This is a genomic window from Bacillus sp. COPE52 (genome assembly GCF_003355115.1).
Taxonomy (GTDB): domain Bacteria; phylum Bacillota; class Bacilli; order Bacillales; family Bacillaceae_G; genus Bacillus_A; species Bacillus_A toyonensis.
In genome coordinates this window covers 3460367-3518037 of record NZ_CP031292.1, presented here as the reverse complement: position 1 = coordinate 3518037, position 57671 = coordinate 3460367, and the positions used below count along the sequence as shown (strand labels likewise).

Sequence of the window (57671 nt, the reverse complement as noted above, 5' to 3'; positions counted from 1 at the left end):
AAAAGGGAATCCTTAAAAGTGGCAATACAACTTTAGAAAAGAGGGATTCTGATGCCGTTTTTAGGAAGTGTATATCAAATATTTGGATTGTATCCAGAACTTTATTATGGAATGATTTCAGCTGAGATAGAAGAAGAAGCTCAGAAAGAGAATCTTGAAAATAGTAGTGCAGAAGCTGAAGTGAAAGAATAAAAAAAGTGCAGATGAAAATCTGCACTTTTTTATTCGCTTAAAAAGGTTACATAACTTCGAATGAATTATTATTTAAAGATAGTACTTTGATTAAAGGTATGGTGATTTTATTTGAATTCTATGTAATGAAAATTGTATAAAAATCAGTGAGGTAAAATGAATATGAACATGAAAACAGAAAAAACAATGTTTTCGAGAAAATAATTATGTTTAAAAATAACATTTGATACATAATTAACCGTCTTTGTTTAATTAATTATATTGTTGACAATATAATTAATTGTATGATAAATTCAATCAGCATTCTTAGAGATGTATTTTCGCAATAATTATTTTTAAAATTTACTATGAGTTAAAAAGATTGATTTTTCTGTTTTTAAGATTGCTAAGTCTATAAGAGAAAAGGAGTAAATTGTGTATAATTTTATTTTCTAAACAGAACAGTAATAAAGATTGTAATTAGTAAGAGATAAACTTGAAAAAGAGGTTTCAATGAATGAGTCTTTTAATAAAGAAAACAATGGATGAAGAAAAGAAAAAAGTATTGAATCAAACTTTAGGAGCGATTGATTTAACTCTTTTAGGAATTGGAGCGATTATTGGTACAGGGATTTTTGTATTAACTGGTATCGTAGCGGCTAAACATGCTGGTCCAGCGATTGTATTATCATTTATATTAGCGGCCATTGTATGTGCATGTGTAGCTTTCTGTTATGCTGAATTTGCATCTGCAGTTCCAGTTTCAGGAAGTGTATATTCGTATACATATATGACATTAGGTGAGATTTTTGCATTTATAGTTGGTTGGTGTGTGATGTTGGAGTACTTATTAGCAACTTCTGCGGTGGCAGCAGGATGGTCAGCTTATTTTCAGTCATTGCTACTAGGGTTTAATATTCACATCCCTACAATCTTTGCATCAGCACCTGGCATGGGGAAGGGTGGAATTATTGATTTACCAGCAGTTCTGATTATTTTAGTTGTAACATTTTTATTAAGTCGTGGTGCAAAAGAAAGTGCCCGAATTAATAATATAATGGTTATTATTAAACTGGCTGTTATTGTAGGATTTATTATTGTAGGGACACAATATGTAAAACCAGAAAATTGGCAACCATTTCTACCGTTTGGTTTTCACGGTGTGGTAGGAGGAGCAGCCACTGTATTCTTTGCTTTTTTAGGATTTGATGCAGTTGCAACAGCTGCAGAGGAAGTGAAGCGTCCACAGCGTAACGTACCGATTGGGCTACTTGTTTCTTTATTCATTTGTACCGTTCTATATGTAGGAGTTTCATTCGTGTTGACTGGAATGGTTCCGTTTACGGAGTTGAATGTTGCTGATCCAGTTGCATATGCGTTGCGCACTGTAGGAGAAGATAGAATTGCTGGCTTGTTATCGGTGGGGGCAATAGCGGGGCTAACGACAGTTCTGTTAGTAGCTATGTTTGCATTTGTTCGTGTATCTTACTCGATGAGTCGAGATGGGTTATTACCAAAAAGACTTTCCAGTGTTCATAAACGTTTACAAACGCCATTTTTTAATACGTGGGTTACAGGCATACTAGCAGCTTTATTAGCGGGATTAGTGGATTTGAACTTATTGGCTAATTTAGTGAATATGGGAACGATAACAGCGTTTGTTTTTGTATCTATAGCTGTCATTGTACTAAGGAAGACACATCCTAATATGAAAAGACCATTCCGTGCGCCCCTAGTACCTTTTTTACCTATCGTTTCAATAGTAAGTTGTATATATTTAGCTTTGAACCTTTCTAAGCTTACTTTAATTAGTTTTGTGGCATGGATTATAATCGGTGTTTTTATATATTTTATATACGCAAAAAAACACAGTAATGTTAGAAACGGAAATAGAGTATAGTCTGTTGAAATAATACTTGTCATGTAAATGAATACACGCTATCTGTTCTTTATACTTATAAGAACAGATAGCGTGTATTTTTTATTTAATAATCCCACTTTCTAAAATTTTGATAGTCGGTGTTACTTTTGCGCTAGCTTTTGAAAAGGAATTAGGCCAATCGTCTTCAACCTTCTTCCATTCTTTATATTGAAAAGCCCTCGCATAATCACCAAATCCGAATGGATCCAGTTGCTGTTTTTGAATTTTGTGAATTAATTCGTTTAAATCTTTCTTTAGTTGTTTTGCGATAAGTGAAGTTAATTTCTTTTTATCTTTATCTAAATCCATATTGAATGTAATCTCAGATATAGCAATTTTTAAATTCATTTTAATATTAAATTTGAAACGGTTATCGCTATAGCCTGAACGAATGTTACGATTCATGCTAAGAACATTTATAGTTACGAAATCGTTGCCTTCTGTATCTTTTAAATTACTATTACTTTCAACTCGAGTAGAAGGGATCTTCATTGTAAGAGAAACTGGTGTATTAGCCTTCTTTTGTAATAGAAGAAGAAGTGCGCTTTCATAACGATTTAATGACATTTTATAAATTCCACGAGAAGTTAGTAGTGCAGAACCGGTAACGATAACATCTTTTTTACCTTTTTTTATTTCTGAAATAGCAGGTGTTATACCTTTATTAAACGTTTGCCTGTGAAATTCATGAAATGTCGTAAAAACGGTCCGATTGTACAGTTTGTTCGTATTAATTAAATCAGTTAAGTACTCAGGAAGAGCAGGCTTATCTTTAAAGTTATTATATATAACAGAGGAAATGGGACCATTTACTGCAACCAAACGCATATTTCCAGTGTTTTTAGGGTCGCGATACCAAACATCAAGGTAAGGCATAGCACCTTCTTGTTTTAAAAAATTATTGCTAAATAAAATGAGCTGTAACTTTTCTGTAGAAACTAGACCGTTGCTTGAACTATTAAACGTTGCTTTTGCTTCTCGAGGGGTATGTACTTTCGCTACATGGGTTTCGTATTTTTTCTCTACATCTTCATTAAAAATAGGGTTTACATGGTACACAATTAATTTACCTTTTGCTTTTGCGTCAAACCCGTAAATTAATGAAATCGATTGTTTTTCTAAGTCGAGCCGATCGCCACAGCCTGTTAAAAAGATTATGAGAAAGCAAAGTATAGTGAAATGAATAAAGCGTCTCATTTAAATTTGTCTCCTTTTCCAATACTGATAAAGTGTCATGTATAAGAGAAATACGACTGGGAATAGAAAAACGATAAAATAACTTGTAGTTCCCCAAAATTCCCGTAAGGCACTTATTTGATAAGAGGAAGGAGTATAAAAGAATAAAACGAAAACACACCCGAATAATAAAAACCAAACAGGCAATGAATTGCTTTTTTTGTTAAGTAATTGATTGATTCCATCTGAAGCAGTGAAAATATAAGGAATGCAAGAATCAAAAATAATAAAGAGATAAAATGACAAAAAGATAATTTCAAAGCGCTCAAGAAATGAAAAGTGAAATGGTGTAACAAGAGAAAGAGTGGGCCATAAAAACTTTGTAATACCATCTGGGCTAAAATAAACAAAAGAGACGAAAGTGACTTGAAGATAAACAAATAGTGTAATTAGATTTGCAAGAACAATTCCTTTCTTTGCAGATGATTTGTTACTAAGGTAAGGATAAAGGACAAATGCAAACTCAAATCCGAGAAACGCAATAATAGTTGATTTTACTGTGTGTAAAACTGGCATCCAACCTTCCTTAAGAAGAGGAAGAAGGTAAATCCAATGACTATCTTTAAGAGGGATAAATAATAGCAATGGCATCCACAAAGTAAATAGAACAGTAAAAACAGCGTAGCGACTTATAATGAGAACACCTTTACATGCTAGCATAACCATTGGAATAGAAAGCAAAATCATAATTAAAAACATTGGAGATCTAGGTAAAATCCAAATATGAATGACATATAAGAGGGAGAATATTAAAGAAACAGCGGCAAGTACAGCATATAAAATCCAAAGAAGCATCGCGACTTTTCCCAGCCAGTTCCCTAAATAACGTGTTAATACATCAAGTAAAGAATAACCAGGATGTTTCGCCATAATTTGTATAATGCAAAGACTTACACAAGTCGTTATAGCCCATCCAATAATAGTTGACATCCAGCCATCGGTATTCGCTCCTTGTGCAACTTCACGAGGAAGCGTGAGGACGCCGAATCCAACTTGAACACCACTAATTGTTAGAATGTATTGAAATAAAGTGATCTCCCTCTTTGCACGATTTGTCACTTATTTTCCTTCCTTTCTTTCACGTCTCGTTGTCGGTTTTCTTGTTTTAAGTTAAGAGAGAGCGGTCGTTTTTTCATTACTTTCCATGGTAAACGTATAAGAATGTCTTTTAAATCCGAAGCAAATGACGGAGAAAAAGGACTACCATATGGTACACCAAGTGATTCCATAGAAAGAATATGGATGATGATAACTGCCATCCCAACCATAATGCCAATGACACCAAATAAAGAAGCAATTAGCATCATTGGGAATCGAAGTAGCCGAATCCCTGCAGACATTTCCATGTTAGGGATGATGAAAGAAGCGACTGCAGTAATGGATACGACGATAACCATAACGTTACTTACAATTCCTGCTTGCACTGCAGCCTGTCCAATTACAATTCCTCCTACGACGCCGATCGTTTGTCCAACGGGACCCGGAAGCCGAACCGCAGCTTCACGGAGCATTTCAAGTACTAATTCCATCAAAAGTGCTTCTAATATAGGTGGAAAAGGAATTTTAGCACGAGACTCGCCGATTGTTAACAATAATTTAAGCGGAATCACTTCATAATGAAAGGAAATCATAGCAATATAAAGAGCAGGAGCAAAAATTGCAATAAATAATCCTGTGAAACGAAGGAGACGTATAAAAGATGGAATCATTGGTCTGAAGCTGTAATCATCTATTGTTTGAAAAAAAGCTGAAAAGGTCATAGGTCCAATTAATACGCCGGGTGAGCGATCTACAACAACAGCGATTCGCCCATTCAAAATGTGATGGGCCGTCGTATCAGGACGTTCGGTTATTGATAATTGTGGAAAGAGCGTGTATGAATTATCTTCAACAAAACCTTCTAATTCACCGGTAGTAAGAATAGCATCCACTTTTATTGATTCAATGCGGCATGTCATTTCTTGTATGACATCTTCGTTTGCGATGTCTGCTAGGTAAAGTAAAAAAACTTTAGAACTTGCTCGCTCGCCAACGGTGAATTCCTTCACCTTTAATTCGCGATTTGGGATATATCGGCGAATAAGAGCGAGACTGTCGCTCGCTACTTCATTAAATCCTTCATGTGAGCTTTTTATTGATGTCTCTGTTGTAGGTTCTTCAATGCTTCTTTTTGGTGCCGCTTGCGTATCTAGTTCTAAAGCTGATAGTTGCCCATCTATAAATAAAATACTTTTACCATGTAAAAGGGATTGTTCAATGTCTGTCCACTTCTGAACCTTTTTTATATTTCCGATAGAAACGGAAGATTCCCAAAAATCGTCCTCATTCCACTCTTTAAATAAAAGAGGACGAAGAATATCTACATTAATAACAGTTTTATCTACAAGTCCTTCCATATATATAAGAGCAGCCTCTTGGCCGTTTTTTAACGGAAAAGTACGTGTAATTAATTCTGGAATACCACTAAATAACTTGGACAAGTGTTTTAAATTAAGTGGAAGAGAAGAAGAAATAGGTTTATGTAATGTATGATCAGCTTGCTCTTGTGCAGAAAAAGATTTTTCACCGCGTATCCATTTGTTAAAAGACCCCATTTGTTCACTTTCTCCTTGTTATGTTTTATCCCGGATTAACGGGCTACCCGTAAAAGTCCGATTGGTTAAGGCTGATTAAAGTTTCACTTTATATGGGTTATTATGGATAGTTGCATGCAGACATATGCGTAGTTTAAATTACATATTGTATATTTTTAACTTTAACGCTATAATAATAGTGTTAAAGATGGAATCGTGATATGACCTGTTATGAATCTATCGTTTTATTTATGAATAAATGGATTGGTATTTTAGCAAGATGTGCTAATACACTACTCCACCATGATGATAACGTGCCCAAAATGTGGTGCGTATATTTTCGTGGTGGAGTTTTTTTATTCTCAAAAAGGGGGAAAGACCATGAATGACAACATGGTTCATATTACAATTGACGGAAAAAAGTATACAGCGGAGCCCGGTTCAACGATATTAGGCATCATTAATGACAACGGGATTGAACATCCGCAAATTTGTTATGTACCAGAAGTAGACCCTATTCAAACGTGTGACACTTGTATTGTAGAAGTTGATGGAAAGTTGATGAGATCTTGTTCGACAGTGGCGACGGAAGGTATGAACATTGAACTCGGTTCTGGTCGTGCGAAAGAAGCACAAACAGAGGCGATGGATCGATTATTAGAAAACCATTTATTATATTGTACGGTATGTGACAACAATAATGGGAACTGTAAACTGCATAATACTGCAGAATTAATGGAGATTGAACATCAAAAATATCCTTACGAACCAAAAGTAGATGTAAGTGAAGTTGATATGACTCATCCGTTTTATCGCTACGACCCTAATCAATGTATCGCATGTGGTCAATGTGTAGAGGTGTGCCAAAACTTACAAGTAAATGAAACGATATCTATCGACTGGGAAGCCGAGCGTCCTCGTGTTATTTGGGATAATGGCGTAGATATCAATGATTCTTCATGCGTGAGCTGTGGGCAATGTGTAACGATTTGTCCTTGTAATGCTTTAATGGAGAAATCAATGCTTGGTGAAGCTGGATTTATGACGGGATTAAAGCCGGATATTCTTGAACCGATGGTAGATTTAATTAAAGAAGTTGAGCCTGGATATAGCGGTATTTTTGCGGTATCAGAAGTGGAAGCGGCCATGCGTGAGACTCGTACGAAGAAAACGAAAACAGTATGTACATTTTGCGGTGTCGGTTGTTCATTTGAAGTGTGGACGAAAGGGCGTAAAATCCTTAAAGTACAACCATCTTCAGATGCGCCAGTTAACGCAATTTCAACTTGTGTAAAAGGGAAATTTGGTTGGGACTTCGTAAATTCTAAAGAACGAATTACGAAACCATTAATTCGTAAAAATGGAACGTTTGTTGAATCTACATGGGAAGAAGCACTGAATGTAGTTGCAAATAAATTAGGCGCTATTAAAGAAGAGTATGGCAAAGGTTCTATCGGATTTATCTCTTCCTCTAAAATTACGAATGAAGACAATTATGTCATTCAAAAATTAGCTCGGCAAGTATTTGGAACGAATAATATTGATAATTGCTCACGTTATTGCCAATCACCAGCAACGGATGGTTTATTCCGTACAATTGGTATGGGCGGTGATGCAGGAACGATTAAAGATATTGCGCAATCTGGTCTTGTTATTATTGTAGGATGTAATCCGACAGAAGGTCATCCTGTTTTAGCTACACGTATTAAACGGGCACATAAATTACACGGACAAAAGTTAATTGTAGCGGATCTTCGTAAAACAGAAATGGCAGAGCGATCAGATGTCTTTATTAGTCCAAAACAAGGAACAGACCAAGTATGGTTAATGGCTGTTGCGAAATATATGATTGATCAAGGTTGGCATGATCAGGAGTTTATTAATGAAAATGTAAACTTCTTTGAAGATTTTAAAGAGAGCTTAAAAGAATATACACTTGAATATGCAGAAGAAGTAACAGGTATTTCAACAGAAACACTTATCCAAATGGCTGAAATGATTCGTGATGCAGATGGTACATGTATCCTTTGGGGTATGGGGGTAACGCAAAATACAGGTGGTTCTGATACTTCCGCTGCAATTTCAAACTTACTTCTTGCAACAGGGAATTATCGTCGTTCAGGTGCAGGTGCCTACCCACTTCGAGGTCATAATAACGTACAAGGTGCTTGTGATATGGGAACTTTACCAGGATGGCTTCCTGGATATCAGCACGTTACGAACGATATGGAACGTACGAAATTTGAAATGGCTTACGGAGTGGAAATTGATAGTGAACCAGGTCTTAATAATATTGAAATGCTTCACGCAATTGAAGAAGGAAAGATGAAAGCTATGTATCTTGTCGGAGAGGATATGGCTCTTGTAGACTCGAATGCAAATCATGTACATGAAGTGTTATCAAGCCTTGATTTCTTCGTTGTACAAGATGTTTTCCTTTCTAAAACTGCTCAATACGCAGATGTTGTATTACCGGCAGCACCATCTCTTGAGAAAGAAGGTACTTTCACAAATACAGAGAGACGTGTGCAAAGATTGTATCAAGTTCTTCCTACACTTGGTGATGCGAAGCCAGACTGGTGGATCGTGCAGGAGATTGCGAATAAATTAGGTGCAAACTGGAATTATAGTCACCCAAGTGAAATTTTTGCTGAAATGGCAAGCTTATCACCGCTATTCTCACAAGCAAACTATGAAGTACTTGAAGGATGGAATAGTTTCCATTGGGGAAGTTTTGATGGAACGAATACACCGCTACTTTTCCAAGATGGATTTAATTTCCCAGATAAAAAAGCGCGTTTTGCGATTGCTGACTGGGTACGTCCAGCTGAATTCCCAGCGGAGTTCGACCTTCACATTAACAACGGTCGTATGTTAGAACATTTCCATGAAGGAAATATGACAAATAAATCAACAGGTATTCAAACGAAAGTACCTGGCGTTTTTGTTGAAGTTTCTCCAGAACTTGCAAAAGAACGTGGCGTGAAAACAGGTTCATTAGTGCGCCTTGTTTCTCCTTTTGGAGCACTAAAATTACGGGCACTTGTAACGGATCGTGTAAAAGCGAATGAGTTATATGTACCGATGAACTCTACAGATAATGAATCGGCAATTAATTTCTTAACAGGCCCTGCTGTTGACGTACGTACGAATACACCTGCTTATAAACAGACGAAAGTGCGCATGGAAGTGTTAGAAGTTAATGGCGAAAATCCGATGCCAAAAGCGAACCCGCGTAATAAAAAACGTCATCCTCAAGCTGGTATTGAGGTAGATCGTAAGTGGGCACGTCCAGGGTATGTACATTTAACGGATAAGTAGGGAGGAGAAAAATATGGCTGCACCTATTAAAACGATTCAAAAACATGAATTAACTGAGGAAGAAATAAAACAGCAAAAGTTAGAGGATTTAAAGGAGCTTCTAGCTAATAATGAAGAAGCTTTAAATCAAATGTTTCATATTGTCGGGGAATTAAATGATATTGGCATGCTAGAAGCAGCAAATTCTATGCTGAAAGCGAAAGAACCAATCGCAAAGATCGTTCTCGGTCAAGTAACTCGTAAACCTGTTACAAATTTAATTAATAATATGATGGGTGCTGCAGGTGCTTTAACAGAACTTGACCCAGAACTTACGAAAAAACTTATAGGTAGTTTATTAGTAGGACTGGAAGAAGGTAATGAGCATCTAGAAAGTAATAAAAAAGTGGGGATATTCGATCTTATGAAAGTATTAAAAGATCCAGATATTAACCGTGCTATCGGGTTTGGTCTTCATTTCCTAAAAGGTATGGGTAAAGGATTAAAAGACGAATAAACTTCATGAAGTTTACCTTTTCGTCCAAATATTTGTACGAAATAGTTTGGGCGAAAAGATCATTTTGGTAAAATATATAATAAAGTAAAATGAGGCTTTTAGGAGGTATGATTTTATGACGAAAAAGGTACATGAATTTAATGATATGATACGAAAACTCCGAAAGGAACTATTCGGAAAAGGACCAGAACGAATTCATACTGTATTTGCTGAAAATATGGCGATTGCAACACTGTATGGGAACTTAACACCTACTGAGAAATTCATTTCAAGTACGATGGATGGCGCGGAAATGGTTCATATGGCTAGAACGAAAATGATCCAAGAAGTTTACGCTGCGAATTCTCGTGAACATTTGGAGGAACTTGTTGGAGCGAAATTAGTGAACTTATTTTCAGATATGAAAGTAGAAGAAGATATTGCTGTTTCGGTATTTGTTTTTGATAAAAATATAACGTGAGAGAAGGATACTGATCGTGAAACCGATACAGGTAGAAAGAGAAGTTTTCCGTTATGAACAAGGGGTGTTTAAGCATATAGAGGACAGCATTGTAACAGAGTTTCCAGTCACAATTAAAATGAACGGACAGGAGTTTGTTACAATGGTTAGTACTCCAGAATATATAGAAGATATGGTAATAGGCTTCTTAGCATCTGAAGGAATCATTCGGAAGTATGAAGATATTGATGACATATGGGTACAGGAGAAAGAAGGATTTGTACATGTAACGACAACAAAAATAAACCCGTATTACGAACAAATGCAAAATAAACGTTATATTACTTCGTGCTGTGGTATGAGTAGGCAAGGGTTTGTTTTTGCAAATGATGCACTAAGCGTAAAGAAAATGAATGGTGTCCATGTAAAGGTTGCTGTCGAAGATTGTTTTCATTTAATGAATGAAATGCAGCAATCTGCGGATACATTTCGACATACTGGCGGAGTGCATAACGCAGCTTTATGTGATGTAAATGGTATTATTTTAGGCCGAATGGATATTGGTAGGCATAATGCGCTAGATAAAATTTACGGTTATTGTTTAAAAAATAATATTTCTATAAAAGATAAAATCATTGTTTTTAGTGGTCGTATTTCTTCAGAAATATTATTGAAAGTTGCAAAAATCGGCTGTGAAATTATACTGTCAAAATCAGCGCCAACTGAATTAGCTTTGCAGTTAGCGGAAGAGTTAGGGATTACTACGATAGGGTTTATTCGTAATCAGTCTTTAAATATATATACGCATCCAGAACGTGTTTTAAATATAAAATAAGTAAAAGTGAGGCAAGGAAGATGAAATCAATTACATTAGACAAATTGCATCGTCCGTTAAAGGATTTACGTATTTCAGTTACTGATCGCTGTAATTTTCGCTGTCGATATTGTATGCCAGAAGAAATATTTGGTCCTGATTATTCGTTTTTGTCTAATGATAAAATTTTATCTTTTGATGAGATTGAAAGGATAACACGTATTTTCGTTTCTTTAGGTGTGAGAAAGTTACGGATTACAGGCGGAGAGCCGTTACTTCGAAGAGGGCTTCCAGAGCTTATTGAGCGGCTTAATAAAATAGATGGTGTGGAGGATATCGGTTTAACAACAAATGGATCGTTACTTAAAAAGTTTGCACCTGATTTATATAAAGCGGGGTTATCACGTGTGACAGTTAGTCTGGATTCCTTAGAAGAAGAGCGCTTTTTCTATTTAAATGGTAATAGAAGCAAAGTGCAAAGGGTTCTTGAGGGTATACAGGCTGCGGCTGAAGTTGGTATGAAAATTAAAATAAACATGGTCGTTCAAAAGGGGAAAAACGAACAGGACATCTTGCAGATGGCGCAATACTTTAAGGAAAATAAGCATATTCTTCGTTTTATTGAGTATATGGACGTTGGAAATTATAACGGTTGGGAGTTAGGTGAAGTTATTTCCAAACAAGAAATAGTAAATACAATTCGTGAGGTTATGCCGTTAGAACGGATAGAAGCAAATTATCCAGGTGAAGTAGCTACTAGGTACCGTTATATAGGCAGTGATGAGGAAATAGGTATTATTTCATCTGTAACTGATTCTTTCTGCTCATCATGTACGAGAGCTCGCATTTCTGCAGAAGGAAAATTGTATACTTGTTTATTTGCTTCTAAAGGAAATGATTTGAGAGCATTGCTTCGATCGGGGGATACGGATGAGGAAATTACAGCTGTAATTCACGACATTTGGAATAATCGAGAAAATCGATATTCAGACGAACGCTTAAGTCATACTAATAAGAAAACAATGCCTAAAATTGAAATGTCACATATCGGTGGTTAATATATAAGGCTGACATAATAGTGGAAAATGGAAAGTGTGCAAGAGATGTGGACTTTCTATTTCATAGTAAAAGTGATGATTGATTTCTCTGTAAAAGATGTGCAGAGACATTAAGCAGCATTCAAAAACCTTTATTTTGAGGAGGTTTTTTGAAGCTGCTTTTTTATTTGGAGAAAATGGAGGAATTGGTAATGGCATTTCATAAACCGGAACAAATTGCTGAAATCGTAATCGAGGCCGGTGTTCAAAAAGTAAGCCAGACGCTGCCAGCAATGCTTATTCTCGGTTTTTTAGGAGGAGCATTTATATCATTAGGATTTTTACTTAACATTCGAGTTTTAGGTAATTTGCCGGAGCATTGGGGAAGTTTAGTGAATGTTTTAGGAGGAGCAGTGTTTCCTATTGGGCTTATGCTCGTAGTGTTAGCAGGAGGAGAATTGATTACAGGAAATATGATGTCACTGTCTATGGCGCTTTATGCAAAGAAAATTTCATTGATAAGTGTACTGAATAATTGGGCTTGGATTACTGTAATGAACTTTGTTGGTGCAATTTTCGTTGCGTATTGCTTTGGACATCTTGGCGGATTAACAGAGGGAGATTATTTAAATAAAACGTTAGCGATAGCGGAAGGGAAGTTACACGAATCGTTTGGGAGAACTTTAATTTTGGCGATTGGTTGTAATTGGCTCGTTTGTCTTGCGCTTTGGCTCGCTTACGGGACGAGTGATTTTGTCGGAAAGATAATTGGGATTTGGATTCCAATTATGGCATTTGTAGTGATTGGATTTCAACAAGTAGTAGCAAATATGTTTGTCATATCAGCGGTTATTTTTGCAGGCCATCTGACGTGGCTGGACCTTGCTAAAAACTTTGTTCCTGTTTTTATCGGAAATGTCATTGGAGGAGCTGGATTTGTAGGGTTTGCTTACTTTGCTTGTTATCAAAAACAAGACTCTAATGTGAAATAGATTTCTTGAAAGGAAGGGTATGCAATGGAGGAGCGGTATTCTCGGCAACAGTTGTTCAAACCAATCGGGAGTAAAGGGCAAGAAAAAATTCGGAATAAGCATGTGTTAATTGTAGGAGCAGGTGCATTAGGAAGTACAAGTGCAGAAAGTCTCGTGCGTGCAGGTATTGGTAAGTTGACAATTATTGATCGTGATTACGTAGAGTGGAGTAATTTACAAAGACAACAACTTTACTCTGAAGAAGATGCAAGAGGGAAAATCCCGAAAGCAATTGCTGCTAAAAAACGGTTGGAACAAATTAATTCAGAAGTACAAATACATGCTTTCATAATGGATGCAAGTGTAGAAAACATGGAAGGGCTATTAGAAAATGTCGATGTAATCATTGATGCTACAGATAATTTTGATATTCGATTTATCATAAATGATTTATCACAAAAACATAATATTCCGTGGGTATATGGATCTTGTGTTGGATCGTACGGTATGAGTTATACGATTATTCCGCAAAAAATGCCGTGTTTATATTGTGTACTGAAGAATGTTCCCGTTATAGGTGTGACGTGCGACACGGCTGGAATTATTAGTCCAGCTGTTCAAATCGTTGCGGCATATCAAGTGGCAGAAGCACTCAAAATTTTAGTGGAAGATTACTCAGTAATTAGAAAGACGTTTTTCATGTTTGATATATGGAGTAATCAAAATCATTTTATAAAACTAGGAAAAATAAAAACGGACGATTGTCCATCGTGCGGTTTAAATCGAGCTTATCCTTATTTATCATACGAAAACCAAACGAAGGTAGCTGTTTTATGCGGAAGAAATACAGTTCAAATAAGATCCATAGAAAATAGGCAATACAATTTTGATGACGTAGAAAAAGTATTAAAAAAACTTGGGGGAGTAGAGCGGAATCCATATTTACTATCTTGTCAATTAGAGGATTATCGCGTCGTTATTTTTCAAGATGGTCGTGTGTTCATTCATGGTACAAACGAAATTCCAAAAGCGAAACAACTATATTATCGCTTATTCGGTTAATAGAAAGGGTTGTCAATAATGGAAAGAAGAGTGCCAATTACGGTTGCAGAAGCTATTCGAAAAGTGATGGGATTTGCTAACAATGGCTTAAAAGAGCTACTACCTATTGAATTAGCTTACGGACGTATATTAGCGGAGGATTTAGTAGCTGATTATGACGTACCTTCATTCAATCGTTCACCGTATGATGGGTTTGCTATTAGAGCAGAAGATACGAATTTAGCAAGTTATGAAAAGCCAATTGTATTTGAAGTAGTTGGTGAAATTGGCGCAGGATCACTATTCGATGAGAAAGTAGGTTCGTTTCAAGCAGTTCGAATTATGACAGGAGCACAAATTCCAAATGGTTGTGATGCGGTTGTTATGTTAGAACTGACTCGTCAATATGAGGATAATGGGAACGATTATATGGAAGTGAAACGCTCATTCAAAACGGGTGATAATATTTCTTTTCAAGGTGAAGATGCTCGTAAAGGAACGGTTCTTGCAAAGAAAGGATCGTACATTAATCCAGGTATTTCAGCTCTTCTTGCTACATTCGGTTATAGTGAAGTGCCAGTTGCGAAAAAGCCAGTAATTGGACTATTAGCGACTGGTAGTGAATTACTTGATGTAAATGAGTCGCTAGAGCCAGGGAAAATTCGAAATAGTAATACGTACATGATACTGTCTCAAATTCGAAGAGTGGGCGGAAGAGTAAAATACTTTGGGAAGTTTAGTGATGATTTTGATACGTGTTTTACAGCTGTGAAAGATGCGTTAAGTCAAGTAGATATGCTCATTACAACGGGCGGTGTATCAGTAGGAGATTACGATTATTTACCAGCTATATATGAAAGGTTAGGTGCATCCGTTCTTTTCAATAAGGTTGCAATGCGACCAGGAAGTGTAACGACTGTAGCACAATTAAATGGCAAGCTATTATTTGGTTTATCAGGAAATCCATCAGCATGTTATGTAGGATTTGAGTTGTTTGTAAGACCATGTATTCGTGCGTATATGTTTAGTGAAAAAGCGCATTTGAAAAGAGAAAAAGCATTATTAGGAAAAGATTTTCTGAAACCAAATCCATTTACAAGATTTGTACGAGCAAAACTGACATGTAATGAAGGGCAATTAATTGCATATCCATCAGGATTTGATAAGTCTAGCTCGGTTTCTTCATTAGCAGAATCGAACGCTTTTATCGTATTGCCAGGCGGGACAAGAGGATATAAAAAAGAAATGTTTGTCGATGTTCTTTTATTAGAAGATAACGAAGGTAGTGAATGGCCTTGGACATTTTATAAGAGAGGTGTTTCTAATGGGGCAATCACTATTTGAGATTGTAGAAAAACCAATTTTAGTGGAAGAAGTAACGAATAAAGTCGCAAGAAGAGAAGCGGGTGCGATTACAACATTTATTGGTACGGTGAGAGAATTAACAAAAGGAAAACGAACGCTACATTTAAAGTATGAAGCATATAAACCGATGGCAGTAAAACAACTTACAAGAATTGGTGAGGAAATTAACGGGAAATGGCCGGACGCACAAGTAGCCATTACGCACCGTGTAGGGCGGCTGGAAATAATGGATATTGCGGTAGTTATTGCAGTTTCATCACCGCATCGTAAAGTAGCTTATGAAGCGAATGAGTACGCGATTGAACGCATAAAACGCATCGTTCCAATTTGGAAAAAAGAATTTTGGGAAGATGGAACGATGTGGATTGGAGATCAACTTGAAAATACATCATATACAGAAGGAAAACCGAAGAAGGAATAATGAGAAAATGATTACAATTTTACTGTTTGCAAATTTGCGTGAGGAAGTCGGATCGGATCAATTAATAATTTCAGAAAAAAAAGAAATGACTGTTGGACAATTAAATGAATGGTTGAAAGATAGTTATCATTTGCAATCTTTGGATACAGTAATGGTTGCAATTAATGAAGAGTTTGTAACGAATGAAGAGATGATAAAAGCTGGAGATATCGTCGCATTAATCCCGCCTGTAAGTGGGGGATAATAATGCTTTCTCGCAACGAGGACTATTAAAGACAATAAAAAATAGATGGAAACTTTCATCAGTTGAAGTAATAAGAAGATGCTATATATAAATTAGAATAAGAGAAGGGATGAGCTCTATGCTTACTCAAGAACAAGTAATGAACGCATTACAACATGTAGAGGATCCAGAGTTACACAAAAGTGTTGTAGAATTAAATATGGTTAGAAATGTACAAATACATGGAACAGAGGTTAAGCTTGAAGTAGTGTTAACCATTCAAGGTTGTCCATTAAAGGCGAAAATTCAACAAGATGTGGAAGAGTCCCTTCACGCAATTGGTGCATCTAAAGTGGATGTAACATTTGGTTCGATGACACAAGAAGAAAGAGCTATGCTAACAGAAAAATTAAAGAAAAATAGTAGAACAGAAACAGGTATGCCAAGCATGCTCCGTCATGATTCAGGTGTACATTTTATTACTGTAACGAGTGGGAAAGGCGGAGTCGGAAAATCAACGGTGACAATTAATCTTGCTACTGCCTTAGCTAGAATGGGTAAAAAGGTTGGGATTTTAGATGCAGACATATATGGTTTTAGCATTTCGGCTATGATGGAAACGAATCAAAAACCAACAATGATTGATCAAACAGCAATTCCAGTCGTTAGTCACGGTGTTAAAATTATGTCAATGGGATTTTTTACAGAAGGAAATAATCCAGTCATGTGGCGTGGACCGATGTTAAATAAATGGATTCAAAACTTCCTTGCGAATACACACTGGGGAGATTTAGATTATTTACTTCTCGATTTACCACCTGGTACAGGAGATGTTGCCATTGATGTTGCAGCGATGATCCCACAGGCGAAAGAAATTATCGTTACAACGCCGCACAATGTAGCTTCATTTGTAGCTTCTAGAGTAGGCGTAATGGCAAAATATACAAAACACGAGATTGTAGGAATTGTGGAAAATATGGCTTATTACGAAGAGCAAGATGGATCGAAAAATTATCTCTTCGGAAAAGGGGGCGGCGAAATGTTAGCAGAACAATTGCAAACAGAAGTAATTGCACAAATACCTTTTGCAAAACGTGAAGAAAATAACGATTCATCTGTATATGATGAAGACTCTCTCGTTGGAGAAGTATTTACTGCATTAGCAGAAGATATTATTTATAGAGGATAGAGGAGGAAGTTTAATATGGCATGTAATATTGATCATTCTATTGAAGATGTAATGAATAAGCTTGAAAGTCAAAAGGATTTTTTATCTGAAATTCTTTTCAAAGATTTGAATGGATTTTTGCAAAATAAACATTCGCAGGAAATATTAAACGACATCTTTCATTTATTAAAAAAGTATGACTTAGTCAGTGAAGAAGAACGAGAGAAGAGAAATGCACAATTATTGCACATTATGAATTAGATACTTTCTGGCTTTAAAGTTTTTTCAGAAGGGGTGAATGTGATGGATATGAAAAAGATGATTGAAACGATAGAAACAACAAAAGTGACTGACGTAGAATTATCGATTCCTACTTTACATCAAATGCTTGTGAAACTGTATAGCGAAAAAAATGTTGCAAATTATACAGAGTTCTTAAAATATAGTTTGTCTTTATCTATAAATCTTAAGTTAAATCTTGTGTTGAAATATTTTGGTGTGCGTCCGATCGTTGCTTCTGATGAACGTATGCAATTTCAAGAGATATTTAAATGTTTAGCTAAGCAAGATGATAATGGGGAATGGTTTTTGAATTTTGTTTCTTTATATGTAGGGTTAATTGTTGTTCTTCATTTTGATGAGAAAGAGATTGAGAGAAGTTTTTTTGATGATGTGGTTGTGGTGGGTGAAGGAAGTGAAATATAAAATACTGTTCATAACATCTTTCTTTTTAATAGCTGTAATCGCGCTTTATATTGATTATATAAAGGTAAAGATAATCAATTAAAATAAAGGAATGAAACTAGTTTGCTAAAAAGTGTTCTTCAGTTGTTTCTATCGTTTTTTCATGTTACCATTAAGCGAATTTTTCATAGGGAGAGAAAGCGATGAAATGGATTTATTTTATTATTATTAATGTTATAGCTTTTAGCCTTATGGGGCTTGATAAACGAAAAGCAAAGAAGAAACAGTGGAGAACGCCAGAAAGCACGTTGTTTTTATCAGCGGCAGCTGGAGGAGCTGTTGGAGCTTGGATCGGTATGTATATGTTTCACCATAAAACGCATAAAAAGAAATTTGTTTTCGGCATACCGTTACTTGTTGTAATAACGGTATGTTTATTTTTCGCTATATGAGAAATGTCGAAAGAATTACAGATTGATTATTGGTAAAGTGAGCATATGAAACCGTATAATGGAGAAAAAATGAGAAGAGGAGAAAAAGGAAGATGGGGAGTCAATCAGCACAGCAAAAAAAAGGGATTATATATGCGGCTGGTGCTTATACGATGTGGGGAATCCTACCGATTTATTGGAAATGGGTTGAGGAAGTTCCAGCAGATGAAATATTAGCACACCGCATTGTTTGGGCGTTCGTTTTTATGTTAATCGTATTAGCTGTTACGAAGAGGTTTCGCCAGTTTATTGGGGAATTTGTGAATCTTTTTAAACGACCTAAATTATTAATGTCATTAACAATTGCTTCAATTTTAATTAGCGGAAACTGGTTTGTCTACATATGGGCCGTTAATCATAATCATGTCATTGAAGCAAGTCTTGGCTATTATATTAATCCGCTTATTAGTATTTTACTTGGTACAGTCGTTTTAAAGGAAAAGTTAAACTTTTGGCAATATGTTGCAGTTGGTTTGGCTGGGGTAGGGGTTATCATTTTAACAGTACGTTTCGGGGCTATCCCGTGGGTTTCTTTATCACTTGCCTTTTCATTTGGATTATACGGATTAACGAAAAAATTGTTAAACTATGATGCGACGATTGGGCTTACGATGGAAACGATGTTAGTGACGCCGTTTGCGCTCATTTATCTCGTTATGACAGGGGTACATGGTTTCGGTTCATTTGGAGCTATTTCAATGCTATCGACGTTACTTTTAATAGGAGCAGGTATTGTTACAGCGCTACCACTATTTTATTTTGCAAAAGGAGCACAACTTATTCCGCTTTATATGGTAGGCTTTTTACAATATATTGCGCCAACGATTAGTTTAATTTTAGGTGTATTTGTATTTGGTGAACATTTTACATCTACTCATATGATGGCATTTTTCTGTATATGGGTTGCTTTATTTGTATTTTCAATAGCGAAGACAAAGTTTTTAGTGCAGAAACAACCGAAATTTATAAAAAATAAATCAGCAAAAGTATCATAATGCGTAGTATTTTCTACGCATTTTTCTTTATACTGATACTATATAGAATTTCCATTATAGCTAGTAGGGAGCTGAGAACATGGAAACAATTTTACATAATGATCCGCTGATGGCTGCTGTAATTTCGTGGTTTATAGCACAGTTAACAAAAGTAGTCTTTAAATTAGTTAAAACGGGTGAATTTGATTTTGCAAAATTTTTTGCTTCAGGTGGGATGCCAAGTTCTCATGCTTCAACTGTTACAGCGCTTGCGACAGGTGTTGGAGTTGTGGAAGGTGTGGAAAGTACCATATTTGCAGTGGCTACAATCTTTGCAATCATTGTTATGTATGACGCTTCAGGAGTAAGGCTTGCGGTAAGTAAACAGGCGAAAATATTGAATGAATTTTTTCATGGTAAACAAACAGAATATAAGAAGTTAAATGAGCTTGTCGGACATACACCGTATGAAGTAGTAGTCGGTGCTTTATTAGGGGTTATTGTCGGAGTGGGATATTGCTTATGAGCAGAACATAATATGTGTTCTGCTTTTTTTGTTTTTACACATATTCGGTTGCTTTTTTGAATATCGTTATACGGATTTCGAAAGGGTAGGTGAATGCCTTGTTATTATATGAAAAAGTGCATGAAGAAATAGCGAGAAGGACAACTGCACTTCAAACGATGCAAAGGCAAGATGGTACGTGGAGATTCTGTTTTGAAGGAGCACCATTAACTGATTGCCATATGATATTTTTATTAAAATTATTAGGTAGAGATAAAGAGGTAGAACCGTTTGTAAAAAGATTAGCTTCACTCCAAACGAATGAAGGGACATGGAAATTGTATGATGATGAAATGGGGGGCAATTTATCTGCTACCATTCAATCTTATGCTGCCCTACTTGCTTCGAAAAAGTATACAAAAGAAGATGCGAATATGAAGCGAGCGGAAATGTTTATTACAGAACGTGGGGGAGTGGCGCGTGCTCATTTTATGACGAAGTTTTTATTAGCAATTCATGGAGAGTATGAATATCCTTCGCTCTTTCATTTGCCAACACCGATTATGTTTCTGCAAAATGATTCCCCCCTCAGTATATTTGAATTAAGTAGTTCGGCACGTATCCATTTAATTCCGATGATGTTGTGTTTAAATAAAAGGTTTCGTGTAGGGAAAAAGTTACTGCCTAATTTAAATCATATTGCGGGCGGGGGCGGAGAATGGTTTCGGGAGGACCAATCTCCAATGTTTCAAACATTATTAGGTAATGTGAAACAAATTATATCTTATCCGCTTTCCTTACATCATAAAGGAAATGAGGAAGTAGAACGTTTTATGAAAGAGCGTATCGATGAGAATGGAACGTTATATAGTTACGCAAGTGCTTCGTTTTATATGATTTATGCTTTACTTGCGCTAGGTCATTCTATTCAATCGCCAATGATTCAAAAGGCTATAACGGGGATAACATCTTATATATGGAAGATGGAAAGAGGGAACCATTTACAAAATTCCCCGTCAACTGTATGGGATACAGCATTACTTAGTTATGCGTTGCAAGAGGCTCGTGTTTCGAAAGAAAATAAAATGATTCAAAATGCGTCAGCATATTTATTAAAAAAACAACATAAGAAAAAAGCTGATTGGAGTGTGCATGCGCCCGTGCTTATTCCGGGCGGTTGGGGTTTTTCTGATGTGAATACGACAGTTCCTGATGTTGATGATACAACAGCTGTGTTAAGAGCATTGGCACAAAGTAGAGGGAACGGAAATGTGGATGATGCTTGGAAGAAAGGGACGAATTGGATTAAAGGATTACAAAATAATGATGGTGGTTGGGGAGCATTTGAAAAAGGCGTGACAAGCAAGTTATTAGCGAATTTACCAATCGAAAACGCAAGCGATATGATTACAGATCCTTCTACACCAGATATTACAGGCAGAGTGTTAGAGTTTTTCGGGACATATACGCAAAATGAATTGCCCGAGAAACAAAAACAAAGTGCAATCAACTGGTTAATGAATGAACAGGAGGAAAATGGATCGTGGTATGGAAAATGGGGCATTTGTTATATATATGGTACATGGGCAGTGATGACTGGCTTACGGGCGTTAGGAATTACTTCTGCTCACCCTTCTTTAAAACGAGCAACTTTATGGCTTGAACATATACAGCATGAAGATGGTGGCTGGGGAGAATCTTGTCAAAGTAGTGTGGAAAAAAGATTTGCTACTTTACCATTTAGTACACCATCGCAAACAGCATGGGCTTTAGATGCTCTTATTTCTTACTATGATAAAGAAACACCAGCTATTCGAAAAGGTATTTCATATTTGCTTGCGAATCCTTATGTAAATGAGAAATATCCTACTGGAACAGCTTTACCAGGTGGGTTTTATATTCATTACCATAGCTACGCTCATATATATCCGTTACTTACTTTGGCGCATTATGCAAAGAAATACAAAAAATAAACCGAGAGATGTTTCTCGGTTTATTTTGTTGGGTAGTAGGTCCCTGTTGAAAAGAATAAGGTTATGATTTACCCTTATTTTTCTGTTGACTGGCGTTTTTGACGTGCATCAGCGGCATTTGCACGTGCGTTTGCTTCTAAGTCATTGTGGTCAGCGAGTTCACGAGAGAACTCAACATCAATACCATCAGTGGCTTTGCTTTGTTTGAAATTTTTTTTGTTCATTCGACACAATCTCCTTGCACTTTATCCCGCATAACGGGTAGTAAAACTCCCACCTCAAAATTCAGATGGAACAAAGAAGCTAGGTGGGAGATTAACTGCCCGATTGGTGAGGGCTGATAATCAGTGGGGGATGAACAAACTTCCCACTGATTAAAGTTTCACTTTATGCGACGTTGCAAAGTTAGTTTGACACAAATAGACTTTTTTATACAAAGAGGATTTGGAAAGCAAAAAGCCGAAATATACAGTATAAGTAATAGAAATGGGGGATAGGGATGGAATTTTTAAATGGGAAAACAGCTGTTGTAACAGGTGGCGCCCAAGGAATTGGAAAAGAAATTGCACGAGTTTTTGCTAGGCTTGGGGCTAAAGTTTTAATTAGTGATGTAAATGAAGAAAAACTACAAAAAACGACACGTGAATTATCGGACGAAGGATATGAAGTAAGCTTATATCGATGTGATGTAAGTAATCAAAATGAAGCGAAATCATTAATTGAGTATGCAGTTCAAAAATTTGGGACACTGCATATTTTAGTAAATAACGCTGGAATTACAAAAGATGCAATGTTACATAAGATGGAGAAATCAGCTTGGGAACAAGTATTACAAGTAAACTTAACTGGCGTTTTTTATTGTATGCAGCCAGCTCTTCTTTATATGAGACAACAACAATATGGGCGCATTATTAATATTTCTTCAATAAGTAGAGAAGGGAATATTGGACAAGCAAATTATGCGGCAACGAAAGCTGGCGTTGTCGGTTTAACGAAAACAGCAGCGAAAGAAGTTGGAAGCTTCGGTATTACTTGTAATGCAATTTGTCCAGGATTTATGGATACGGATATGACAAAAACAATACCGGATAAAGTAAAAGAAAAAATGGTTGGAGCGATTCCGGTTGGTAGAATTGGAACGCCAGAAGATATTGCGAACGCGGCGGCCTTTTTAGCGTCAGAATACGCATCCTATATTACAGGAGAAGTATTAAATGTGAGCGGAGGGCTGCAAGTTTAAAGGAATACATAATGAAAAGAACCTGACCGAGTGGATCAGGTTCTTTCGATTTAATTTAAGTTTAACCAAACGCTCTTCACTTCTGTATAGTTATTTAATGCGTAAGATCCCATTTCACGGCCAAGACCAGATTGTTTAAATCCTCCAAATGGAGATGCTGCATCAAAGACGTTATAACAGTTTACCCATACTGTACCTGCGCGTACTTTACTTGCAACATAGTGTGCTGTCTTAACATTTTCTGTCCATACACCAGCTGCCAAGCCAAATTGTGATTTATTCGCACGTTCAATTACTTCATCAATATCGTTAAACGGTATTGCAGAAATAACTGGGCCGAAAATTTCTTCTTTTGCGATTGTCATCTCATCATTGACGTCGGCGAATACTGTAGGAGAAACGAAGTAGCCTTGATCAAATGGATTACTTCCTCCGCAAAGTACTTCAGCGCCTTCTTCAATCCCTTTTTCAATGAAGCCCATTACACGTTTTTGTTGTTCTTCGGAAACGAGAGGACCGATTGTAGTTTCTGGACTTAGACCAGCACCTTGATTTAATTTTTTAGAATAAAGGACGAGATCAGCCATGACATTATCATACATTTTCTTCGGAATAAATAAGCGTGATCCAGCAGAGCATACTTGTCCTTGGTTAAACATAACACCAGAAAGTGCACCAGGAATAGCGCGAGATAAGTCGGCGTCTGGTAAAATAATATTTGGTGATTTACCACCAAGTTCTAAAGTAACACGTTTTAATGATTCGGATGCTTGTCTCATAATTTGTTTGCCAACTGGAGTAGAACCAGTAAATGCAATTTTATCAACGAGTGGATGATTAACGAGAGCTTGTCCAGCTGATTCACCGAATCCAGGAACGATATTAATAACACCTTTCGGGAATCCAGCTTCTTCAATTAATTCAGCTAAGTATAGAGCGGATAGTGGAGTTTGTTCTGCAGGTTTTAAAACGATTGTACATCCTGTAGCAAGCGCCGCTCCCATTTTCCACATTGCCATAAGAAGCGGGAAGTTCCAAGGGATAATTTGACCAACGACACCAACAGCTTCATGGCGTGTATAGTTAAAGTAATCACCGGAAACAGGAATTGTTTGACCAACGATTTTCGTCGCCCAGCCAGCATAATAGCGCATATGCTCAATTGCAAGTGGTATGTCTGCTGCCATTGTTTCACGGATTGGCTTTCCATTATCTAACGTTTCGAGCTGTGCAAGCTCTTCTTTATGTTCTTCCATTAAATCGGCAAGCTTGTACATAAGGCGGCTTCGTTCAGCAGTGCTCATGCGAGACCAAGGACCTTCGTCAAAAGCCATGCGAGCTGCGACTACAGCTTTATGAATATCTTCGCGACCAGCTTCAGAAACGATGGCAAGTGTTTCGCCAGTTGCAGGGTTAGGCGTTTTAAACGTTTTACCGGAAGCGCTTTCAACGAAAGATCCATTCACATATAACTTTTTCGTGCCTTGAAGAAACTTTTCTACCTTTTCATGAAGATTTACAGCTAGTTGACTCATTGTATAACCCCCTTGAAAATATAATGTAAACGCAGTACGAGACGGCGTTTATTCCGAAATCAAGGATGTAGGAACTAGATGGAAAGCCTCTAATTAAAATCATAATTAACAATTACTGAAAATTCAAATTTCATTTGTGTTACAATTGTAAAAAATATGTAATGTAAGAGAGTTTTCTATATAATTATAAAAAATCCTGCTTGTTTTTGCTTTCTAGTAGGAAAAACTAGAAGAACAATGGTACAATAATACATCGTGAGAGGAGGGAGAAAATGAAGAGTTATCATGATGATCCACGCTTTCGAATTGCCCATAGAGAAGCGTTAATTGGTCTTGGACTTGCTATTATCAATTTTATAATATGGTACGGATTTGCTTATGGGCTTGGTAGTAAAAATCCAAGTGAATATACATATGTATTCGGTTTTCCAGCATGGTTTTTTTATAGTTGTATTGTTGGATTTGTCGTAATGGTTATTTTGCTTAGTTTAGTTGTTCGTTTTGTATTTCAAGATATTTCACTCGATGAGGAAGAAAAAAGTGAGGAATAATAGATGAATTGGTATGTAATCATTCCAATGATAATTTCGTTTATCGTTGTATTTTTAATTGGTATATATGCTTCAAGACGCGTACAAGCAACAGCTCATAATAAATTTTTGCAAGAATATTTTCTTGGTGGACGTGAGCTTGGCGGTTTATTATTAGCGATGACAATGATTGCTACGTACGGTAGTGCAAGTAGTTTCATTGGTGGCCCTGGTATTGCTTACAATATGGGACTTGGATGGGTATTATTATCTGCGATTCAAGTTGTAACAGGGTATATCGTTTTAACGGTTATCGGTAAAAAGTTTGCAATTATTGCTAGGAAGATGGAAGCAATTACGCTTATCGATTATTTAAAAGGAAGATACAATAATAAAGCGGTTGTTATACTTTCGGCGTTATGTATTATTATCTTTTTATTTTCAGCAACAGTAGCCCAGTGGGTCGGCGGTGGACGATTAATTGAGTCGCTAACAGGTCTATCTTATACAACTGCACTATTTTTATTTACTTTTTCTGTACTTGTGTACGTATTAATTGGTGGGTTCCGCGCAGTTGCGTTATCAGATACGTTATTAGGTATCATTATGTTAGTTGGAACGACAATCATTTTAGTTGCTACTGTTATTGCTGGTGGTGGAATTGAAAAGATTATGCAGGAACTTGTTCAAATCAATCCGAATTTAATTACACCATTCGGAGCAGATGGTAGTTTAACGAAATCATATGTTACATCGTTTTGGATTTTAATTGGAATTGGCGTTGTCGGTTTACCACAAATTAGTGTACGTGCTATGTCTTATAAAAATTCAAAAGCTATGCATCAAGCTCTAATCATTGGAACGGTTGTCGTTGGTACAATTATGATCGGGATGCATTTAACGGGTGTATTTGCACGAGTAGTACTTCCTGGTATAACGGTACCAGATAAAGTCATGCCGCTACTCGCGATGGAAGTGTTGCCGCCTTGGCTAGCTGGCGTTTTTTTAGCGGCACCAATGGCAGCGATTATGTCTACAGTAAATTCGCTATTGTTACTTGTAAGTTCATCGATTATTAAAGATATATATGTAAATTACATAAATAAAGATGCAGCAGACAGTACGATAAAAAAAGGAAGTTTGTGGATTACGGGTATTGTAGGACTGCTCGTTTATGCAGCGGCGATTAAACCACCAGATTTTTTAATATGGTTAAATTTATTTTCTTTCGGTGGATTAGAAGCAGCATTCATTTGGCCGATCGTCTTAGGGTTATATTGGAGAAAAGGGAATGCAACTGGAGCGCTTGCTTCCATTTTAGTTGGGGTAGGCTCATATATGTGTATTCATCTTTTCTACCCAAATCCGTTCGGTATACATACAGTTGTCTTCCCAATTTGCTTTGCGTTTATCGCTTACATAGTGGGAAGTATGATTGCTGTGAAAAAAACAGCATAGGCTAGATGAAGAACGTAGTCCGTATAGGACTGCGTTTTTTTATAAAATTCATCTTTTTTATTCTGTATATGTAGGGCTATTCATAAATTAATAACAACTGAGGGGATGGAGTTGAGGTCGATGAAAAAAGTGTTATTTTTGGGAGACCCGGGAATTGATGACTCTTTAGCCATCATGTATGGAATTATGCATCCTGATATTGATATTGTTGGTGTTGTAACCGGATATGGAAATGTAACGCAAGAAAAGGCAACAAGTAATGCTGCGTATTTATTGCAAATGGCAGGACGGGAAGATATACCTGTTATTAATGGTGCGAAAATTCCTTTATCTGGAGATGTTACAACGTATTATCCAGAAATTCATGGAGCAGACGGTTTAGGACCAATTAAGCCTCCGAAAGCTTTTTCACCAAATATAAAATCTTTTTGTGCATTTTTTGATATTCTTGAAAAGTATAAAGGAGAATTAATAATAGTTGATGCCGGTAGGTCAACGACATTAGCGACAGCGTTTATTTTAGAAAAGCCGATGATGAAATATGTAAAAGAATATTATATAATGGGCGGTGCTTTTTTAATGCCTGGCAATGTTACACCAGTGGCGGAGGCGAATTTTCATGGCGATCCGATTGCGTCACAGTTAGTTATGCAAAATGCGAAGAATGTAACATTAGTGCCGCTTAATGTTACATCCGAGGCAATTATAACGCCAGAGATGGTAAAATATATTACGAAACACTCTAAAACGAGTTTTAATACATTAATTGAACCGATTTTTACGTATTATTATAAAGCCTATAAAAAGTTGAACCCGAAAATAACAGGAAGTCCAGTACATGACGTTGTCACAATGATGGTCGCGGCGAATCCGTCCCTTTTAGATTATGTGTACCGCCGTGTCGATGTAGATACTGTTGGAATTGCAAAGGGCGAAAGTATTGCTGATTTCCGTCCACAACCTGACTCAAAAGCCTTAAAAAATTGGGTTCGAATTGGTTGGTCGTTACATTATAAAAAATTTCTCGAAGATTTCGTGAAAATTATGACGTAGACATAATAGGAGAATACAAGTTAAAATAATGGAGATGGTTACTTAAATAACCATCTCCATTATTTTGTTTTTTTAGATAAAGAGAGAAGAGTTACACAATAGGAGAGGAATTTTACTTGAAAAAAACTATAGTATGCGCAATGATTGTGGGTATTTTCGTTTTGGTAATATCGGGTAACTTTTTAGTGAAAAAAGTGTGGAGTTCAAATAACGATGATGCACAGTATATCGCATCTTTTATTGAAGAACATAAAGATGAAAAAAATAGTGCGCTTCTAGTAAAGAGAAATGATAAAGTTGTTTATTCTGTAAATCCAAATGTTGTATTACCAGTTGCTAGTACGATGAAATTAATTGTGGCGCTTGAATATACGAAACAAGTTACAGAAGGGAAAATTGACCCGGCTAGTTTCGTTTCAATTAATGATGTCAATCGATATTATGTACCGAATACAGATGGTGGTGCACAAGATAGATGGCAAAAGTATTTGGAGAAGACAGGCAAGATAACTGAAGGAGCCGTTACTTTAGAAGACGTGGCAAAAGGAATGGTTAAGTTTAGTTCGAATGCTAATGCGGAATATTTAATGGAAGTGTTAGGATTAGATAACATTAATCGAAATTTACAAAGTTTATCGCTCCCTGCACATCAACCACTATTTCCGATTGTTTCATCTTTATATATCCCGGGATATTTGCATAAAGAATTACATGTTCCAAAATATAAAATAGAGAAAAAATTAAAAGAAATGACTCAAGAGCAATATCGTGAATATGCGATGATTATTCATGAGCGCTTAAAAAAGAAGGGGTCATTATTACAGAAAGAAATTCCTCTTTATTTAGAGGAACGTTATGATAAAATTTGGTCAGATAGATTACCAGCTGCGTCCGCAAACGATTATATGGTATTGCTGCAAAAGGCAAACCATAAAGGTGGCCTGACAGAAGCTGAAGAAAAAGTGTGGGCAAGTATCGTTGAAACAGATATGAGTGCCAAGAAATATCGTAAAACATTCAGACACGCAGGACAAAAGAATGGGTATACGCCATGGACGGTTACAAAAGCGGTTTATGCTATGGATAAGCGCGGGAACTGTACAGAAATTGTATTTTTAGCGAATAATTTAAATGAAGATGACAGTGCAGAAATACGTAAACATTTAGCAAATTTACATTTCCAAGTGTTGCAAAGTGATAAGTATGATGCGACTTTTATTAAATAAACTCGGTGCATAAAGCACCGAGTTTATTTTTGTCCCGCTATTTGTGGACAGTAAGACTCCCATCTCAAAATTGGGCGAATGCGAGAGAGTTAGGTGGGAGTACAACTGCCTGTAAAAGGCCGATTGGTAAGGGCTAATTAAAGTTTCACTTTATGTATAAGCACTTTTTTACTATCTCTGGGTATGATGGGTAGTAATACTTAGGTGAAAGGGGAAAAGGTGATGAAACAGAGTAAAGAAGAATTTATAAAGAATGAAGGCGCTGATTTCCCTGGGAAAACATATGTGGATTGTGTATTACAACATGTATTTAATTTTCAGCATAACTACTTATTAAAAGATATGTTTCAAGTGCATAAAGCACATATTATGATGCTGACTGAAGAAAGTTTAATAAAAAAAGAAGAAGCTACAGTTATATTAAAAGCACTAAAAAAGGTAGAAGGAATGCCCAAAGATCAATTGCGATATACAAAACAACATGAAGATCTCTTTTTTTTAGTTGAACATTTAATTTCTCAGGAAGCAAAGTGTGATTTTGTAAGTAATATGCATATCGGTCGAAGTAGAAATGATATGGGAGTAACGATGTATCGTATGAGCTTAAGACGATATGTATTACGATTAATGGAACACCATTTATTATTGCAAGAAAGTATATTGCAACTTGCTGATGATCATAAGGGAACAATTATGCCAGCTTATACACATACACAACCAGCACAACCAACAACGTTTGGTCATTATATGTTAGCAATTTATGATACGATGCAAAGAGACTTAGAACGAATGAAAAAAACGTACCAAATTTTAAATCAGTCTCCGATGGGGGCAGCTGCACTTTCAACAACAAGTTTTCCGATTAAACGAGAACGAGTTTCTCATTTACTTGGGTTTACAAATGTAATTGAGAACTCATATGATGCTGTCGCTGGAGCGGATTATTTATTAGATGTTAGCTCGTTACTTATGATAATGATGACAAATACGAGTAGATGGATTCATGACTTCTTATTATTAGCGACGAAAGAATATGATGGTATTACTGTTGCGAAGCCATATGTGCAAATTAGTAGTATTATGCCACAAAAACGAAATCCAGTTTCAATTGAGCATGCTCGTGCTATTACGAGTAGCGCTTTAGGAGAAGCATTTACAGTATTTCAAATGATTCATAATACACCATTTGGGGATATTGTCGATACGGAAGATGACTTACAGCCGTATTTATATAAAGGAATCGAAAAGACGATTCGCGTATTTTCTATTATGAATGCAGTCATTCGAACGATGAAAGTAGAAGAAGAAACGTTAAAAAGTCGTTCCTATAAACATGCAATAACGATAACTGATTTTGCAGATGTTTTAACAAAAAACTATAAAATTCCATTTCGGCATGCTCATCATGCAGCAAGTACGATTGCTAATATGTCATTGGTGCAGAAAAAGGAGCTTCATGAATTACATTTCAAAGATGTAAATATATACTTACAAGAAAAATTTAAAATACATTTATTAGAAAAAGAGTGGAAAGAAATTATATCGCCAGAAGCTTTTATTCAAAAAAGAAATGTATACGGAGGACCGAGTAAAAAAGAGATGGAACGAATGATTCAAAAGCGTAAAGAGTCATTTCAAAATGAAGAAGAGCGATTTGAAACGGAAAAACGGAGAATATTACGAGCTGAATATAATTTGAACATATTAGTTTCAAATATTATCGAATCGTAAAAGAAGGATTTAATGAATTAATCGCCAATACTTAATTAAAATATAAATGGAGAGAAGAGATTGTCGATGATTCAATTACACGTATATAAAGAGATTCTTCATTTTAAAGAAGATGTTACACCATTTTTAGAAAAGAATGAGCAGGAAAATAATTTAATGTTAGGTATATTACAAATAGCTCAAGAACCGACGTTTATGGGGGTAGCGAAACGAGGAGAAGAAATTACAGTTGTATTTCTTCAAACAGAAGAGAAGATACAAATGATTGTTGCAACTTCTGAAAATTCGGAAGTAGATATAGTGAAACTTGCAAAAGAGTTATCGAAAGTATATCCGGACATTCCTGGATTGATCGGTAATAAGGAAATTGTACAGAAATTAGCTGAAGAGATTGCGGTGTTAGAAAATAAGAAAACGAATGTTGTAATGAAACAAGGTGTATATGCATTACAACAAATTAAGAAGAAGTGGAACGAGGATGGAATTTTTCGAGAAATAACTAATGATGAGTTGCCATTAATAGAAAAATGGATATATCAATTTTGTGAAGATGTGAAGCTCCCAACTACGAAAGAAGAAGCGGAACAAACCGCACATACATTAATCACTAATAATCGTCTATTTGGTCTAGAAGTAGATGGGAAACTCGTTTCTGTAGCTGCAAAAACGAGACCAACTACAAATAATATAACAGTAAATTTCGTTTATACCCCGAAAGAAGCACGAAAAAAAGGGTACGCATCTAATTGTGTAGCGGCACTCAGTCAACGTATGTTAGACGAAGGGTACAAGACGACTACACTATATACTGATTTAGCCAATCCGACATCTAATAAAATTTATCAAGAAATTGGTTATGAACAAATTGCGGAGTCTGTGCTCATATTTTTAGAGAAGTAGAATAAAAAGGCGTGCTATTTTAGCACACCTTTTTATTATTCATCAATTCTAATAACCTCGCCTTGCGGGAAGTTCTCAGTTTCTAGTAAGTTACGAATAGCTTTTGCCACATATTCAGGTGATAATAGCTTTCCTTCTTCTTTTAGTGTGATGAATCGGTCTAAATTTGTGAAGTCTTCTTTATTTGTTTCACGAATTTGTGCTTGCATATTTGTATCCACAACACCAGGTGCAAAAGCGACGATTTTTACTGGATATTCTTTTTCCTCTTCTTCAGTCGCTACGCATTGTGTAAACATATTTACACCAGCTTTCGTAGTACAATAAGCGCCCCAGCCAAAGTAAGGTTTTTTTCCTGCACCAGATGAAATGTTTACAACGCGTTTATCTACTTTCCAGTCTTTCGTATGTTTCATGAACATAGATGTAAGAATCATAGGGGCAAGTAAATTAATGTGAACGTTCGTAATGAATTGTTCGCTTTCTGCTTTTTCAATCGGCTTCATAGGTGCAACTGTACCCGCATTATTAATTAAATGAATAGAAGATACATTGTCTTCTTTAATGGATGAAATGATTTCGTTAAAGTTAGTTTCTAAATGATGTACATCTTGAAGATCTAAGGAATGGAAAATACAATTGCTGTTATATTGCTCTGCAAGTTTAGTAAGCTCTTTATTTTCTCTTCTAGAAATAGAGATGATGGTTGTGCTTTCTTCTAATAATTGCGCGGCAATTGCCTCCCCTAAACCTTGTGAAGTTCCTGTTATGATAACGTAGCGCATAGTTTTATAAACTCCTCTCGTATGTGCGGAATTTTGTTGGACAACGTACATTGTATAGTTTGTCTACATTTTATAGTATAGAGCACTTTTTACTATAAATGAAATGAGATGATTACGTGCCTTTTTTAAATCGCTTTACAACGACAGTAACTGGTGCCGTCACGTTCACTGGGAATACGTTGGGACTTAGTCCTACATCGCCTGCGCCAGGTAATATTTTTGGTACACTTGCTGTATTTACGACAGTAAATACAGCGCTGCAAGTACCAGGATTCCCAGCAGGGACAACAGATGACTGGCAATTGAATTCTTCAAGTGCAATTTTAAACCTTCCGGCAGGGAGTAGTATTTTGTATGCAGAGTTGGTTTGGGCTGGTACTTTTCGGACTGATACGGAAGATGTTTTACCATTTTTAAATGATAATATTACATTTACAACACCAGCAGGAACTTTTTCAGTTACGCCCGATCCTGCTACAGCGCAGCAAGGTTCAGTAGGAAACCAGTTTTATTATGCTCGCTCTGCTAATGTAACGAATCTTGTAAGTGCAGGTGGGGCAGGCACATATACAACAGGTGCCGTGCCAGCTGCAAGAACTTCAGCTGATCCAACAATCAGTCGTTCAGCTGGCTGGACGCTTGAGGTTGTGTATCAAAATGCAAGTTTACCACTTCGGAATTTGTCAGTATATGCAGGTCAAGAAATTATCGATGCTTCATCCCCGCCAGTTGATGCTACTATTTCAGGATTTGCAACTCCGGCAACAGGAGCTGTTACAGGAAGGGTACTTGTAACTGCCCAAGAAGGTGATTCTAACATTTCTGGAGATCAACTTCGCTTTGGTCCGAATGCAAATAATACAGTTGCTTTATTCGGTCCGAGAAACCCTGCAAATAATTTCTTTCAGTCACAAATTTGTAATGACAGTGGAAATTTAGATACAAGCGGTACATTTGGAGATTTGAATCAGCCGTTAGGGGTAGCTTTGGCCGTCCGAAGACAGGGGTGGGATATTACGAATGTAGATGCCTCCTCATCTTTAGTAAACAATCAAACATCAGCAACTGTTCGCTTTGTCACAAATGGAGATGGATATGCTGCAGCTGGTTTCGGTGTTCAAATTGATGCGACAGGTCCAATCATTAATCCTGTTAAATCGGTTAATAGAAGCGTTGCAGGGGTAGGGGATACTCTCACCTATACGATTACGGTCCCGAATACAGGAACAGGAAGTGCAGAAAACGTTGTATTACAAGATAGTATTCCGAACGGAACGACATTTGTAGCAGGTAGTGTAACGGTAGGTGGAGTAACACAACCGAGTGCGAATCCCGCGAATGGAATTAATTTAGGTACAATCCCAAATAACACGCAAAGAATTGTTACATTTCAAGTTCGAATAACATCGTTCCCGAACCCAAATCCTATTCCAAATCGTGCAATGGTGTCATATCAATTCCGTCCTTTTGTCGGTAGTGCCCCTATTACAAGTACGTCTTCTTCAAACACAGTACAAACGACAGTGAATCAAGCAACTATAAGTATGCAAAAATCTGTAGATCTACAGACGGCAACTCTTAATGATGTATTAACGTACACAGTTAATGTGACGAATAATGGGAATGTTGCTGCAAACAATGTTATTTTTGTTGATAGTATCCCTGCAGGAACAACATTTGTCGCAAACAGCGTTACGGTAAACGGAGTAGCACGTCCAGGAGCGAATCCATCAACTAGTATTAATCTCGGAAGTATTAATACTTCGCAAACGACTGTAGTGCGCTTTCAAGTTCGAGTGACATCGAACCCTCTTGTCAATCCAATTCCGAACCGTGCGAGTGTAACATTTACCTTTACCCCAGTGCCAGGTCAACAACCAATTTCAGGTCAAGCGACGAGTAATACTGTATTTACTACTATTAATATAGCTGATCTAAGAACGAGAAAAACAGTGGATAGAGCTTTTGCGACAGTGAATGACGTTCTTACGTACACCGTTACAATTGAGAATACAGGAAATGTACTTGCGACGAATGTTGTTTTTCAAGATCCAATCCCAATTGGAACGACTTTTATTGCAAATAGTGTGACTGTAGATGGGGTTTCGCAACCTGGGGCAAATCCAGCGACTGGGTTTGCGATAGCAAATATATCTCCCGGCGGAAGTAGGACAGTGACTTTTCAAGTACGAGTGACATCTACACCATCAGGAGGTACGATTGCGAATCGCGGAAATGTATCGGCTAATTTCGTCGTGAAACCAAATCAGCCGCCAGTAACGATTAATAGACAAACGAATACTGTAGTGACACAAGTTAATACAGGTGGTTTAAATGTAATAAAAGAAGTGAATACAACGCAAGCAGCAGTAGGAGACAATTTAACGTACACGATTGCCGTCCAAAATACAGGGAACGTTCCGTTAACAAATGTATTTTTCCAAGACACTATTTCTTCCGCTGTTTCTTTCGTTGCAAATTCTGTAACAATTAATGGAGTACCGCAAAGTGGATTGAATCCGAATACAGGATTTTCTCTTCCTAATATTCCTGCGGCTCAAACAGTTGTAGTCACATTTGACGTATTAATTGTACAGGATCCAGAAAATGAAGATATTTTAAATCAAGCAAATGTAACAGCAAGCTTTCAAGTGAATCCGAATGAACCACCAGTAACAATCAATGTTCCGAGTAACGTTGTGAATACGACAGTACAATCAGGGAACTTTGAAGTTGTGAAAGCAGTGAATACGAATGTTGCAACAGTAGGAGATATTTTAGTATATACAATCGAAGTTATAAATGCAGGTAGTGTACCAGCTACAAATGTATTTTTCCAAGATTCAATTCCGCAAGGGACATTATTTATTGAAAATAGTGTAGTTGTGAATGGTGTTTTACAAGAAGGGGCAGATCCAGAACTTGGATTCCCATTAAATGATTTGCCTACTGGCGCCAGTGTTATTGTTACGTTTGAAGTATTAATTGATGAAATTCCCCAAGGAAATAATGTCGTAAATAATGCGAATGTAACTGGAGATTTCCTTGTAAATCCAACAGAGCCACCGATTACTGTAACAGTACCAAGTAATACTGTTATGACAGTCGTGAATTCTTCAGGGTTAAATGTAATGAAGAGTGTAAGCGCTACTGAAGCAGGTGTAGGAGATACGTTAACGTATACAGTTCGTATACAAAATAGTGGAACGGTAGCAGCGACAAATGTATCATTCCTTGATCCAATTCCATCTGGAACAACGTTTGTAGCAAATAGTGTAACAATAAATGGAACGCCTCAGCCAGGTTTAAACCCAACAACTGGATTTCCACTTGCTAATATTCCAGTAGGAGGGATGGTAACAGTTGCTTTTCAAGTGACGATCACGAGTGTACCACCAAATAGGGTTCTTCCGAATAATGCAAATGTAACTGCTGATTTTCAAGTAAGTCCTCTCCAGCCACCGATTACAATTGTAACGATTAGTAATATTGTTGTGACGCGAGTGAATGTAGGATCAATTAATGTAATAAAGAGTGTAAACACACCGCAAGCAGGTGTAGGAGATACGTTAACGTATACGATTCTTATTCAAAATACAGGAACTGTTCCTGCAACGAATATTATTTTTCAAGATCCGATTCCTGTTGGAACTGCGTTTGTAGCAAATAGTGTGACGATAAACGGAGTTGTTCAGCAAGGCGCGGATCCTATGGCAGGTTTCCCAGTACCAAATATTTCGGTCGGACAAACGGCTACGATTACGTTTCAAGTTACAGTGACGAGTGTTCCGAGCGGTGGAAATATTAGAAACCAATCGAACGTTACTGCAAGTTTTCTTATAAATCCAGCAAACCCTCCAATAACGACTGTTACGAATAGCAATTTTGTCGTGACACAAGTAAACACAGCACAGTTAAATATACAAAAATCTTCATCTGTACAACAAGCGGCATTTGGAGAAACTTATACGTATTCTGTTGTCATTCGAAATAACGGCACAGTACCAGCGACGAATGTTTCTTTCATCGATCCAATTGCTCCAGAAACAGCATTTGTCGCAAACAGTGTGACGATAAATGGAATTACACAGCTTGGTTTAGATCCGAATATTGGTTTCCCGCTTCCTAATATTGCAGCTGGGGCATCAGTGACAGTAACGTTCCAAGTTACAGTAGTTACGCCATCCCCACGCGGAGCAGTATTAAATACGGCATCTGTTACAGCCACTTTCTTATTAAATCCTTTACAACCACCTGTAACAACGACAAATTCAAGTAATACGACAGTAGTTACAATACCGTTACCTCCTCCTGGTGAAGTAACAGCAACAAAAGCAGTTGACGTTGCAACTGGGGCTGTTGGAGATGTATTAACGTATAGTGTGCTAATTACGAACGTAGGAATTATACCTGTTATAGATGTACTCTTCCAAGATGTCATTCCGGAAGGAACGACATTTGTCGAAAATAGTGTAACGATAGGTGGGGTTCAGCAATTTGGTTTAAATCCAGAAATAGGATTTACTGTTACTCCATTATTAATTGCTGGTGGAAGTATTACGGTAACATTCCAAGTGACAATTACAGAGATTCCAGATAATGAAGTCATATTAAACGATGCTGACGTTACATTTACTTCACAACCGAATCCGCAGGAACCACCGATTACGGAAACGATATTAACGAATTTAGTCGTTACGACAATTAATATAGCGTTTATTTTTCCGTTAAAACTAGTAGATAAAGAAGTAGCGACTGTAGGAGAAATTTTAACGTATGATGTATTGATTTTTAATTTTGGAACAGTGGCAGCGACGAATGTTCAATTTATAGATACTACTTCCGCGGGTGTAGCATTTGTACCAGGAAGTGTGAGCATAAACGGGGTACCGGCACCAGGATTAGATCCTTTCATTGGTTTTACAGTTCCAGATATACCTGTAGATGATTTTGTACTTGTCACATATCAGGAGACGGTAACGAGCATACCAGAAGGTGGTACAGTTGTTAACTTTGTAGACGTTACCGCGACATTTGCTGTAAGTGAAACAGAACCACCTATTACTGAAACTACGACAAGTAACACGACATTAACAGAAATAAATGAATCTGGTTTGAATGTATTAAAATCAGTGAGTCAGCCGATTGTTGCAGTAGGGGATACAATCACCTATACAACAGTAGTTCAAAATACAGGGACAGTGACAGCAACGAATGTTCAATATAGTGATGTATTACCTTCCTCTATAGCATTCGTGCCGAACAGTGTAACGATAGACGGTGTGTTACAACCTGGATTCAATCCGAATAATGGATTCCCGCTTCCAGATATAAATCCAGGTGAAAGTGTAGAAGTAACATTCCAAGTAACAGTTGTTAGTGTTCCATCAAACGGAACAATTGTCAATACGGCAAATGTAACAGGTAGCTTTGTATTAGTACCAGGAGAACCACCAGTTATAGTAAACCAACCGAGCAATACAACACTCACAACTGTCAATAGAGGACAATTTAATGTTATTAAACAAGTAAATAGAGCGGCTACTCTCGTTGGAGATGTATTAACGTATACGGTTCAAATAACGAATACAGGAACAGTAAGTGCTAACGATGTTCAGTTTGTTGATACGATTTCAGCAGGAGCGTCATTTGTACCAAATAGTGTAACGGTAAATGGAGTTTCGCAACCAAACTTAAATCCGATTACTGGCTTTGGAGTTGGAGATATACCAGTTGGTGAAACGGTTATAGTGACGTTTCAAGCGACAGTTACAACCATCCCGTCATCAGGAACAATTACGAACGTTGCAAATATAACAGGAAGTTTTACTTTAGTGCCAGGAGAACCACCGGTTATAGTGACAGATCCGAGTAATACGACTATAACAAGAATAAATAGAGGACGTTTCAGCATTATAAAATCTGTAAATAAAGAAGCGACACGTTTAGGAGATACGTTAACGTATAGTGTGCAAGTTACAAATACGGGAACGGTAACAGCGACGAATGTTCAGTTTATCGATGTTCCATCACCTAGTTTAGAATTTGTTCCTGGAAGTGTACAAATAAATGGGATTCCGCAAGTAGGTTTAGATCCTTTTGTAGGCTTTTCATTACCGGATCTTGCAGTAGGGGATAGCGTATTAATCACATTTGAAGTAAATGTAATTTCAATTCCGCCTTCTAGTAGCATTATGAATACAGCGAGAGTAACTGGTGATTTCGAATTGATTCCAGGAGAACCACCGTTTACAATTACCAATTCAAGTAATACGACAGTCACACCAGTAAATAGAGGCAGTTTAGATATGCTGAAAGAAGTAGATCATTCAATTGTTGGAGTAGGAGAAACGGTAACGTATCGTGTTCGTATATTAAATACTGGTACGGCTGACGCAATGAATGTTCAATTTATTGATGTGCTATCTCCGGAAGCTGTTTTTGTACCAAATAGTGTAACGGTAAATGGAGTAGTGCGTCCGGGAGTAAATCCGCAGGTTGGATTTACGATTTTGGACATTCCAGTCGGTGAGACGGCGATTGTAACATATGAAGCTACGATTACGAGTTTTCCAGATGGTGGTACAGTAGTGAACGTTGCTGGGGCATCAGCAGAATATATTTTAGTACCAGGTGAACCGCCAGTTACAGTGATGGACACGAGTAATACAGTTATTGTAACGGTAAATACTGCAATCTTATTTGTTGCAAAAGGAGCAAACTTTGAAGTAGCAATGGTAGGAGATGTTGTCACTTACGGCATTGCCGTCATAAATGATAGTACAGTTCCTGTGACGAATATTGTTTTAACAGATATCATTGATCCAAATACGTTATTTATAAATGGCACGGTAACGGTAAATGATGTACCTCTTCCATTTGCCAATCCGAATACGGGTATTCCGTTAGGTGATTTTCAGCCAAATGATGCGGCAATTATTAATTTCCAAGTTGTAATAATGGGAGGACAAATAAATAATTTAGTTACAAATACTGCTACAGCGACTGGGCTCGCAACTGTAAATCCGAATGAGCCGCCTGTAGTAGTTGAAGGTGATAGTAATACAGTTGTTATCCCGTTTATCCCTCAAAATGTCTCAACGACAGTCGTAAAAACGGCAAATCTTCAAACAGCAACAATTGGAGATGTCATTACGTTTACGACAGTCATTACAAATACAGGTGATACTGTCATGCAAAATATTCGTTTTCAAGACATGTTAGATAGTAGTGTTCGATTTATCCCTGGAAGCGTAATAGTCGATAGTGTTCCATTACGAAATGTAAGTCCAGTATCAGGGTTTCTTATAGGAAATTTAAATCCGGGTGAAGCGCGGACAGTTTCGTTTCAAGTAGTAGTTCAGAGCGCACCAAGTGGTTCAGGAAATTATATTAACCAAGCGAGTATTCGCTTTGAACATCAAGTAGGTACAGTATTGCCACCTGTTACACAAATAATAGAAAGTAACATGGTAGTCATCCCATTTGTTCCAACGATAGAACAAATTTGCGAAACGAACTTTAATTGCTTAGATAAAATTCCATTTCAATGTTCTCCATGTAATCACTTACAAATAAATAAAAAATAAATACCAAAAGAGCATCCTGTAAGAATAGGATGCTCTTTTTTATGTGTATCAATCATGTAGATTCTTTTTCGGGTGAGGTGAAAAATTCATTGGTTTTGTTGGAGAGTAGAAATGGAATAGCTCCTTTTATGACAGAAATATCCCAGTCCCACCATGCAAGTTTTTCTAGTTTTTCAATGGTTTCTTGTGAAAAACGATAGCGAACTAGTTTGGCAGGGTTCCCAGCTACAATTGCATATGGAGGTACGTCTTTTGTAACTACACTCTTTGCGCCGATAATGGCCCCGTTACCAATTGTAACACCAGATAAAACGCAGGATTGATAACCAATCCATACATCATTGCCGACTACGATATCACCTTTTGATGAAGGATGACCAGTAATATGTGCTCCTTCATCGAAGAGAGCATTAAATGGGTAAGTCGTTATCCAATCAGCACGATGCTCGCCGCCAAGTATGAAAACGACTTCTTCTCCTAATGAACAAAACTTACCTATTTTCAATTTCGTTTCATCATTCCAAGAAAAAATAGTTGGACCTACTTTACTATAAGTATAATCACCAATATCATATTTACTATATTCAGGTTTTTGATTTAAATATAACATAACAAATTTAGCATCCTTTCTAAAGCAAGTAATGGATATGGAACATTATATGCAAGGTGGAGTAAGGCGAACTGTGTTGTATGAATTAGTAAGATGTAAGTATGTTAGTAGAGAAAATGAATAAAGGGGAGTGGAGTGGATGAGATACGAAATGGGGTTATATAATAAACCTTTTCAGTCAATTCAATCAGGAAAAAAGGTATATGAAGTACGCTTATACGATAAAAAACGTCAACTTATAAAACAAGGCGATGAAATTGTATTTACGAACCTTACGACAGCAGAAACGATGGTTGTAAAAGTAACGGAAGTAAAGCGATACGAAAGCTTTAAAGAAATGTACGAGCAAATTGATAAAAAGTTATTGGATTGTGAAAATGATAGTTTAGAGGAAATGTTAGAAAGTACATACAAAATATATACGAAAGAACAAGAAGAAAAGTGGGGAACAGTTGCGGTTCGTATTGAGGTAATAAAATGATGAGAAATCGCGGCGTGGCTATTATTGTACAGGATGGAAAAATTGCTCTAATAAAACGTGTTCGAGATGATGAAGTATATTACGTTTTTCCAGGCGGTGGAATAGAAGAAGGAGAAACATCGGAAGAGGCAACGAAGCGAGAGATATACGAAGAATTAGGGGTACATATAGAAGTAAAGCACCTTATTACAAAGATAAAGTATAAAGGTACCGAATATTATTATGAAGCCTATATTACGGACGGAGTATTCGGAAGCGGAAAAGGTGAGGAGTTTAAGCAGAAAGATAGAGGTTGTTATATTCCGTTATGGATACCGATAAATGAGTTGAAAAATGTGAATATAAAACCTTACGAAGTGGTCGAAAGTATATTCGATTATTATAAGATGCAAGGTCTGACAACATACAAAAAAAACCATTGACATAGCCTGCTGATTTAAGTATTGTATTCGAGTATGTTTATAATCAGGAGGTTTATATGAGCAATCAAACTACTACACATCATGTGAAAATGACAACAGCAGATCCATCTGGAATCGGTCTATTTGGATTAGCAATGGTAACACTTGTAGCATCATCTCAAAAGTTAGGTTTAACAGATGGCGTTTCACTTGTATTACCATGGGCAATCTTTTTAGGGGGATTTGCACAAATCTTTGCATGCATTCACGATGCAAAGCATAACAACACGTTCGGTACGACAGCATTTGGTGCGTACGGCCTGTTTTGGTTAGGTGTTGGAATGACTTGGTTAATTCAACTTGGAGTATTCGGCGAAAAATTAGCCCAAACTGCAGATTCAAAACAGCTTGGTGTAGCCTTTATCGGATATTTAATTTTCACAATCTTTATGACGATTGGTGCAATGGAAACACATAAAGTATTATTTATGATTTTCGTACTTATTGATTTCTTATTTATTGGTCTTTCATTAAGTACTTTAGGTGTTATGCCGCACGCAATGCATAATTTAGCAGCATATTCTGAACTATGTATTTCATTATTATCTTTCTATGGTTCAGCCGCAGCAGTGTTAAATACACACTTCGGAAAAGTTGTTTTACCAGTTGGAAAGCCATTTGGTATTTTTAAAAAGTAATAAAAAAGCACAGGTGATTGTATAGTCATCTGTGCTTTTTTGTATGGAATAAATAAAAATGAAAAATATAATTGAAATTGATTATCATTATTAATATAATGAGAATGATAATCATTCATTGCAAGAGGGGGATGCCAAAGTGGCGAAAATTTTAATTGCGTATGCGAGTATGTCAGGAAATACAGAGAGTATTGCTGATTTAATAAAAGTAAGTTTGGATGCTTTTGATCATGAAGTAGTATTGCAAGAGATGGAAGGCATGGATGCTGAAGAATTGCTAGCTTATGATGGAATTATTTTAGGATCTTATACGTGGGGCGATGGTGAATTGCCGTTTGAGGCAGAAGATTTCCACGAGGATTTAGAAAATATAGATTTGTCAGGAAAAAAAGCAGCTGTATTTGGATCAGGTGATACGGCATATGAACTGTTTTGTGAAGCGGTGACGATATTTGAAGAACGTCTTGTAGAACGCGGTGCAGAACTTGTACAAGAAGGATTGAAAATTGAATTATCTCCAGAAGATGAAGAGGATATTGAAAAATGCAGTAATTTTGCAATTGCATTTGCTGAGAAGTTCTAAGAATGGGAGTGTCAACGTGGAGACAATGTTAAGTGCAACTGCTATTACAAAATTAAGAGATGGAAAACTTATGTTAGCTACTACATATGATGGCTTATTTATTGAACAAGACGGAGAATGGAAACAAATTTTAAATGGCTTTCAAAAACGAATTCGGGATTTACATAGCGTAGATAATATAGTTTATGGTGTAGGCGACGAAGGGATTTTTATTCGTAGCATGAATGGTGGAGAGAACTGGACAATTCAGCGTTTTCCAACAAAAGCAACGAGTTGGAATGTGTGTAGTAATGTACAAGGAACTGTTATTGCTCATGGAGATAAAACATTGTATCTTTCTAATAATTTCGGTTCTACATGGGAGACCATTCATCCATTTCTTGATTATGGCAGTGATGCACCGTCTATTCGTTCGTTATTCTTATATAAACATTACTTATTTATTGGTACGAAAATACATGCGAAATATGGTGGTGTTTGGCTTTTTGATTTAGAGAAACGTAAATTAAAAAGAATTAAAATAGCGATGAATCAAATGATTTCTGCGTTGACTCTACATAATTCTTATCTAGTAGCAGCAAGTGGATCGTGTAAAGGAATTGGTGGTAATATTTCTTTTTGTAAAATAGACGAAAGTATTGAGAATGAAAAACTATATTGGCATACATGTCAAAGTGAGCAAAAAGCTAGTAGCTATTTAGACTTAAGTTTAGATCAACATGTGCTATATACGACTTCAACGCAAAATAAGGCGGGCGTTAGCACGGTTTGCCGTGTGCATCTTAATGAAGGGATTGTTACAGTATGTGACTCGGTTAAAGGGCATGGTTGGCGTATTGTTAATCAAAAAGAAGGCTATGTTGTAGCTGGATCAGGTGAATCAAAAGCGATGCAGTGGAAGAAAAAAGTTGTTTAGCAAAAAAAACTTTGCTTTTATTATATTGATATGATATAGTATATTTAAACCATTTTACTTTTAATAATATAGAGATTTAAATGAGCTGTAACTTCCGAGGAGGATAGCAATGTTAAATCTCCTCAGGGGTTGCAGTTTTTTAATGTCTGGTTTATTATTGTAAGGTGGTTGAAAATGAATATGTACATATAGGTACATTGTAGGAGGATTTTTTTCATGCAAAACGGTAAAGTAAAATGGTTTAACTCAGAAAAAGGTTTCGGTTTCATCGAAGTTGAAGGCGGAGAAGACGTATTCGTTCATTTCTCAGCTATCCAAGGCGACGGCTTCAAAACTTTAGAAGAAGGTCAAGAAGTTACTTTCGAAGTAGAACAAGGTAACCGTGGACCACAAGCTACTAACGTTAACAAGAAGTAATTTTTGAAAAAAAGAAGGGCTCGCCCTTCTTTTTTTTGCGTTCTTATTGAATATCCTCCGTACATATGATAATAAGACTGAATTTTTGTTTTTTATACGAGGTATTTCATGCATAAAGTGTATGAATAAATAGATACTGAAAATAAAGTATGTGTGTGAAAAGGATTTTAGAAAGAGGTAAATAAATTGAAAAACGCTACACATTTTATTGTGTTTGATATAGAGAGAAATTTTAGGCCGTATAAATCAGAAGATCCGTCAGAGATAGTTGATATCGGAGCTGTAAAAATAGAAGCAAGTACAATGAAGGTAATTGGAGAATTTTCGGAGTTAGTAAAACCGGGTGCACGACTTACTCGTCATACGACAAAATTAACGGGAATTACAAAGAAAGATTTAATTGGTGTAGAGAAATTCCCTCAAATTATAGAGAAATTTATTCAGTTCATTGGAGACGATTCTGTATTTATTTCATGGGGAAAAGAAGATTATCATTTTCTATCTCATGATTGTACATTACATGGCCTAGAATGCCCGTGTATGGAAAAAGACAGTAGATTTGATTTGCAAAAATTTGTTTTCCAAGCTTATGAAGAATTGTTTGAACATACACCAAGTTTACAATTTGCAGTAGAACAGCTCGGCTTAACATGGGAAGGGAAACAGCACCGCGCTTTAGCAGATGCTGAGAATACAGCAAATATACTTCTTAAAATATATAGCGAGAGAGATATTAATAAGCGATACAAGAGACATGGTGAGCTTGAACTTGTAAAGAACGGAAAACTAACAGAAAAAGCGAAAAAAAAGATGCGAAAATGGGTATTTAAAGAAATGAAGAAACATGCAGAACGACCATTTGTGTGGAGTACATTTGAAAGTAGTGAAACGTGGGAAAGTATAACGGAAAGGTATTATATAAGTGAAAATACAGTAGAACTTCTGAAAAAACATTTCCCTACAGCGGTGAGAAAAGCGGAGCGGCAGCTTAAATATTTGGCTGAGATGGAGGAGAATGCACAGTCTAGGTGACATTCTCCTCCATTTCTAGCTATATAAATTTAAAGTCATCGTATTGACGGATGAGTAAAGTATTCAAATTTAATTAGGAATCAATTTGTTGTTGTAATTTGGCTATTATAATTGCTTTGAAAATTAAGGCGTCGTAAGAATCTTAAAATATATTAATAAAATAAGAGCTCATAAAAATGAAAGAGGGTACAGTTAAATGGAAGCAATCTTTAACATTTTAACTGTTTTATTTTTTATATTATATTCACATCACTTTTTATTTTTATTACACTTCCTCTTATAGTAAAAAGGAGTTAGAAAAAGCTTAATATATCTTTAAACCGCGGTGGATTAAAGATTAAAATTGAAGAGTAAGATAAGCGTTATATATATGGGAGATGCGATGATGATAAATTTGGATATCAAAGATATTAACGTAAAGATGGAATTAAACGGTGTCTTTTGGAATGAGGATAGGATTGCTGAAATGATGGTGACTACAACAGCAGAACATTCTCTTATTCTTCATATATTAGTTGACTTAGAAAATAAAACTATTTGTGCCATGAGTGCTACGATAGTGAATGGGTTCTGCCCTCTGTGCAAACAGAAAAGGGACGAATGCAGTGAACTTAATGACCCACAAAATAAAATGGATATTTTAGAAGAAACCTACGATTGGGTGAGAGAGCATCCAAAATATCGTTTTCAATTATCTTTTTACGAGTACAATAAATTTGAGGTAGTAAAGTGAAATTTTTATTTTAATAACATACATAGTGACTATAAGGAAAAACATCAAAAACTTATAGAAGGACTGGGTCTATTAGTAAAAAGTGAAAAAATTGTAGTACGTTGTATACAAGAACATATTGAAAAGGATATTCCAAATGGAAATGTGTTTGTACAACAAGGAACGAATTTATTTAGATACTGCAACAAATTTTATCTTAAATCAAAAAAATTTAATACATAAGCACATCTTGTTATAAAGCAGAGAAACCGATTCTTAGTAGAGTCGGTTTTTAAAGTAAACGTCAAGTAAGTCCAAAATAAAAGAGCGCTTTGTTAATAGCGCTCAGTAAAAAATAGTTATAGGGAAGCATTTATTCAATGTTAGAATCAAAATTTTTAGTATTGTGTGGTCTCACTTGTAGACACATAGTTGTTATTTAAAACATGTTTATTGGTTACTTGATTTTCTTTATTCAACCCCGTTTGGATCATATGAAAACTGTTGCTTATTCTCAATCCGCTCAATCACATCTTGCAACTCATCTGGCTTCAGAAACTCAATAGGAGAGAAGCCTTTTTCAAACGTAAGTGTATCAGCCTCAATCATTAATACGTATCGGTCATTTACCTTTGCGATATGTATTTGATCCCCGAAATCAGCAAGCAGGGCCTTCACAGAGATATGATCTGCTTTTAGCTTTAATTCCACTTCAGGAGCATGCTCGACGATTTGAGCGGTAGCTTCCATTACTTCTTCGGTTGAAAATTGTTCCATAATTTCACGTTTCGGACTGGCAGCCCATACTTCCATTGCTTGGTCGAATTGTTCACGTTCTTCCGTACCTTCTTCAAATACATCTTCAATTTGGTCATATACCATGTCCATTACTTGTGTTTTCATAATTTCAGGCATAGAGCGTTCGTATTCGACGAATTTTAAGAAGTCCTCGAAGTAGCGGGCATGTGATGCTTGGTGTATTTTTAGTTCGCCTACTTCAACCATACCTTCTTCAGGCATGTACGGATATTGGATAGATTTCATATTCTTCGTTGTGATGGCCATTTCAACGTTACGAATAAGCGTTGATTCATCTGAAATAGAGGCAACTTTCGGTTCAAAGTCACATTTCATAACGAATACAAACGGGTCATCAAAGTATTTACGTAGTTTTGCTTGAGCAATTAAAAATACACCACCACGAACAGCGCTTGTGTCAAGATATGTATAAACGAGAGGCTCGCTCATATCTTTGAAGTTTTCTTTTGTTTCTGCAAAACGAATACGATTAAATAGGTTGTAATGAGGGTTTGAATCGAGTTCGTGCCCTTCTTCTACAATAAAGCGCCCAATCTTTGTTGGGGCTTGTTCCGTTTTGGCATGACGTTCTACTTTTCGCTTTGAAATTTTTAATAATTCACCATTCAAAAATTCTTTTAAAGAGCTATCTTCATATTCTTCAGCGTCTAATGTTTGAAAATGTTTATAGCGTTTATCAACTGCTTCGCCTTTTCCTTCTACTTGTACAACATAAAAGGAAAGGAAATTTATTTCAAAATCCATATTTATCACCTTGTTTCATTTCATTAACTCTTATCAGTATAGAGATGGAGAAAACTTTCGTCAATTTATATAAGGAAGGGAAGACCCTTCCTTATATATTTTTTATTTTCAAAATTAAAATCCGTCTTCTAGCGCTGCAAATGGAATGTTAAGTCTGTTTTCTACTGTACGTAAACGTTGATTTAAGCGATTTAGTCTACGTGTATGGCGCTCAACAGTATTTTCTAATTGACGTACTCTTTGCTCAAGCTCATTTACTCGTCGTTCTAGTTGACGGTTTCCAGTACCAGGGAAAGAGATTGGAAGTTGAAATTGTCTATTTTGGTCATATGGATTAACTTGTTCTGTTTGATCTATATATTGTTGGTATTGTGCTTGTAAATCATATTGCGGCTGATAACCGTATTGGTTATATGAATCATATGGATTGTAGGGGTACATAAAAACATCCTCCATTTCTTTAAAATAGGTTAAATACACGATACTGTATGTGTAAAAGCGGAGCAGTGGCACGGCAAATACCTAATTATATTTACGTGATTTACTTTTATAAATAAGAACAGGGAGTTGTTACATTTGTTTTTCATTTATTTAATGGTATATAATGGATAGAAGGGGAGAGGTTACATAAAGGTTACAGATTTGCTAAACTTACATTTTCATAAAAATATGTATAGACATTTACAAAAGAAAAGAGTAATTTAAATAGAGTAAAAAATAACTTGTAACATTTTATAAACATATTGTAAAATGATTGTAACAAAACATACATAAAAATGAAATAATACATAAAAGCAGTGTTGGGGAAAAGGAGAGAGTATATTGTTCCGTAAAATAAAGGGTATTTTAGTTGGGGTGCTATGTGTAGCTGTAGTGAGTGGTTGTGGTACAAAAGTAAGTGATGTTGCATTAGTAAGTGATATTGGTGGACACACTGTCGCGGCTAAAGCAGAAGTGCAGGATTCTATTAGTTTAGTTGATAGTCGAACAGGTACTGAAGTGAAAAAAATAGATTTGTCTAGTTTAGGCTATTTTGAAGACGAAGCAAAATTTAAAAAATCGGTAACGAAGGTTGCTAGTGAGGTTGGGAAAACCGTTGATAAAAAGATGGTTCCATCACGTATAGCACCTGATGGAAGTTGGCAAGAAGGAAAACCTTCTTATGAATTAATGGAAAAAGAATTAGTAGATAAATTGTTAAATGTTGGTATGTGGGATTCTTCATATCAGTTACCAATCACAGAGAAAAAGCCTACGGCAACATTAAGTGATGCGCAAGGAAGTGGTACGGTAATTGGTAGATATGAAACGAATTTAGGTGGATCAACAGGTGGCCGTATTGAGAATATTCGTTTGTCAGCGGCGAGCATAAATGGAGTTGTATTAGCAAAAGGAGACCGCTTCTCTTTTAATGCATTAATCGGTGATACAACGCCAGATAAAGGATATCAATTAGGAAAAGAAATTGTAGATGGTAAATTAGTAGATGGATATGGTGGGGGTGTTTGTCAAACATCTTCGACTTTATACAATGCAGCAGATCAAGCTGGTTTGAAAATGGTAGAGAGAACGACGCATTCTAAAACAGTAGGTTATGTGCCACAAGGAAGAGATGCTACAATTGCATATCCATACTTAGACTTAGTATTTGAAAACACGAACGACGCACCTGTGAAGCTTTATATGGGCATTCAGGGCGGAAAGTTAGTTGCTGAAGTACATAAAATGAGATAAGAGTTATAAAGTCACTTTTTCTGAAAGTTAGAAGAGGTGGCTTTTTTATTAAGAAAATAAAAATATGTATAAATTCTGACTTTTCTTATTTACATAGGGTGATTTTGATTGTATTCTTCATAGTAACGGTTATATGTAATGGAAAAATATTGGGATAAGGAGATGGAGTTATTCATGGTACAAATTCATCCGAAAACACGTATTGGTCATGTTGCATTTAAAGTGAAAGATTTAGAACGTCAAATTGCTTTTTATGAGAATGTAGTAGGCTTAGAAGTAATTAAACAAGAGGGGAATAAAGCGTATTTATCTGGAAAGGGTGGTAAGAATACGCTGCTTGTTCTTGAAAAGTTGGAGGATGGGGCACTACAAGAACCACGTACGACTGGTATATATCATGTTGCTTTTTTAGTTCCGACTCGTGAAGCTTTTGCTTCGGCACTATTTGGGGTTCTTCGTAATAAGAATGTAATTGATAGCCCGGCTGAACAAGAAGGGCGTTATACATATTCAAATGAAATTTTACCAATTTCAAGGTTTAATAGTGCAAGTGATCATACGTATAGCGAAGCGTTTTATTTACAAGATTTAGAGGGTAATGGAATTGAAATATATGCAGACCGCCCGCGCGATCAATGGGGAGAAGGACCAGGAGGAAGTACACCACTTGATTTAAAAGAATTGGCAACGCTCGTTGATTATGAGTTTGCTGGTTTACCTGCTGATACTGTCGTTGGACACGTACATTTACGAATAGCTGATGTAGAAAAGTCACATGAGTTTTATGTAAAGACTGTAGGCTTTGAGGTACAACAGCGTGAAGAGGATTGCTTATTTATTTCGGCAGGAGGCTATCATCACCATATCGGTGCAAATACGTGGAACGGAGTAAATAATCCGCACCCACCAACACATGCAACTGGACTAAAGGTATATACGATTGTACTACCGCATAAAGAAGCGTTAGATGAAGTGAAAGAAAGATTAATAGAAAAACAACATGAAATAAATGAAACTACAAATGGATTTACAGTAGTAGATCCAAGTGGTATTACAGTACAGTTTGAAATAGAAGTAGCATAAAACAAGCCAGAAAGTGTGTAATCACTTTCTGGCTTGTTTTTAATTATTCATAGTTCAATCCAATACCTTCTTACAATATTTCCATCTTCCTCAATGAAATCATCATCACGAAGCCCGCCGTTATGTAAGATTGTTTTTTCTGATCCTGTATTCGCTTCGTCACAAACGACAAGTACTTTCTCGATGTTTAATTCCTTCGTTTTTTCTAGCGATAACTCTAATAACTTCGTAGCATAACCTTTTCTTCTTTCAGAAGGGCGAATGCCATAACCGACATGACCTCCAGTGTTAAATAAATGTTCGGTTAAACTATGACGTATATTAACAACTCCTACAATTTTATTTTCTTCTGTAACGAGCCAATACGTAGAGTCTGGTACCCAAGATTCAGGAAGGTTTACTCCGTTATGTGCATCGAGTAATTCTTGAATCATAGCTGGAAAGTTAGAAGGGTCCTTTGAAATAACCCACGGAATCATCGTTTCACCGCTCTCTTTCCATTCGTTATAAAAATCTAAGTATTCTTCTTGTAAATCAGTAGTAGGTGTAATCAAAAAGACATTCATTGCTAGTAAACTCCTTTTATTTATGTTTTATTTCACAAAAATCAAGGCAGAAAATGAAAGCGTTTTCCGACTTTCTCAACCTCATTTCTTGCACTTCATATGCAATTTTTAACTGAAGATAAGTAAGGTGTTGAACTTAAAGGTTTTTTTGTATGAGAAATAGGTTATCTTGTTTATGCTAATATTTAAAATATTAGCATAAAATCGTTGGGATAGTAAGTGAATTTAGATGGAATGTTTTTATATCGATAAATGGATGTGTGTGATAATTTTTGTTTTATCCATCTATAATGAATGAAAGGGGGAAGTGTTCGTGAGCTTACATATTGATTTTATTTTACGAATTGGTATTGCTGGTTTATTAGGAGCAATGATTGGTATTGAAAGGGAAATTCGATCAAAAGAAGCTGGATTAAAGACTCATTTCCTCGTAGCGGTAGGGAGCGCTTTAATAATGGTTGTTTCGAAATATGCCTTTTCAGATATTATGTTTGAAAATCATATGTCCCTTGATCCAAGTCGTATTGCAGCGCAAGTTGTTAGTGGAGTAGGTTTTTTAGGTGCAGGTACAATTATTATTCAAAAACAGGTAGTGAAAGGATTAACGACAGCGGCTGGTTTATGGGCTACAGCAGGAATTGGATTAGCAATTGGAGCGGGTATGTATGTAGTAGGGATTGGAGCTACGATTCTCGTTTTAATTGGGTTAGAGATTGTAAGTCGTATTTTTAAAGTGCGATTTTTATTTCCGCAAAATATAACAGTGCAAATTTGTATGAATAAACATGAAACGGTACAACAAATATTAGAGAAACTTCATATGAAAGGTATTCCAATACTTTCATATGAAGTGGAATCTTTACAGCAAGATACAGGTGTAGTTTATAAGGTAGGAATGCAGCTGAAAAATATATCACCTGAAGAAAAGAATGCATTCATTCAATATATACAAACATTACCAGAAATAACGTTTGTAAAGTTAAATTCATAGCGTTGAAAAAGAGGTTAGATGTAGCAGAAATTTTGCTATTATCTATCCTTTTTTGACACAACTCGCATGGAGAGTCAAGCGTTAATTTTGCTATGAATGGATACATATGTGAACGTTACCTTATTTTTTCTCAATACAGAATAAATAGTCAGAATAGTAAGAAATTATTGTGGGACACTAAAAAATGTAAGGTAGGGGAGAGTATGAAAGGCTATTCAAAAAAAGTTTTAGTAGGGGTAAGTTTTGCTAGTTTACTGTTAGGGAGTTTTCAAGGGAGCATATCGGCGGAAAATACTAAGGAAGAGCAAGTTTCTTATCGAAATGTGCTCAAAATGGAGCCAGTTGGTGTGCAATTTCCAGTGCAAGAATTAGCTCATTCATCAAAAGTGCTAGAAAATAAGTCTTTTGAGAAAAGGCTACAATTTGCTGATTTATCGCAAAGACCGCCAGAAGTAAAAAAAGAAAGTAAACAATTAGCTGTAGCGAAAACTTATACAATTGCTGAATTAAATCAATTAAGCAATCAGCAATTAGTAGATTTACTTGTAACAATCGACTGGGAGCAAATTACGGGGCTATTTCAGTTTAATAAAGACAGTCTAGCATTCTATCAAAATGATAGTAGGATGCAGGCGATTATTGATAAATTGAAGCAGCAAGGGCAAACTTATACGCAAGATGATTCAAAAGGGATTGAGACATTAGTAGAGGTATTGCGATCTGGGTTTTATTTAGGATTTTATAATACAGAATTAAGTAAACTGAATGAACGAAGCTATCATGATAAATGCTTACCTGCATTAAAAACCATTGCGAGCAACCCGAATTTTAAGCTCGGTACATTAGAACAAAATAGAGTTGTATCATCATACGGAAAATTAATAGGAAACGCTTCGAGTGATGTGGAAACGATAACATCGGCTGCGAAGATTTTTAAACAATATAATGATAGTTTTTCTACATTGGTAGATAATCTTTCAGCTGGAAATGCGATTTACGATATTATGCAAGGTGTGGATTACGATATTCAATCATATTTGTACGATACGAGAAAAGTGCCGAAAGATACAGTATATGGTATCAGAAAATAGATAGTTATATTAATGAGCTAAGTCGTTTTGCATTAATGGGAACGATTACAGCGAAAAACGGATGGCTTATTAACAATGGCATTTATTATACAGGTAGACTCGGTACGTTCCATAGTACAGGGACGAAAGGGTTACAAGTTGTAACAGATGCGATGAACATATACCCGTACTTAGGGGAGCAATATTTCGTAGCAGCTGAGCAAATCGCGACAAATTATGGCGGAAAAGATGCAAATGGAAATATGGTTAATTTAGATCAAATACGAGAAGAGGGTAAGAAAAAATATTTACCGAAAACGTATACGTTTGATGATGGTGCAATTGTTTTAAAAGCTGGAGATAAAGTGACTGAGGAAAAAGTAAAACGTCTATATTGGGCAGCGAAAGAAGTGAAGGCACAATTCCATCGTACCGTTGAAAGTGACCAGCCATTAGAAAAAGGGAATCCAGATGATGTATTGACGATGGTTATTTATAATAGTCCAGCAGAATATCAATTTAATCGTCAATTGTACGGGTATGAAACGAATAATGGTGGTCTTTATATAGAAGGAACAGGTACATTCTTTACTTATGAACGTACACCACAAGAAAGTATTTATAGTTTAGAAGAGTTATTTCGACATGAGTTCACGCATTATTTACAAGGTAGATATGAAGTGCCAGGACTATGGGGACAAGGTAAGATGTATGAAAATGAAAGATTATCTTGGTTTGAAGAAGGAAATGCTGAATTTTTTGCAGGAGCAACGAGAACGGATAATGTTGTACCGAGAAAGAGCATTATAGGAGGATTATCTTCAAATCCAGCAGAGCGTTATACGGCCGAGCGAACGTTAAATGCAAAGTATGGAACGTGGGATTTCTATAATTATTCCTTCGCTTTACAATCGTACATGTACAATAAGAGGTATGATATATTTGATAAAGTTCATGACCTTATTAGGAAAAATGATGTGACAGCATATGATGCATATCGCTCTGCGTTAAGTAAAGATGCGAATTTAAATAAAGAGTATCAAGACTATATGCAAATGTTAGTTGATAATCGTGATAAATATAATGTTCCGTTAGTATCAGACGATTATTTAGCAACGCACGCACCGAAACCAGTTTCAGATATTGCAGCAGAAATTACGGCGGAAGCAAATGTAAAAAATGTATCTGTAAAGAAACATAAATCACAGTTCTTTAATACATTTACACTACAAGGAACATATACAGGTACTGCTGCAAAAGGAGAATATGAAGACTGGAAAACAATTACACAAAAGGTGAATGATACGTTAAAACGTTTAAGTGCAAAAGAATGGACAGGCTATAAAATAGTAACAGCTTATTTTGTGAATTATCGTGTGAATGCATCAGGACAATTTGAGTATGACGTTGTGTTCCATGGTATGAATACAGAAGAAGGAGCTGTGAATAAAGCGCCGGTCGCAGTTATAAATGGTCCGTATAGCGGAAATGTGAACGAAGCAATCTCTTTTAAAAGCGATGGATCAAAAGATGAAGATGGAAAAATCGCTTCTTATAAATGGGAGTTTGGAGACGGTACTGTAAGTAATGAACAAAACTCAACGCACATTTATACAAAAGAAGGAACATATACAGCGAAATTAACAGTAACAGACGATAAAGGAGCAACTAATACTGCTACAACGAGTGTAACAGTTAAAAAGAAAGAAGATAACAGTGTAGAAAAAGAGCCAAACAATTCATTCCAAACAGCAGATAAACTGCAGTTGAATCAAATTTTACGTGCTAGTTTAGGAAATGGTGATACAAGTGATTTCTTTGAAATAAATGTAGAAACAGCTAAAAACCTTCAAATCAATGTAACGAAAGAAAATAATATTGGAGTAAACTGGGTTCTTTATTCAGAAGCAGATTTAAATAATTATGTTACGTATGCCCAGCAACAAGGAAATCAACTAGTAGGTAGCTACTATACGTATCCAGGGAAATATTATTTACATGTGTATCAGTATGGTGGGGGAACAGGGAATTATACGGTAGAAGTGAAGTAGTAAAAGGGAATTTGTTTTTTTCGATGAATAGCAAAAAGATCTATGCTTTTAATGAAAAAACAACTGTAGACAATGCCTCTAATGACATTAACAAATTAAGTGTCGAGAGATCTTATATTTAAATTAAACAGATTTGAACAGTAAATGAGATGAAATCGATAAATTATTAGTTCATCAAAATGTAAGAAAAGTAGTGAATTTTAAGTACGTTTAATTAAAGGATCAGAGTTTATCTATTTTTACAGATAAACTCTGATCCTTATTATTTGAAAGTAAGATAATTGATACGTAAGGTAGCGGAATTTTTAAAATTCATTTATTTAAAAAGTTAAGTAGAAAATTTTTATTATCTAAATAACTTTCATTACATTAGCAGGGGATACTAATAGAAAAGCGTGTCCCTTTACCTAATTCACTCTCTATCTCTATATCTCCGTTTAATTCTTTAATAATACTGTAAGCAATCATAGTACCAAGTCCAGTCCCTTTTTCTGTTGTTGAATAAAACGGCAAAGCAATTCGTTTTATTTGTTGAGATGACATTCCAATACCTGAATCAATAATGTTAATTATAATATTTCCTTTTATTTTTTGTATATTTATTTGTAAAACTCCACCATTTTTCATAGCCTCAATTCCATTTTGTATGATGTTGTTTAGACAGAGTCTGAATTTTTCGGGATCCCCATTTATATAAAAGGAATCTGTACTATTTTGTTTTATTTCAACTTTGTATGATAGAGCAAGTGGTGAAATAGTGTCTTTCACCTGATTTAAAATGTAATTAATATCTATTTTCTCTTTTAGGGTATTCTGTGGTTTGGTTAAAGATAAATAGTTATTGATAGTAGATTGTATTTGCTGCATTTCAATTAACATGATTTCTAAGTACTGATCCTGAGATAGCTTAGAGGCATGTTTTTCATTTAATAATTGAGTGAATCCATGTACCGTGGTTAGTGGATTGTGGATTTCGTGTGCAATTGACGCCGCTAGCTCACTAGCTATATAAAATTTTTCAGCCCGTTGCAGTTTTTCTTGCATTTTATATTTCTCAATCATTCCCTCTATTAAATAAACTGATAATAATAATGTGAAAATATTAATGATTATATAATTTAATAAAAATTCTATGAGAGTAGCGTCTATTTTACCTCCTGTATTTATTTGAGTTACAATACCGCAGATAGAAAGTGAAGCTGTACATACTAAAATAAGGAGTAAGCTTAATAATATCTTTTTTTCTTTAAAATGCATAGGTAATAAGTAACGGAAGAGCATTGTTATACCAGAAATAATTGTAAAGATAATAAATGATGGAAGAACGCCATTTCCACCTAAGTAAAAGCGATAAGAAAGATATAAAATTCCTATAAGAACAATGTTTTTTGTATTTCCATACAGAAAAACTAATATGATAGGAATAAAACGTAAATCATAAATAAAGCCAGCATGTAAATGAAAAGGAAAAGTCATACAAAAAATAATAGCAATAGAGGAGAGAGTAGAAATTAAAATATTATTACATGTTATTTTTTCTTTAAATTCTAGCCAAAATACGTGATAGCTAAGGATACAAATTATTATAATAAAGGTATTTAATAAGAGAGTAGAAATTCCCATAGTTTTGCATCTCCGATAGTTTGTAAGTAGGATTATGTATAAGTTGGACCTAGATGTTTAGTATTAGTAGACTTTCTATCTAAAAAGGAAGGGTACTTGAAAAAATGTTATTATATTACTCGTATTAGAATTGATGAGGAAGATAGAAAAAATAATAGATAAAAAATCTACTTGAATTTATGTACATATGAAATGAGAAAATAATTTTTGTATAGGTAAAATTGGGATTGAATTACTGGTAAAATAATGGGTTTCTGAGTGTGAATATTCTGTGAAAACAATATATATGACGACCATTGTTTTGTAGCTTTCGTTATATTAACATGGAATTTACCGAATTACAAAGTGAAAATTTTAAATTTTTTTATTCATATAATTTATCTGAAATGAAAACACTGTTCACTCGAGTATTGTTGTAATGAATCATATACATTTTGTGTGAAAAAACCTTTGAAATTAACATGTTCTTTTTTATAAAACATAATACTGTAGCTTTATCTATGTGAGTTACTCAATAAATATTAATACGTAAAGTTATTATATGTATATTTAAGGATATGAATTATTACATAAAAACGCACTTGAAAAAGAATGTATGATGGTAATAGAATACAAACATCAAGGGGGAACTTAAAATGAAGTTAAATAAACTAGTGCTTAGTTGTGGAGTGATTTCGGCATTAACACTTGGTGTGTTAGGGAATAATACTTATGCTGAAGAAGTGCACAAAACGAATGATGCAATTAATATAGTTGAACACGTTCCTGCAGACATATTATTAACTCAAACAATGGATTATAGTGGAGAGGCTGTCACTTCTTTTGTATATAATGGGAGTACTGATTTAAGCTTCTTTATGAAAAATAATGGCCAAAATACAATGGGGTATAGTGTAAAAGGCCCAAATACGGAGTTAATTGCGGGTGGTTATATAAGACCTGGAGAACAACAAATTAATGTTACAAATGTACGGAATGCTTTATCTCCATTACCGATTGGAACATATAAAATTTACGTTTCAACTGATGATGGTTCTAAGGGACAATTCCAAGTTGCAGTAAGATCTATGAATTAAATTTAAAAAACCTTGTTTATGAGCTGATTTAATTTTTACTTTCTGGAAAGAGATGATATTGACCCGAGAGTCCCCCATAAAAGTAAAAACGAGCACCCTTATGTGAACTGCACCCCAATTGTTAGACACCGTCTAACAATTGGAGGTGCAGTTTTTCTATGGTTAAATTTACAGCTGATGAAAAAATACACAT

The 57671-nt window shown here is 35.9% G+C and carries 50 protein-coding genes and 1 pseudogene; 40 read left to right on the top strand and 11 right to left on the bottom strand.

Features of this window, described 5'->3' with window-relative positions:
- Positions 1 to 51 precede the first annotated feature (51 nt).
- Together DPQ31_RS17640 and DPQ31_RS17635 are read left to right on the top strand one after the other, a co-directional pair.
- Positions 52 to 192: a hypothetical protein gene (locus tag DPQ31_RS17640; RefSeq protein WP_001116188.1), complete on the top strand. Its 141-nt coding sequence runs from the start codon at positions 52 to 54 to the stop codon at positions 190 to 192.
- 496 nt (positions 193 to 688) lie between these two features.
- Positions 689 to 2071: an APC family permease gene (locus tag DPQ31_RS17635; protein ID WP_000054728.1), complete on the top strand. Its 1383-nt coding sequence runs from the start codon at positions 689 to 691 to the stop codon at positions 2069 to 2071.
- Positions 2072 to 2152: 81 nt separating this feature from the next.
- Here DPQ31_RS17635 and DPQ31_RS17630 read toward each other — a convergent pair whose 3' ends face one another.
- From DPQ31_RS17630 to DPQ31_RS17620, 3 genes are read right to left on the bottom strand one after another with little or no spacing between them, the layout of a single operon-like run.
- Positions 2153 to 3289 carry a Ger(x)C family spore germination protein gene (locus DPQ31_RS17630; protein WP_208730808.1) on the bottom strand — a complete coding sequence of 379 codons (1137 nt, stop codon included), beginning with the start codon at positions 3287 to 3289 and terminating at the stop codon, positions 2153 to 2155.
- Complete coding sequence (locus DPQ31_RS17625) at positions 3290 to 4387, bottom strand: endospore germination permease (RefSeq protein WP_208730807.1); 1098 nt, start codon at positions 4385 to 4387, stop codon at positions 3290 to 3292. It abuts the gene before it with no gap.
- The gene (locus DPQ31_RS17620) at positions 4384 to 5922 is read right to left on the bottom strand and encodes a spore germination protein (protein WP_097958398.1); all 1539 of its coding nucleotides are present in this window, start codon (positions 5920 to 5922) and stop codon (positions 4384 to 4386) included. The genes DPQ31_RS17625 and DPQ31_RS17620 overlap by 4 nt, the downstream gene beginning before the upstream one ends.
- Positions 5923 to 6282: 360 nt before the next feature.
- Between DPQ31_RS17620 and fdhF the strand changes: the two genes are divergently transcribed.
- From fdhF to DPQ31_RS17535, 17 genes are all read left to right on the top strand, one after another.
- Positions 6283 to 9222, top strand: a complete 2940-nt coding sequence (gene fdhF, locus DPQ31_RS17615) for a formate dehydrogenase subunit alpha (RefSeq protein ID WP_088055892.1) — start codon at positions 6283 to 6285, stop codon at positions 9220 to 9222.
- A 13-nt stretch (positions 9223 to 9235) separates the two neighbouring features.
- Positions 9236 to 9718 (top strand): helical membrane plugin domain-containing protein, encoded by a 483-nt coding sequence (locus DPQ31_RS17610; RefSeq protein ID WP_000729911.1) that lies wholly within the window; start codon positions 9236 to 9238, stop codon positions 9716 to 9718.
- A gap of 115 nt (positions 9719 to 9833) precedes the next feature.
- On the top strand, positions 9834 to 10178 hold the full coding sequence (locus tag DPQ31_RS17605; RefSeq protein WP_000163331.1) for a Na-translocating system protein MpsC family protein: 345 nt from the start codon (positions 9834 to 9836) through the stop codon (positions 10176 to 10178).
- Positions 10179 to 10194: 16 nt separating this feature from the next.
- Positions 10195 to 10992 (top strand): formate dehydrogenase accessory sulfurtransferase FdhD, encoded by a 798-nt coding sequence (fdhD, locus tag DPQ31_RS17600; protein ID WP_087950586.1) that lies wholly within the window; start codon positions 10195 to 10197, stop codon positions 10990 to 10992.
- 20 nt (positions 10993 to 11012) lie between these two features.
- A complete protein-coding gene (moaA, locus tag DPQ31_RS17595; protein WP_000836455.1) occupies positions 11013 to 12029 on the top strand; it encodes a GTP 3',8-cyclase MoaA in 1017 nt (338 codons plus the stop codon).
- A 191-nt stretch (positions 12030 to 12220) separates the two neighbouring features.
- A complete protein-coding gene (locus tag DPQ31_RS17590; RefSeq protein WP_087968830.1) occupies positions 12221 to 13000 on the top strand; it encodes a formate channel in 780 nt (259 codons plus the stop codon).
- Between the two features lie 24 nt (positions 13001 to 13024).
- Positions 13025 to 14041, top strand: coding sequence for a molybdopterin-synthase adenylyltransferase MoeB (locus DPQ31_RS17585; protein WP_208730806.1), 1017 nt, complete (start codon positions 13025 to 13027; stop codon positions 14039 to 14041).
- A gap of 18 nt (positions 14042 to 14059) precedes the next feature.
- Complete coding sequence (gene glp, locus DPQ31_RS17580) at positions 14060 to 15364, top strand: molybdopterin molybdotransferase MoeA (RefSeq protein WP_208730805.1); 1305 nt, start codon at positions 14060 to 14062, stop codon at positions 15362 to 15364.
- The gene (locus DPQ31_RS17575; RefSeq protein ID WP_097958391.1) at positions 15345 to 15806 is read left to right on the top strand and encodes a molybdenum cofactor biosynthesis protein MoaE; all 462 of its coding nucleotides are present in this window, start codon (positions 15345 to 15347) and stop codon (positions 15804 to 15806) included. Before glp ends, DPQ31_RS17575 begins: the two co-directional genes overlap by 20 nt.
- 7 nt (positions 15807 to 15813) lie before the next feature.
- Positions 15814 to 16050, top strand: coding sequence for a molybdopterin converting factor subunit 1 (gene moaD / locus DPQ31_RS17570; RefSeq protein ID WP_000628491.1), 237 nt, complete (start codon positions 15814 to 15816; stop codon positions 16048 to 16050).
- A gap of 118 nt (positions 16051 to 16168) precedes the next feature.
- A complete protein-coding gene (locus tag DPQ31_RS17565; protein ID WP_208730804.1) occupies positions 16169 to 17218 on the top strand; it encodes a P-loop NTPase in 1050 nt (349 codons plus the stop codon).
- A gap of 15 nt (positions 17219 to 17233) precedes the next feature.
- Positions 17234 to 17458: a hypothetical protein gene (locus DPQ31_RS17560; RefSeq protein WP_000752368.1), complete on the top strand. Its 225-nt coding sequence runs from the start codon at positions 17234 to 17236 to the stop codon at positions 17456 to 17458.
- A 42-nt stretch (positions 17459 to 17500) separates the two neighbouring features.
- The gene (locus tag DPQ31_RS17555; RefSeq protein ID WP_098911802.1) at positions 17501 to 17902 is read left to right on the top strand and encodes a hypothetical protein; all 402 of its coding nucleotides are present in this window, start codon (positions 17501 to 17503) and stop codon (positions 17900 to 17902) included.
- Positions 17903 to 18084: 182 nt separating this feature from the next.
- A complete protein-coding gene (locus tag DPQ31_RS17550; protein ID WP_000871326.1) occupies positions 18085 to 18333 on the top strand; it encodes a DUF1294 domain-containing protein in 249 nt (82 codons plus the stop codon).
- A 92-nt stretch (positions 18334 to 18425) separates the two neighbouring features.
- Positions 18426 to 19367, top strand: a complete 942-nt coding sequence (gene rarD, locus DPQ31_RS17545) for an EamA family transporter RarD (RefSeq protein WP_000535545.1) — start codon at positions 18426 to 18428, stop codon at positions 19365 to 19367.
- A 79-nt stretch (positions 19368 to 19446) separates the two neighbouring features.
- Complete coding sequence (locus DPQ31_RS17540; protein WP_000447811.1) at positions 19447 to 19872, top strand: divergent PAP2 family protein; 426 nt, start codon at positions 19447 to 19449, stop codon at positions 19870 to 19872.
- Between the two features lie 98 nt (positions 19873 to 19970).
- A complete protein-coding gene (locus DPQ31_RS17535) occupies positions 19971 to 21824 on the top strand; it encodes a terpene cyclase/mutase family protein (protein WP_097958386.1) in 1854 nt (617 codons plus the stop codon).
- 74 nt (positions 21825 to 21898) lie between these two features.
- Here the strand turns inward: DPQ31_RS17535 and DPQ31_RS17530 are convergent, their stop codons facing one another.
- Entirely contained in the window at positions 21899 to 22048 is a 150-nt protein-coding gene (locus DPQ31_RS17530; protein ID WP_001035815.1) for a YfhD family protein, read from the bottom strand.
- 275 nt (positions 22049 to 22323) lie between these two features.
- Between DPQ31_RS17530 and fabG the strand changes: the two genes are divergently transcribed.
- The gene (gene fabG, locus DPQ31_RS17525; RefSeq protein WP_000395047.1) at positions 22324 to 23064 is read left to right on the top strand and encodes a 3-oxoacyl-ACP reductase FabG; all 741 of its coding nucleotides are present in this window, start codon (positions 22324 to 22326) and stop codon (positions 23062 to 23064) included.
- 50 nt (positions 23065 to 23114) lie between these two features.
- Here fabG and dhaS read toward each other — a convergent pair whose 3' ends face one another.
- Positions 23115 to 24599 carry an aldehyde dehydrogenase DhaS gene (gene dhaS, locus DPQ31_RS17520; RefSeq protein ID WP_000080298.1) on the bottom strand — a complete coding sequence of 495 codons (1485 nt, stop codon included), beginning with the start codon at positions 24597 to 24599 and terminating at the stop codon, positions 23115 to 23117.
- A 272-nt stretch (positions 24600 to 24871) separates the two neighbouring features.
- Between dhaS and DPQ31_RS17515 the strand changes: the two genes are divergently transcribed.
- From DPQ31_RS17515 to DPQ31_RS17490, 6 genes are all read left to right on the top strand, one after another.
- Positions 24872 to 25150, top strand: a complete 279-nt coding sequence (locus DPQ31_RS17515) for a YhdT family protein (RefSeq protein ID WP_098911804.1) — start codon at positions 24872 to 24874, stop codon at positions 25148 to 25150.
- Between the two features lie 3 nt (positions 25151 to 25153).
- Entirely contained in the window at positions 25154 to 26587 is a 1434-nt protein-coding gene (panF, locus tag DPQ31_RS17510; protein WP_001104810.1) for a sodium/pantothenate symporter, read from the top strand.
- Positions 26588 to 26707: 120 nt separating this feature from the next.
- On the top strand, positions 26708 to 27640 hold the full coding sequence (locus tag DPQ31_RS17505; protein WP_097953644.1) for a nucleoside hydrolase: 933 nt from the start codon (positions 26708 to 26710) through the stop codon (positions 27638 to 27640).
- A gap of 116 nt (positions 27641 to 27756) precedes the next feature.
- Positions 27757 to 28866: a serine hydrolase gene (locus tag DPQ31_RS17500; RefSeq protein ID WP_098053819.1), complete on the top strand. Its 1110-nt coding sequence runs from the start codon at positions 27757 to 27759 to the stop codon at positions 28864 to 28866.
- Between the two features lie 222 nt (positions 28867 to 29088).
- On the top strand, positions 29089 to 30597 hold the full coding sequence (gene argH, locus DPQ31_RS17495) for an argininosuccinate lyase (RefSeq protein WP_098911805.1): 1509 nt from the start codon (positions 29089 to 29091) through the stop codon (positions 30595 to 30597).
- 60 nt (positions 30598 to 30657) lie between these two features.
- A complete protein-coding gene (locus tag DPQ31_RS17490; protein ID WP_106080631.1) occupies positions 30658 to 31497 on the top strand; it encodes a GNAT family N-acetyltransferase in 840 nt (279 codons plus the stop codon).
- 35 nt (positions 31498 to 31532) lie between these two features.
- Here DPQ31_RS17490 and DPQ31_RS17485 read toward each other — a convergent pair whose 3' ends face one another.
- Positions 31533 to 32282, bottom strand: a complete 750-nt coding sequence (locus DPQ31_RS17485) for a (S)-benzoin forming benzil reductase (protein ID WP_001271041.1) — start codon at positions 32280 to 32282, stop codon at positions 31533 to 31535.
- A 116-nt stretch (positions 32283 to 32398) separates the two neighbouring features.
- Between DPQ31_RS17485 and DPQ31_RS17480 the strand changes: the two genes are divergently transcribed.
- The gene (locus DPQ31_RS17480) at positions 32399 to 39871 is read left to right on the top strand and encodes a DUF7507 domain-containing protein (RefSeq protein ID WP_208730803.1); all 7473 of its coding nucleotides are present in this window, start codon (positions 32399 to 32401) and stop codon (positions 39869 to 39871) included.
- A gap of 52 nt (positions 39872 to 39923) precedes the next feature.
- Here DPQ31_RS17480 and DPQ31_RS17475 read toward each other — a convergent pair whose 3' ends face one another.
- Positions 39924 to 40481: a CatB-related O-acetyltransferase gene (locus DPQ31_RS17475; protein WP_000966319.1), complete on the bottom strand. Its 558-nt coding sequence runs from the start codon at positions 40479 to 40481 to the stop codon at positions 39924 to 39926.
- A gap of 139 nt (positions 40482 to 40620) precedes the next feature.
- On the opposite strand from DPQ31_RS17475, the gene DPQ31_RS17470 reads away from it, so the two are divergent.
- The 8 genes from DPQ31_RS17470 (at position 40621) to DPQ31_RS17435 (ending at position 45742) form a co-directional block, all read left to right on the top strand.
- Positions 40621 to 40962, top strand: a complete 342-nt coding sequence (locus tag DPQ31_RS17470) for an ASCH domain-containing protein (RefSeq protein ID WP_001268354.1) — start codon at positions 40621 to 40623, stop codon at positions 40960 to 40962.
- Entirely contained in the window at positions 40959 to 41384 is a 426-nt protein-coding gene (locus DPQ31_RS17465) for an NUDIX hydrolase (RefSeq protein ID WP_016108879.1), read from the top strand. Before DPQ31_RS17470 ends, DPQ31_RS17465 begins: the two co-directional genes overlap by 4 nt.
- A gap of 56 nt (positions 41385 to 41440) precedes the next feature.
- The gene (locus DPQ31_RS17460; protein ID WP_000070943.1) at positions 41441 to 42061 is read left to right on the top strand and encodes an acetate uptake transporter; all 621 of its coding nucleotides are present in this window, start codon (positions 41441 to 41443) and stop codon (positions 42059 to 42061) included.
- A gap of 139 nt (positions 42062 to 42200) precedes the next feature.
- Positions 42201 to 42644 carry a flavodoxin gene (locus tag DPQ31_RS17455; RefSeq protein ID WP_001062761.1) on the top strand — a complete coding sequence of 148 codons (444 nt, stop codon included), beginning with the start codon at positions 42201 to 42203 and terminating at the stop codon, positions 42642 to 42644.
- A gap of 16 nt (positions 42645 to 42660) precedes the next feature.
- A complete protein-coding gene (locus DPQ31_RS17450; RefSeq protein ID WP_097958375.1) occupies positions 42661 to 43560 on the top strand; it encodes a WD40/YVTN/BNR-like repeat-containing protein in 900 nt (299 codons plus the stop codon).
- Between the two features lie 216 nt (positions 43561 to 43776).
- The gene (gene cspB, locus DPQ31_RS17445) at positions 43777 to 43977 is read left to right on the top strand and encodes a cold shock-like protein CspB (RefSeq protein ID WP_001179148.1); all 201 of its coding nucleotides are present in this window, start codon (positions 43777 to 43779) and stop codon (positions 43975 to 43977) included.
- A 186-nt stretch (positions 43978 to 44163) separates the two neighbouring features.
- Positions 44164 to 45009: an exonuclease gene (locus DPQ31_RS17440; protein WP_098225983.1), complete on the top strand. Its 846-nt coding sequence runs from the start codon at positions 44164 to 44166 to the stop codon at positions 45007 to 45009.
- Positions 45010 to 45394: 385 nt separating this feature from the next.
- Positions 45395 to 45742 carry a hypothetical protein gene (locus tag DPQ31_RS17435; protein ID WP_141523508.1) on the top strand — a complete coding sequence of 116 codons (348 nt, stop codon included), beginning with the start codon at positions 45395 to 45397 and terminating at the stop codon, positions 45740 to 45742.
- A 450-nt stretch (positions 45743 to 46192) separates the two neighbouring features.
- Here DPQ31_RS17435 and DPQ31_RS17430 read toward each other — a convergent pair whose 3' ends face one another.
- Positions 46193 to 47284 (bottom strand): DUF3900 domain-containing protein, encoded by a 1092-nt coding sequence (locus DPQ31_RS17430; RefSeq protein WP_000345023.1) that lies wholly within the window; start codon positions 47282 to 47284, stop codon positions 46193 to 46195.
- Between the two features lie 114 nt (positions 47285 to 47398).
- Positions 47399 to 47725: a hypothetical protein gene (locus tag DPQ31_RS17425; RefSeq protein WP_000283717.1), complete on the bottom strand. Its 327-nt coding sequence runs from the start codon at positions 47723 to 47725 to the stop codon at positions 47399 to 47401.
- A gap of 381 nt (positions 47726 to 48106) precedes the next feature.
- On the opposite strand from DPQ31_RS17425, the gene DPQ31_RS17420 reads away from it, so the two are divergent.
- Positions 48107 to 49018, top strand: a complete 912-nt coding sequence (locus DPQ31_RS17420) for a VanW family protein (RefSeq protein WP_000488650.1) — start codon at positions 48107 to 48109, stop codon at positions 49016 to 49018.
- A gap of 174 nt (positions 49019 to 49192) precedes the next feature.
- Positions 49193 to 50101, top strand: coding sequence for a VOC family protein (locus tag DPQ31_RS17415; protein WP_097958372.1), 909 nt, complete (start codon positions 49193 to 49195; stop codon positions 50099 to 50101).
- 47 nt (positions 50102 to 50148) lie between these two features.
- Here the strand turns inward: DPQ31_RS17415 and DPQ31_RS17410 are convergent, their stop codons facing one another.
- Positions 50149 to 50667, bottom strand: coding sequence for a GNAT family N-acetyltransferase (locus tag DPQ31_RS17410; RefSeq protein WP_208730802.1), 519 nt, complete (start codon positions 50665 to 50667; stop codon positions 50149 to 50151).
- A 313-nt stretch (positions 50668 to 50980) separates the two neighbouring features.
- Between DPQ31_RS17410 and DPQ31_RS17405 the strand changes: the two genes are divergently transcribed.
- Together DPQ31_RS17405 and colA are read left to right on the top strand one after the other, a co-directional pair.
- On the top strand, positions 50981 to 51658 hold the full coding sequence (locus tag DPQ31_RS17405; protein ID WP_000052096.1) for an MgtC/SapB family protein: 678 nt from the start codon (positions 50981 to 50983) through the stop codon (positions 51656 to 51658).
- Between the two features lie 203 nt (positions 51659 to 51861).
- Positions 51862 to 54779: pseudogene (gene colA / locus DPQ31_RS17400) on the top strand (collagenase ColA).
- A gap of 369 nt (positions 54780 to 55148) precedes the next feature.
- Here colA and DPQ31_RS17395 read toward each other — a convergent pair.
- Positions 55149 to 56402, bottom strand: coding sequence for a sensor histidine kinase (locus DPQ31_RS17395; protein WP_208730801.1), 1254 nt, complete (start codon positions 56400 to 56402; stop codon positions 55149 to 55151).
- 635 nt (positions 56403 to 57037) lie between these two features.
- Between DPQ31_RS17395 and DPQ31_RS17390 the strand changes: the two genes are divergently transcribed.
- Complete coding sequence (locus DPQ31_RS17390; RefSeq protein WP_208730800.1) at positions 57038 to 57478, top strand: hypothetical protein; 441 nt, start codon at positions 57038 to 57040, stop codon at positions 57476 to 57478.
- Positions 57479 to 57671 lie beyond the last annotated feature (193 nt).

What these genes read in the sequence shown, in the direction of transcription:
- DPQ31_RS17565 (WP_208730804.1), top strand. Translation starts at nt 16,169, where the DNA reads ATGCTTACTCAAGAACAAGTAATGAACGCATTACAACATGTAGAGGAT.
- cspB (WP_001179148.1), top strand. Translation starts at nt 43,777, where the DNA reads ATGCAAAACGGTAAAGTAAAATGGTTTAACTCAGAAAAAGGTTTCGGT.
- fdhF (WP_088055892.1), top strand. Translation starts at nt 6,283, where the DNA reads ATGAATGACAACATGGTTCATATTACAATTGACGGAAAAAAGTATACA.
- DPQ31_RS17435 (WP_141523508.1), top strand. Translation starts at nt 45,395, where the DNA reads ATGATAAATTTGGATATCAAAGATATTAACGTAAAGATGGAATTAAAC.
- moaD (WP_000628491.1), top strand. Translation starts at nt 15,814, where the DNA reads ATGATTACAATTTTACTGTTTGCAAATTTGCGTGAGGAAGTCGGATCG.
- DPQ31_RS17620 (WP_097958398.1), bottom strand. Translation starts at nt 5,922, where the DNA reads ATGGGGTCTTTTAACAAATGGATACGCGGTGAAAAATCTTTTTCTGCA.
- DPQ31_RS17530 (WP_001035815.1), bottom strand. Translation starts at nt 22,048, where the DNA reads ATGAACAAAAAAAATTTCAAACAAAGCAAAGCCACTGATGGTATTGAT.
- DPQ31_RS17585 (WP_208730806.1), top strand. Translation starts at nt 13,025, where the DNA reads ATGGAGGAGCGGTATTCTCGGCAACAGTTGTTCAAACCAATCGGGAGT.
- rarD (WP_000535545.1), top strand. Translation starts at nt 18,426, where the DNA reads ATGGGGAGTCAATCAGCACAGCAAAAAAAAGGGATTATATATGCGGCT.
- DPQ31_RS17575 (WP_097958391.1), top strand. Translation starts at nt 15,345, where the DNA reads ATGGGGCAATCACTATTTGAGATTGTAGAAAAACCAATTTTAGTGGAA.
- DPQ31_RS17415 (WP_097958372.1), top strand. Translation starts at nt 49,193, where the DNA reads ATGGTACAAATTCATCCGAAAACACGTATTGGTCATGTTGCATTTAAA.
- DPQ31_RS17460 (WP_000070943.1), top strand. Translation starts at nt 41,441, where the DNA reads ATGAGCAATCAAACTACTACACATCATGTGAAAATGACAACAGCAGAT.
- DPQ31_RS17555 (WP_098911802.1), top strand. Translation starts at nt 17,501, where the DNA reads ATGGATATGAAAAAGATGATTGAAACGATAGAAACAACAAAAGTGACT.
- DPQ31_RS17410 (WP_208730802.1), bottom strand. Translation starts at nt 50,667, where the DNA reads ATGAATGTCTTTTTGATTACACCTACTACTGATTTACAAGAAGAATAC.
- fabG (WP_000395047.1), top strand. Translation starts at nt 22,324, where the DNA reads ATGGAATTTTTAAATGGGAAAACAGCTGTTGTAACAGGTGGCGCCCAA.
- DPQ31_RS17560 (WP_000752368.1), top strand. Translation starts at nt 17,234, where the DNA reads ATGGCATGTAATATTGATCATTCTATTGAAGATGTAATGAATAAGCTT.
- DPQ31_RS17475 (WP_000966319.1), bottom strand. Translation starts at nt 40,481, where the DNA reads ATGTTATATTTAAATCAAAAACCTGAATATAGTAAATATGATATTGGT.
- DPQ31_RS17630 (WP_208730808.1), bottom strand. Translation starts at nt 3,289, where the DNA reads ATGAGACGCTTTATTCATTTCACTATACTTTGCTTTCTCATAATCTTT.
- DPQ31_RS17505 (WP_097953644.1), top strand. Translation starts at nt 26,708, where the DNA reads ATGAAAAAAGTGTTATTTTTGGGAGACCCGGGAATTGATGACTCTTTA.
- DPQ31_RS17635 (WP_000054728.1), top strand. Translation starts at nt 689, where the DNA reads ATGAGTCTTTTAATAAAGAAAACAATGGATGAAGAAAAGAAAAAAGTA.
- moaA (WP_000836455.1), top strand. Translation starts at nt 11,013, where the DNA reads ATGAAATCAATTACATTAGACAAATTGCATCGTCCGTTAAAGGATTTA.
- DPQ31_RS17515 (WP_098911804.1), top strand. Translation starts at nt 24,872, where the DNA reads ATGAAGAGTTATCATGATGATCCACGCTTTCGAATTGCCCATAGAGAA.
- DPQ31_RS17610 (WP_000729911.1), top strand. Translation starts at nt 9,236, where the DNA reads ATGGCTGCACCTATTAAAACGATTCAAAAACATGAATTAACTGAGGAA.
- dhaS (WP_000080298.1), bottom strand. Translation starts at nt 24,599, where the DNA reads ATGAGTCAACTAGCTGTAAATCTTCATGAAAAGGTAGAAAAGTTTCTT.
- DPQ31_RS17465 (WP_016108879.1), top strand. Translation starts at nt 40,959, where the DNA reads ATGATGAGAAATCGCGGCGTGGCTATTATTGTACAGGATGGAAAAATT.
- DPQ31_RS17540 (WP_000447811.1), top strand. Translation starts at nt 19,447, where the DNA reads ATGGAAACAATTTTACATAATGATCCGCTGATGGCTGCTGTAATTTCG.
- panF (WP_001104810.1), top strand. Translation starts at nt 25,154, where the DNA reads ATGAATTGGTATGTAATCATTCCAATGATAATTTCGTTTATCGTTGTA.
- DPQ31_RS17605 (WP_000163331.1), top strand. Translation starts at nt 9,834, where the DNA reads ATGACGAAAAAGGTACATGAATTTAATGATATGATACGAAAACTCCGA.
- glp (WP_208730805.1), top strand. Translation starts at nt 14,060, where the DNA reads ATGGAAAGAAGAGTGCCAATTACGGTTGCAGAAGCTATTCGAAAAGTG.
- DPQ31_RS17425 (WP_000283717.1), bottom strand. Translation starts at nt 47,725, where the DNA reads ATGTACCCCTACAATCCATATGATTCATATAACCAATACGGTTATCAG.
- DPQ31_RS17470 (WP_001268354.1), top strand. Translation starts at nt 40,621, where the DNA reads ATGAGATACGAAATGGGGTTATATAATAAACCTTTTCAGTCAATTCAA.
- DPQ31_RS17430 (WP_000345023.1), bottom strand. Translation starts at nt 47,284, where the DNA reads ATGGATTTTGAAATAAATTTCCTTTCCTTTTATGTTGTACAAGTAGAA.
- DPQ31_RS17390 (WP_208730800.1), top strand. Translation starts at nt 57,038, where the DNA reads ATGAAGTTAAATAAACTAGTGCTTAGTTGTGGAGTGATTTCGGCATTA.
- DPQ31_RS17550 (WP_000871326.1), top strand. Translation starts at nt 18,085, where the DNA reads ATGAAATGGATTTATTTTATTATTATTAATGTTATAGCTTTTAGCCTT.
- DPQ31_RS17485 (WP_001271041.1), bottom strand. Translation starts at nt 32,282, where the DNA reads ATGCGCTACGTTATCATAACAGGAACTTCACAAGGTTTAGGGGAGGCA.
- DPQ31_RS17640 (WP_001116188.1), top strand. Translation starts at nt 52, where the DNA reads ATGCCGTTTTTAGGAAGTGTATATCAAATATTTGGATTGTATCCAGAA.
- DPQ31_RS17395 (WP_208730801.1), bottom strand. Translation starts at nt 56,402, where the DNA reads ATGGGAATTTCTACTCTCTTATTAAATACCTTTATTATAATAATTTGT.
- argH (WP_098911805.1), top strand. Translation starts at nt 29,089, where the DNA reads ATGAAACAGAGTAAAGAAGAATTTATAAAGAATGAAGGCGCTGATTTC.
- DPQ31_RS17590 (WP_087968830.1), top strand. Translation starts at nt 12,221, where the DNA reads ATGGCATTTCATAAACCGGAACAAATTGCTGAAATCGTAATCGAGGCC.